Source organism: Pseudomonas sp. 273 (assembly GCF_029201425.1).
In the GTDB taxonomy this organism is placed as follows: domain Bacteria; phylum Pseudomonadota; class Gammaproteobacteria; order Pseudomonadales; family Pseudomonadaceae; genus Pseudomonas; species Pseudomonas delhiensis.
Genome location: NZ_CP116775.1, coordinates 3,884,266 through 3,941,936 on the forward strand (window position 1 = coordinate 3,884,266; position 57,671 = coordinate 3,941,936).

39 protein-coding genes and 6 pseudogenes (2 of these 45 only partly in view) are annotated in these 57,671 nt (G+C 70.2%); 29 read left to right on the forward strand and 16 right to left on the reverse strand.

All coding sequences use genetic code 11. The features are described from left to right. The 9 genes and pseudogenes from PKO50_RS17740 to PKO50_RS17780 all read left to right on the forward strand — a co-directional run. Nucleotides 1-449, forward strand: the final stretch of a protein-coding gene (locus PKO50_RS17740; RefSeq protein ID WP_275626775.1) for an NADP(H)-dependent aldo-keto reductase. 610 nt of this gene lie to the left of the window's left edge; only the last 449 of its 1,059 coding nucleotides appear in the window; its start codon lies beyond the left edge, outside the window; the stop codon is at nt 447-449. 13 nt (nt 450-462) lie between these two features. After that, on the forward strand, nt 463-1,350 hold the full coding sequence (locus PKO50_RS17745; RefSeq protein ID WP_089392412.1) for an ABC transporter permease: 888 nt from the start codon (nt 463-465) through the stop codon (nt 1,348-1,350). Then, a complete protein-coding gene (locus tag PKO50_RS17750) occupies nt 1,347-3,008 on the forward strand; it encodes an ABC transporter ATP-binding protein (protein WP_275626776.1) in 1,662 nt (553 codons plus the stop codon). The genes PKO50_RS17745 and PKO50_RS17750 overlap by 4 nt, the downstream gene beginning before the upstream one ends. Continuing rightward, nucleotides 2,986-4,389 carry an LLM class flavin-dependent oxidoreductase gene (locus PKO50_RS17755; RefSeq protein WP_275626777.1) on the forward strand — a complete coding sequence of 468 codons (1,404 nt, stop codon included), beginning with the start codon at nt 2,986-2,988 and terminating at the stop codon, nt 4,387-4,389. The genes PKO50_RS17750 and PKO50_RS17755 overlap by 23 nt, the downstream gene beginning before the upstream one ends. A 25-nt stretch (nt 4,390-4,414) precedes the next feature. After that, a complete protein-coding gene (locus tag PKO50_RS17760) occupies nt 4,415-5,632 on the forward strand; it encodes an acyl-CoA dehydrogenase family protein (protein WP_275626778.1) in 1,218 nt (405 codons plus the stop codon). An 11-nt stretch (nt 5,633-5,643) separates the two neighbouring features. Beyond that, nucleotides 5,644-7,107, forward strand: a complete 1,464-nt coding sequence (locus PKO50_RS17765) for an MFS transporter (protein WP_275626779.1) — start codon at nt 5,644-5,646, stop codon at nt 7,105-7,107. Continuing rightward, entirely contained in the window at nt 7,100-7,639 is a 540-nt protein-coding gene (locus tag PKO50_RS17770; RefSeq protein WP_275626780.1) for a GNAT family N-acetyltransferase, read from the forward strand. Before PKO50_RS17765 ends, PKO50_RS17770 begins: the two co-directional genes overlap by 8 nt. 290 nt (nt 7,640-7,929) lie before the next feature. Then, a pseudogene (locus PKO50_RS17775) lies at nt 7,930-9,470 on the forward strand (ABC transporter ATP-binding protein). A gap of 21 nt (nt 9,471-9,491) precedes the next feature. After that, nucleotides 9,492-10,504: pseudogene (locus tag PKO50_RS17780) on the forward strand (aldo/keto reductase). A 346-nt stretch (nt 10,505-10,850) separates the two neighbouring features. Here PKO50_RS17780 and PKO50_RS17785 read toward each other — a convergent pair. Both PKO50_RS17785 and PKO50_RS17790 read right to left on the reverse strand, forming a co-directional pair. Continuing rightward, nucleotides 10,851-11,948, reverse strand: coding sequence for a sigma-54 dependent transcriptional regulator (locus tag PKO50_RS17785; RefSeq protein WP_275626781.1), 1,098 nt, complete (start codon nt 11,946-11,948; stop codon nt 10,851-10,853). A gap of 8 nt (nt 11,949-11,956) precedes the next feature. Beyond that, the gene (locus tag PKO50_RS17790) at nt 11,957-13,144 is read right to left on the reverse strand and encodes an acyl-CoA dehydrogenase family protein (RefSeq protein ID WP_275626782.1); all 1,188 of its coding nucleotides are present in this window, start codon (nt 13,142-13,144) and stop codon (nt 11,957-11,959) included. 530 nt (nt 13,145-13,674) lie between these two features. Here PKO50_RS17790 and PKO50_RS17795 point away from each other — a divergent pair. The 5 genes from PKO50_RS17795 to PKO50_RS17815 all read left to right on the forward strand — a co-directional run bounded on the left by PKO50_RS17795 (nt 13,675) and on the right by PKO50_RS17815 (nt 19,291). Next, a complete protein-coding gene (locus PKO50_RS17795; RefSeq protein ID WP_275626783.1) occupies nt 13,675-14,157 on the forward strand; it encodes a formate dehydrogenase subunit gamma in 483 nt (160 codons plus the stop codon). Then, nucleotides 14,151-15,713 carry an NADH-quinone oxidoreductase subunit NuoF gene (locus tag PKO50_RS17800; protein WP_275626784.1) on the forward strand — a complete coding sequence of 521 codons (1,563 nt, stop codon included), beginning with the start codon at nt 14,151-14,153 and terminating at the stop codon, nt 15,711-15,713. Before PKO50_RS17795 ends, PKO50_RS17800 begins: the two co-directional genes overlap by 7 nt. Next, nucleotides 15,710-18,589, forward strand: a complete 2,880-nt coding sequence (gene fdhF / locus PKO50_RS17805; RefSeq protein ID WP_275626785.1) for a formate dehydrogenase subunit alpha — start codon at nt 15,710-15,712, stop codon at nt 18,587-18,589. The genes PKO50_RS17800 and fdhF overlap by 4 nt, the downstream gene beginning before the upstream one ends. Next, the gene (locus tag PKO50_RS17810) at nt 18,586-18,807 is read left to right on the forward strand and encodes a formate dehydrogenase subunit delta (RefSeq protein WP_275626786.1); all 222 of its coding nucleotides are present in this window, start codon (nt 18,586-18,588) and stop codon (nt 18,805-18,807) included. Before fdhF ends, PKO50_RS17810 begins: the two co-directional genes overlap by 4 nt. Nucleotides 18,808-18,892: 85 nt before the next feature. Beyond that, nucleotides 18,893-19,291 (forward strand): GFA family protein, encoded by a 399-nt coding sequence (locus PKO50_RS17815; RefSeq protein WP_275626787.1) that lies wholly within the window; start codon nt 18,893-18,895, stop codon nt 19,289-19,291. An 8-nt stretch (nt 19,292-19,299) separates the two neighbouring features. Here the strand turns inward: PKO50_RS17815 and PKO50_RS17820 are convergent, their stop codons facing one another. Together PKO50_RS17820 and PKO50_RS17825 are read right to left on the reverse strand one after the other, a co-directional pair. Further along, the gene (locus tag PKO50_RS17820) at nt 19,300-20,037 is read right to left on the reverse strand and encodes a class I SAM-dependent methyltransferase (RefSeq protein WP_275626788.1); all 738 of its coding nucleotides are present in this window, start codon (nt 20,035-20,037) and stop codon (nt 19,300-19,302) included. A gap of 116 nt (nt 20,038-20,153) precedes the next feature. Further along, the gene (locus PKO50_RS17825; protein WP_109936902.1) at nt 20,154-20,897 is read right to left on the reverse strand and encodes an SDR family oxidoreductase; all 744 of its coding nucleotides are present in this window, start codon (nt 20,895-20,897) and stop codon (nt 20,154-20,156) included. Between the two features lie 397 nt (nt 20,898-21,294). On the opposite strand from PKO50_RS17825, the gene PKO50_RS17830 reads away from it, so the two are divergent. The 7 genes from PKO50_RS17830 (at nt 21,295) to PKO50_RS17860 (ending at nt 32,006) form a co-directional block, all read left to right on the forward strand. Further along, nucleotides 21,295-22,080, forward strand: coding sequence for a transporter substrate-binding domain-containing protein (locus PKO50_RS17830; RefSeq protein WP_109936903.1), 786 nt, complete (start codon nt 21,295-21,297; stop codon nt 22,078-22,080). 108 nt (nt 22,081-22,188) lie between these two features. Continuing rightward, on the forward strand, nt 22,189-24,480 hold the full coding sequence (locus PKO50_RS17835) for an OsmC domain/YcaO domain-containing protein (protein ID WP_275626789.1): 2,292 nt from the start codon (nt 22,189-22,191) through the stop codon (nt 24,478-24,480). Between the two features lie 472 nt (nt 24,481-24,952). Beyond that, on the forward strand, nt 24,953-26,977 hold the full coding sequence (locus PKO50_RS17840; protein ID WP_275626790.1) for a ribonucleoside triphosphate reductase: 2,025 nt from the start codon (nt 24,953-24,955) through the stop codon (nt 26,975-26,977). Between the two features lie 46 nt (nt 26,978-27,023). Next, on the forward strand, nt 27,024-27,170 hold the full coding sequence (nrdD, locus tag PKO50_RS17845) for an anaerobic ribonucleoside-triphosphate reductase (RefSeq protein WP_058489224.1): 147 nt from the start codon (nt 27,024-27,026) through the stop codon (nt 27,168-27,170). Beyond that, nucleotides 27,167-27,865, forward strand: a complete 699-nt coding sequence (locus PKO50_RS17850; RefSeq protein ID WP_275626791.1) for an anaerobic ribonucleoside-triphosphate reductase activating protein — start codon at nt 27,167-27,169, stop codon at nt 27,863-27,865. The genes nrdD and PKO50_RS17850 overlap by 4 nt, the downstream gene beginning before the upstream one ends. Nucleotides 27,866-28,198: 333 nt before the next feature. Next, nucleotides 28,199-30,529: a 5-methyltetrahydropteroyltriglutamate--homocysteine S-methyltransferase gene (metE, locus tag PKO50_RS17855; RefSeq protein WP_275626792.1), complete on the forward strand. Its 2,331-nt coding sequence runs from the start codon at nt 28,199-28,201 to the stop codon at nt 30,527-30,529. A gap of 265 nt (nt 30,530-30,794) precedes the next feature. After that, on the forward strand, nt 30,795-32,006 hold the full coding sequence (locus tag PKO50_RS17860) for an MFS transporter (protein WP_089392433.1): 1,212 nt from the start codon (nt 30,795-30,797) through the stop codon (nt 32,004-32,006). 42 nt (nt 32,007-32,048) lie between these two features. Here the strand turns inward: PKO50_RS17860 and PKO50_RS17865 are convergent, their stop codons facing one another. The 3 genes from PKO50_RS17865 to PKO50_RS17875 form a co-directional block, all read right to left on the reverse strand. Continuing rightward, nucleotides 32,049-34,550 carry an excinuclease ABC subunit UvrA gene (locus tag PKO50_RS17865; protein WP_275626793.1) on the reverse strand — a complete coding sequence of 834 codons (2,502 nt, stop codon included), beginning with the start codon at nt 34,548-34,550 and terminating at the stop codon, nt 32,049-32,051. 151 nt (nt 34,551-34,701) lie between these two features. Further along, complete coding sequence (gene gfa, locus PKO50_RS17870) at nt 34,702-35,280, reverse strand: S-(hydroxymethyl)glutathione synthase (protein ID WP_109936911.1); 579 nt, start codon at nt 35,278-35,280, stop codon at nt 34,702-34,704. Nucleotides 35,281-35,794: 514 nt separating this feature from the next. Continuing rightward, entirely contained in the window at nt 35,795-36,949 is a 1,155-nt protein-coding gene (locus tag PKO50_RS17875; protein ID WP_275626794.1) for a GGDEF domain-containing protein, read from the reverse strand. Nucleotides 36,950-37,168: 219 nt separating this feature from the next. Here PKO50_RS17875 and PKO50_RS17880 point away from each other — a divergent pair, with 219 nt between their 5' ends. Continuing rightward, the gene (locus PKO50_RS17880; RefSeq protein ID WP_275626795.1) at nt 37,169-37,561 is read left to right on the forward strand and encodes a GFA family protein; all 393 of its coding nucleotides are present in this window, start codon (nt 37,169-37,171) and stop codon (nt 37,559-37,561) included. A 128-nt stretch (nt 37,562-37,689) separates the two neighbouring features. Further along, a complete protein-coding gene (locus PKO50_RS17885; protein WP_074986491.1) occupies nt 37,690-38,031 on the forward strand; it encodes a carboxymuconolactone decarboxylase family protein in 342 nt (113 codons plus the stop codon). A 366-nt stretch (nt 38,032-38,397) separates the two neighbouring features. Here the strand turns inward: PKO50_RS17885 and PKO50_RS17890 are convergent, their stop codons facing one another. Then, entirely contained in the window at nt 38,398-39,414 is a 1,017-nt protein-coding gene (locus PKO50_RS17890; protein WP_176450329.1) for an AraC family transcriptional regulator, read from the reverse strand. Between the two features lie 24 nt (nt 39,415-39,438). Between PKO50_RS17890 and PKO50_RS17895 the strand changes: the two genes are divergently transcribed. Then, nucleotides 39,439-40,272: an oxidoreductase gene (locus tag PKO50_RS17895; RefSeq protein ID WP_275626796.1), complete on the forward strand. Its 834-nt coding sequence runs from the start codon at nt 39,439-39,441 to the stop codon at nt 40,270-40,272. A gap of 136 nt (nt 40,273-40,408) precedes the next feature. Here PKO50_RS17895 and PKO50_RS17900 read toward each other — a convergent pair whose 3' ends face one another. From PKO50_RS17900 to PKO50_RS17920, 5 genes and pseudogenes are all read right to left on the reverse strand, one after another. Then, nucleotides 40,409-41,335, reverse strand: coding sequence for an MBL fold metallo-hydrolase (locus PKO50_RS17900; protein WP_275626797.1), 927 nt, complete (start codon nt 41,333-41,335; stop codon nt 40,409-40,411). Between the two features lie 383 nt (nt 41,336-41,718). Beyond that, on the reverse strand, nt 41,719-42,084 hold the full coding sequence (locus tag PKO50_RS17905) for a DUF1801 domain-containing protein (protein ID WP_275630496.1): 366 nt from the start codon (nt 42,082-42,084) through the stop codon (nt 41,719-41,721). After that, nucleotides 42,070-42,498: pseudogene (locus PKO50_RS17910) on the reverse strand (GNAT family N-acetyltransferase); the annotation flags it as partial. The gene PKO50_RS17905 and the pseudogene PKO50_RS17910, both read right to left, overlap by 15 nt. 526 nt (nt 42,499-43,024) lie before the next feature. Beyond that, nucleotides 43,025-43,692, reverse strand: a pseudogene (locus PKO50_RS17915) (response regulator). After that, nucleotides 43,689-45,088 (reverse strand): annotated as a pseudogene (locus PKO50_RS17920) (ATP-binding protein). Before PKO50_RS17920 ends, PKO50_RS17915 begins: the two co-directional pseudogenes overlap by 4 nt. A gap of 153 nt (nt 45,089-45,241) precedes the next feature. Between PKO50_RS17920 and PKO50_RS17925 the strand changes: the two are divergent. The 3 genes and pseudogenes from PKO50_RS17925 (at nt 45,242) to PKO50_RS17935 (ending at nt 50,945) form a co-directional block, all read left to right on the forward strand. Next, nucleotides 45,242-46,416: pseudogene (locus PKO50_RS17925) on the forward strand (efflux RND transporter periplasmic adaptor subunit). A gap of 9 nt (nt 46,417-46,425) precedes the next feature. Further along, nucleotides 46,426-49,563 (forward strand): efflux RND transporter permease subunit, encoded by a 3,138-nt coding sequence (locus tag PKO50_RS17930; protein WP_275626798.1) that lies wholly within the window; start codon nt 46,426-46,428, stop codon nt 49,561-49,563. Next, entirely contained in the window at nt 49,563-50,945 is a 1,383-nt protein-coding gene (locus tag PKO50_RS17935) for an efflux transporter outer membrane subunit (protein WP_275626799.1), read from the forward strand. Before PKO50_RS17930 ends, PKO50_RS17935 begins: the two co-directional genes overlap by 1 nt. Nucleotides 50,946-51,063: 118 nt before the next feature. Here PKO50_RS17935 and PKO50_RS17940 read toward each other — a convergent pair whose 3' ends face one another. Both PKO50_RS17940 and PKO50_RS17945 read right to left on the reverse strand, forming a co-directional pair. Then, entirely contained in the window at nt 51,064-52,323 is a 1,260-nt protein-coding gene (locus PKO50_RS17940; RefSeq protein ID WP_275626800.1) for an ATP-binding protein, read from the reverse strand. Then, nucleotides 52,320-53,009: a response regulator transcription factor gene (locus PKO50_RS17945; protein ID WP_089392460.1), complete on the reverse strand. Its 690-nt coding sequence runs from the start codon at nt 53,007-53,009 to the stop codon at nt 52,320-52,322. The genes PKO50_RS17940 and PKO50_RS17945 overlap by 4 nt, the downstream gene beginning before the upstream one ends. A 225-nt stretch (nt 53,010-53,234) precedes the next feature. Here PKO50_RS17945 and bamA point away from each other — a divergent pair, with 225 nt between their 5' ends. Both bamA and PKO50_RS17955 read left to right on the forward strand, forming a co-directional pair. Beyond that, nucleotides 53,235-55,604 carry an outer membrane protein assembly factor BamA gene (gene bamA, locus PKO50_RS17950; RefSeq protein ID WP_275626801.1) on the forward strand — a complete coding sequence of 790 codons (2,370 nt, stop codon included), beginning with the start codon at nt 53,235-53,237 and terminating at the stop codon, nt 55,602-55,604. A gap of 123 nt (nt 55,605-55,727) precedes the next feature. Continuing rightward, the gene (locus tag PKO50_RS17955) at nt 55,728-56,126 is read left to right on the forward strand and encodes a hypothetical protein (RefSeq protein WP_275626802.1); all 399 of its coding nucleotides are present in this window, start codon (nt 55,728-55,730) and stop codon (nt 56,124-56,126) included. A gap of 885 nt (nt 56,127-57,011) precedes the next feature. Here PKO50_RS17955 and PKO50_RS17960 read toward each other — a convergent pair. Then, nucleotides 57,012-57,671: the final stretch of a sensor domain-containing diguanylate cyclase gene (locus PKO50_RS17960; RefSeq protein WP_275626803.1), read on the reverse strand. It continues 855 nt past the right edge of the window; only the last 660 of its 1,515 coding nucleotides appear in the window; its start codon lies off the right edge, out of view — the gene reads right to left on this strand; it ends in the stop codon at nt 57,012-57,014.

The following is a 57,671-nucleotide window of genomic DNA, read 5'->3' on the forward strand; positions in this document are numbered from 1 at the left end:
TCCTCAGCGTGCAGAACCCCTACAGCCTGCTCAACCGCCAGTACGAGACGGGCCTGGCGGAATTCAGCCACCGCGAGCGCATCGGCCTGCTGGCCTACTCGCCGCTGGCCTTCGGCGTGCTCACCGGCAAGTACCTGGACGGCGCCCAGCCGGCCGGCGCGCGCCTGAGCGCCGGTTCCGCCTACGGCCGCTTTGCCCGCTACGCCAGCGCCGAGGCGCAGCAGGCCACCCGCGCCTACGTGGAACTGGCCCGCGAGCTGGGCCTGGCGCCGGCGCAACTGGCCCTGGCCTTCGTCATCGGCAAGCCCTTCGTGGCCAGCGCGCTGAACGGCGCGACCAGCCTGGAGCAACTGGCGCAAAACCTCGACGCCGCCGAGCTGCAGCTGACGCCGGAGGCGCTCGCCGCCATCGACGCCATCCACGCGCGCCTGCCGAACCCGGCGCCCTGACAGGAGAACGCCCATGGCCAGTCCGTCGACCGCACTGCCCCGCCTGCTGCCCGCGACCTCGCGGCGCCGCCGGCTGCCCGCCTTCCTCGGCGCGGCCCTGGCCCGCCCGGGGCTGACGCTGGCCGGGGTGTTCCTGGTGCTGCTGGTGCTCGCCAGCCTGGTGCCGACCTGGCTGGTGGCCACCGACCCGCTGGCGGCCAGCGCCCGCCACGCCTTCCAGGCACCCGGCGCGGCGCACTGGCTGGGCACCGACGAGAACGGCCGCGACGTGCTCGCGCGGCTGGTCCACGGCGCCCGGCCGTCGCTGCTGATGGGCCTGGCGGCCACCGCCATCGGCCTGCTCGGCGGCATCGCCGTGGGCCTGCTGGCGGGCCTCGGGCCGCGCTGGCTGGACGCCGCCGCCATGCGCTGCATCGACGTGCTGCTGGCCTTCCCCGAGCTGCTGCTGGCCCTGGTGATCATCACCTTCTGGGGCCAGGGCCTGGTCAACGCCATGCTCGCCGTGGGCATCGCCGGCATCCCGCGCTACGCCCGCCTGGTGCGGGCCCAGGCGAAGGTGGTGCGCGGCGCTGCCTACGTCGAGGCGGCGGTCACCCTGGGCCTGTCGCGGCCGGCGGTGATCTGGCGCCACCTGCTGCCCAACGCCATCCGCCCGGTGCTGATCCTGGCCACCCTGGGCATAGGCGCGAACATCGCCGCCGGCGCCTCGCTGAGCTTCCTCGGCTTCGGTGCGCCGCCGCCGGCGCCCGAGTGGGGCGCGATGCTCTCGGTCGGCCGTAACTTCCTTTCCAACGCCTGGTGGCTGGTCGCGGCCCCGGGCACGGCGGTGACCCTCACCGTGGTCGCCGTCACCGTGCTCGGCCGCGCCCTGCTGCGCTACAGCGAGGGCAAACGCCCATGACCACCCTGATCAACCCGTTCCGCCCGCTGCTGGAAGTGGCCGGCCTGGACGTCGCCTTCGGCCGCGCCCAGCCGGTGCTGCAGCAGGTCTCCTTCAGCCTCTACCCCGGCGAATGCCTGGCCCTGGTCGGCGAGTCCGGCTCGGGCAAGAGCGTCACCTCGCGCACCCTGGCCGGGCTCACCGGCGCCGGCGCCCAGGTCCGCGCGCGGCGCCTGGCCTTCGACGGCCTCGACCTGCTGGGCCTGGGCACGCGCCAGTGGCGCGAGCTGCGCGGCTCGCGCATCGGCTTCGTGATGCAGGACGCCCTCGGCTCGCTCGACCCGCTGCGCCCGGTGGGCCGCGAGATCGACGAGCCGCTGCGCCTGCACACGGCCCTGGCGCGCGAGCAGCGCCAGCAGAAAGTCCTCGACCTGCTGCGCGCGGTGGGCGTGCCCGAGGCCGAGCTGCGCGCCCGCCAGTACCCGCACCAGCTCTCCGGCGGCCTGCGCCAGCGCGCGCTGATCGCCTCGGCCATCGCCTGCGACCCCGACCTGCTGATCGCCGACGAGCCCACCACGGCGCTGGACGCCACCGTCCAGGCGCAGGTGCTCGACCTGCTGCAGAGCCTGCGCCAGCGCGACCGCGCCATGCTGGTGGTGAGCCACGACCTGGCGGTGGTGGCGCGCCTGGCCCACCGCGTGGCGGTGATGCAGCACGGCGTGATAGTCGAGGAAGGCCCGGTCGACCAGGTGCTGGAAGACCCGCGCCACCCCTACACCCGCTCGCTGTTGCGCGCCGCCTCGGCGGTGCACATCAGCCATGCGCCGCAGCCCGCCGCCAGCGAGCCGCCGCCGGCCAGCCTCGGCGCCCGGCCGGTGGTGCTGGAGGCGCGCCAGCTGGCCAAGAGCTTCGCCGGCCCCGACGGCGCGCCGCGCCAGGCGGTGGCCGCGGCCTCCTTCACCCTGCGCGCCGGCGAGACCCTGGGCATCGTCGGCGAATCCGGCTCGGGCAAGACCACCCTCACGCGCATGGTGCTCGGCCTGGAGCGTCCCGACAGCGGCGAGGTATACCTGCGCGGCCAGGCCTGGAGCGCCCTCGACGCCCTCGCCCAACGCCGCGAACGGCGCCGCGTGCAGGTGGTGTTCCAGGACCCGCTGGCCTCCTTCGACCCGCGCTACACCGTGGCCCGCGTGCTCGACGAGGCCCTGGCCCAGGCCGGCGGCAGCCGCGCCGAGCGCCAGCAGCGGGCACGCGAACTGCTGGAACTGGTGCGCCTGCCGGCGGGCATGCTGGCGCGCCGGCCCATCGAGCTGTCCGGCGGCCAACGGCAACGCATCGCCATCGCCCGCGCCCTGGCGGCGCAGCCGGAAATCCTGGTGTGCGACGAGCCGGTATCGGCGCTGGACGTGTCGGTGCAGGCGCAAATCCTCGACCTGCTCGCCGACCTCAAGCAGCGCCTGGGCCTGGCCTGCCTGTTCATCTCCCACGACCTGGGCGTGGTGCGCCACGTCAGCGACCGCGTGCTGGTGATGAAGGACGGCGACATCGTCGAGACCGGCCCGGTGCGCGAGGTCTTCGCCCGCCCGCAGCACGCCTACACCCGCGCCCTGCTGGGCGCCATCCCCCACCTGCCGCAACCCCGGGAGCGCCGCATCCGTGTCGAAGCCATTGCACGTTAACCTGTTCGAGATGAACTGCGTCAGCCACATCGTCCACGGGCTCTGGGCGCACCCGGAAAACCAGCGCCACCGCTTCAACGACATCGACTACTGGACGGAACTGGCGCAACTGCTGGAGCACGGCACCTTCGACGGCGTCTTCCTGGCCGACGTGGTGGGCGTCTACGACCGCTTCCGCGGCGGCCCCGAGACGGCCCTGCGCGAGGCCGTGCAGGTGCCCAGCAACGACCCGCTGATGGTCATCCCGGCGATGGCCGCGGTGACCCGCAACCTCGGCTTCGGCGCCACCTTCTCCACCACCTACGAGCCGCCCTTCGCCTTCGCCCGGCGCATGAGCACCCTCGACCACCTGACCCGCGGCCGCGTCGGCTGGAACATCGTCACCTCCTACCTGCCCAACGCCGCGCGCAACTTCGGCCTGGACGACGAGGTGCCCCACGACCGCCGCTACGAGATCGCCGACGAGTACCTGGACGTGCTCTACAAGCTCTGGGAAGGCTCCTGGGACGACGACGCGGTGATCGCCGACCGACAGCTGCGCCTCTACACCGACCCGGCCAAGGTGCGCTACATCGACCACGTCGGCGAGCACTTCAAGGTCGCCGGGCCGCACCTCTGCCAGCCCTCGCGGCAGCGCACCCCGGTGCTGTTCCAGGCCACCGGCTCGCCGGCCGGCACCGAGTTCGCCGGGCGCCACGCCGAAGTGGTGTTCACCGGCGGCCCGACGCCGGCGGCGGTGCGCCGCAACATCGCCCACATGCGCGAACGCGCCCGCGCCCACGGCCGCGCCCCGGCGGGCATCAAGTTCATCGTCCAGGCGGCGGTGATCGTCGGCCGCAACGACCTGGAAGTGCAGGCCAAGCTTGAGGACTACCGGCGCCTGCAGAGCCTCGACGGTGCCCTGGCGCACATGCAGTCGGGCCTGGACCTGGCCGCCTACCCGGCGCACACCCCGCTGACCGAGCTGCCCAGCGGCGGGCCCTGGGCGGCGCTGCTGGCCAGCGACCCGCAGGCCACCGTCGGCCAGCTGGTGAAGCGCCTGGGCGGCTTCGACGAGGGCCGCTTCTTCGTCGCCGGCACGCCGAAGGTGGTGGCCGACGAGATCGAGAAGTGGCTGGACGAGGACGGCATCGACGGCATCAACCTGCGCCAGTTCCTCACCCCGCATACCGCCCGCGACTTCATCGAACTGGTGGTGCCCGAACTGCGCCGCCGCGGCCGCTTCCGCGAGGCCTACGACGACGGAGAGACGCTGCGCGAGCGCCTGTTCGGCGCCGGCCACGCGCGCCTGCCCGCCGACCACCACGGCGCGCGCTACCGCGACCCGGCGGCCCTGCACCAGGCCGCCCAGCCACTGCGTTTCGCCCAGGCGCCGGCCTGACCCCCTTCAGCTGATGGACCCGAAGATGTCGACTACCGCTGCAACCGCCCTGCCCCCTGCCAGCCCCGAACCGACCAGCCTCGACCTGGCCGAACTGCGCCGCCGCGCCGTGCCGCGCCTGGCCGCCATCGCCGAGGGCGCCGCCGAACGCGAGCGCCTGCGCCAGCTGCCCCACGAACAGGTACGTGCCCTGGCCGCCGACCGCCTGCTGTGCTTCCGCATTCCCGTCGAGCACGGCGGCGCCGGCGCCAGCGTGCGCGACACCGTGCAGTTCGTCATCGACCTGGCGGCGGTGGATTCCAACGTCGCCCAGTCGCTGCGCCCCAGCTTCGCCTTCATCGAGGGCCTGCTCGCCCGCGGCGACGAGGCCGAGCAGCGGCGCTGGTTCCCGCGCTTCCTCGCCGGCGAAGTGTTCGGCAACGCCGGCTGGGAGGTCGGCGGCGCCAACGGCGCGGTGAGCGCGCGCCTGCGCCGCGACGGCGAAGCCTTCCGCGCCAGCGGCAGCAAGTACTACAGCACCGGCTCGCTATATGCGGACTGGGTCAGCGCGGTGGCCCTGGACGAGGACGACAGGCCGGTGTCCTTCGTGGTCCCGCGCGACCGCGAGGGCCTGGAACTGCTGGACGACTTCGACGCCATGGGCCAGCGCCTCACCGCCAGCGGCACCACGCGGCTCAACGACCTGCTGGTGCAACCGGGGGAGATCCGCCCGCGGGTGGTGGAGGAAGGCCAGCGCTCCATCGTCACGCCCTTCCTGCAGCTGTTCCTCGGCGCGGTGGAGGCCGGCATCGCCCACAACGCGCTGACCGACGCCGTGGCCTTCGCCCGCGACCACGCCCGGCCGATCAAGCACAGCAGCGCGCAGCGCTCGGTGGACGACCCCTACGTGGAATTCGCCGTGGGCGAGATTTCCGCCCGCGCCCTGGCCGCCGAGGCGGTGATCCTGCGCGCCGCCGAACGCATCGACCAGGCCTGGTCGGCGGGCCTGGCCCACGACGCGGTCAACCCGGCCGCCGTGGAAGTGGCCCAGGCCCAGTACATCGCCGTGGAATCGGCGCTCAAGGCCGCCGAGCTGCTGTTCGACGTCGGCGGCGCCTCCACCACCGGCCGCCAGCACAACCTCGACCGCCACTGGCGCAACGCCCGCACCCTGGCCAACCACAACCCGCGCCACTGGAAGGCCGCGGTGGTCGGCGCCTGGCACCTGAAGGGCAGCGAGCCGCCGACCTCGGGGCTGTTCTGATGGGCGCAGCCATGCGCCCCCTGCCCTGCGTTACCGATGCCCCGGCGCGCGGCGGCCGCCTGGTGCCGATGATCACCGGCGCCGCGCTGTTCATGGAGCTGCTGGACAGCACCGCGGTGCTCACCGCGCTGCCGCAGATGGCCGCCGACTTCGGCGAGGCCGCGGTGCGCATGAACCTGGTGGTGTCGCTGTACCTGCTGGCGGTGGCGCTGTTCGTGCCGGTCAGCGGCTGGGTGGCCGACCGCTTCGGCCCGCGCCGGGTGCTGCTGGCGGCCATCGGCCTGTTCATGCTCGCCTCGCTGGCCTGCGCGGCCTCCACCTCGCTGCTGCAGCTGTCCCTGGCGCGCCTGTTCCAGGGCGCCGCCGGGGCGCTGATGGCGCCGGTGGGCCAGGTGCTGCTGTTGCGCTGGTCGACGCCGGACACCCTGCTGCGCAACATGGCCGCGCTGGCCATCCCGGCGCTGGTCGGGCCGCTGCTCGGCCCGCCCGTGGGCGGGCTGCTGGTGGACCTGCTGTCGTGGCACTGGATCTTCCTGGTCAACCTGCCCATAGGCGCGCTGGGCATCGCCCTGATCCTGCGCTTCGTCCCGGACTTCCCGGGCGATGGGCAAAGGCGCCTGGACCGCCGCGGCTTCCTGCTCAGCGGCTGCGCCCTGGCGGCGCTGGTGTTCGGCTTCGAGGCCCTGGGCCACCGCCTGCTGCCGTTGCCGCTGGTGGCCGCCCTGCTGGCCGGCGGCGCCCTGGCGGCCCTGGCCTACCTGCGCCATGCCCGGCGCCACGCGGCGCCGCTGATCGACCTCGGCCTGCTGCGCATCCCCACCTTCGCCACGGCCATCTGGGGCGGCAACCTGTTCCGCCTGGGCAGCGCCGCACAGCCGTTCCTGATGGTGCTGATGCTGCAACTGGGCTTCGGCCACGGGGCGCTGGACGCCGGCCTGCTGACCCTGGCCGGCGGCGCCGGCGCGCTGAGCGTGAAGTTCCTCTCGGTGCGCATCGTCCAGCGCCTGGGCTTCCGCCGCACCCTGGTCGGCAACGCCCTGCTCTGCGCGCTGTCCATCGTCGGCTGCGCCCTGCTGCGCGCCGACACGCCCTGGTGGCTGCTGGTGGCGCTGCTGTACGTCAGCGGCCTGCTGCGCTCGCTGCAGTTCAGCACCCTGGGCGCGCTGACCTTCTGCGAGGTGCCGCGCGAGCTGGCCAGCCGCGCCAGCAGCCTGTCGGCGATGTCCATGCAGTTGGCCATGAGCCTGGCGGTGGGCCTGGCCGCCAGCCTGCTGGGGCTGGTCATGCACGCCCAGGGGCACGCCCGGCCGCAGGTCGGGGACCTGTCCCTGGCGATGCTCGCCGGGGCGCTGCTGTGCGCCGCCTCGGCGCTGCCGTTCCGTCGCCTGGGCGAGGCCGCCGGCGCCTCGGTCAGCGGCCGCGCCAGCCCCTCGATCAGCGACGCCGCATGCCCCGAGGAGGCCGCCCATGGCTGAGCCCATTCCCGCGCTGATCCGCCACGCCCGCGAAGGCGATGCCCGGCCCATCGCCGAAGCCCACGTGCAGAGCTGGCAGGCGACCTACCGCGGGCTGCTGCCGGACAGCTACCTGCAGGGCCTGGCCGACAAACTGCAGCGCCGCGTCGACTTCCTCGACAACGCCATCCGCAATGGCGGCCGCGACATCCGCGTGGCCGAGCGCGGCGGCGCGGTGGTCGGCTGGAGCTCCTTCGGCGCCAGCCGCGACCCCGACGTCGAGCCCGGCACCGGCGAGCTCTATTCCATCTACCTGGTGCCGTCGGCCTGGTCCGCCGGCATCGGCCGCGCGCTCTGGCTGGCCTCGCGCCAGGCCCTGGAGGCCGCGGGCTTCGCCCGCGTCACCCTCTGGGCGCTGGACGGCAACGCCCGCGCCGAACGCTTCTACCGCGCCGCCGGCTTCACCCCGCAAGGCAACGCCTCGCGGGTCTTCGAGGAGGACGGTACGGCCTTCCCGGTGACCCGCTACCTGCTGCCCCTGACCCACGCCTGAAGGACCCGACCCACCATGAGCCATACCCCGGACGACACCGCCGGCGAACGCCAGGCCCCCGCCTGGAACATCCGCTACCTGCCGGAGGCGCCGGTACCTTTCGTCATCCACTTCGTCAGCCAGTACCGCTGGGCCTACCTGGCGATCCTGCTGCTGCAGATCACCGCGGTGGTCTGCACCGTGCTGATCCCCTGGAGCCTGGGCCAGGTCACCCGCCTGGTGAACGCCGGCTCCGCCCCCACGCGCTGCTCTGGCCGGTGGCCGGCTTCGCCGTGCTGGTGGCCCTGGAGGTGGTCTTCAGCCGCAGCGCCAACACCATCAACATCCGCGTGCTGCCGCGCCAGCGGGCGCGCGTCACCTACACCGTCTACGCCTACCTGCAGCAGCACTCGCACCGCTTCGTCAGCAACGAGTTCGCCGGCGCCCTGGCGCACAAGGTCTCGGAAGTCGCCATGGGGGTGAACCAGACCATGAACATCCTGCTCTTCGACCTGATCCCGCTGCTGGTCACCCTGAGCCTGGCGAGCCTGGTGCTGGCCAGCGCCTCGGGCCTGCTGGCGGTGTTCATGCTGGCCTGGTCGGTGCTGTTCATCGGCATCTCCTTCCTGCTCGCCCGGCGCAGCCACCCGCTGGCGCAGAAGTACTCCGCGGCGCGCAGCATCAGCACCGGCAAGGTGGTGGACGCGGTGACCAACCTGAGCAACGTGCGCCTGTTCGCCCGGCATTCCCACGAGCTGGAGTACCTGTCCGGCTACCTGGACGGCGAGCTGGCGGCGGCCCGCCGCTCGCTCGGCTACATGGAGAAGATCCGCTGGTTCCAGAACAGCTGCGGCATGGCCCTGAAGATCGGCATGCTGCTGCTCACCCTGTGGCTGTGGCGCAGCGGCGCCATCAGCATCGCCGCCTTCGTCATGGCCACCAGCATGGCGCTGCTGATCATCAACGACGTGGCCAGCCTGTCGCGGCGCTTCCTCGAGCTGTTCGAGGCCACCGGCAACATCGCCAACGGCGTGCGCACCCTGATCCGCCCCCACGAGGTGGTGGACAGCCCCGACGCCCGCCGCCTGGAGGTGCGCCAGGGCAACGTCGAGTTCCGCGGCGTGCGCTTCGGCTACCACCCCGGCCAGCCGATCTTCGAGCAGCTCGACCTGCGCATCCCGGCCGGCCAGCGCGTCGGCCTGGTGGGCTTCTCCGGCTCCGGCAAGTCCACCCTGCTCAACCTGCTGTTGCGCCTGTACGACGTCGACGGCGGCCAGGTGCTGATCGACGGCCAGGACATCCGCGAGGTGACGCAGCACTCGCTGCACCGGCAGATCGGCCTGATCCCCAGGAGCCGGGGCTGTTCCACCGCAGCATCCGCGAGAACATCCACTACGGGCGCCTGGAGGCCAGCGCCGAGGAACTGGCCGCGGCCATCCACGGCGCCGGCGCCAGCGCCTTCATCGAGCGCATGGAGCACGGCTACGATTCCCTGGTGGGCGAGCGCGGCGTCAAGCTCTCCGGCGGCCAGCGGCAGCGCATCGCCATCGCCCGGGTGCTGCTGAAGAACGCGCCCATCCTGGTGATGGACGAGGCCACCTCGAGCCTGGACTCCATCACCGAGCGCTTCATCCAGGATCAGCTGGACAGCATCATGCAGGGCAAGACCGTGATCGTGGTGGCCCACCGCCTGTCGACGGTGGCGCACCTTGACCGCATCATCGTCTTCGACAAGGGCCGCGTGGTCGAGGACGGCAGCCACCAGGAGCTGCTGAAGAAACGCGGCCAGTACTACCGCCTGTGGAGCCGGCAGTCCGACGGGCTGTTCCAGGAAGAGGCCGAGGCGGTCTGAATTCCCCAACCGGAGAGCGACATGAACTACCGAACCCTGGGCCGCTCCGGCCTGCAGGTCTCCCCCTGGCGCTGGGCAGCATGATGTTCGGCGGCCAGACCGACGCCGCCACCTCGCGGCGCATCGTCGACCAGGCGCTGGAGCGCGGGATCAACTTCATCGACACCGCCGACGTGTACAACGACGGGCGCTCGGAACAGATCGTCGGCCAGGCCATCGCCGCGCGCCGCGACGACTGGGTGCTGGCCTCCAAGGTCGGCATGGGCCCGGCGGACGCCTGGCCGAACCGCCGCGGCCTGGGCCGCAAGCACATCGCCGCGGCCCTGGATGCCAGCCTGAAACGCCTGGGCACCGACTACCTGGACCTGTACTACCTGCACCGCGAGGACCAGCAGACGCCCCTGGAGGAAAGCATCGCGGCCATCGGCGACGCCATCGGCCAGGGCAAGGTGCGCCACTGGGGGCTGTCCAACTACCGCGGCTGGCGCATCGCCGAGGTGGTCCATGTGGCCGAGCGCCTGGGCGTGCCCCGGCCCATCGCCAGCCAGCCGCTGTACAACCTGGTCAACCGCCAGGCCGAGACCGAGCAGTTCACCGCCGCCGCGTACCACGGCCTGGGCGTGGTGCCCTACAGCCCGCTGGCGCGCGGCGTGCTCAGCGGCAAGTACCTGCCGGGGGTGGAACCGGCCGCCGACAGCCGTGCCGGGCGCCAGGACAAGCGCATCCTGGAGACCGAATGGCGCGCCGAATCCCTGGAGATCGCGCAGAAGGTGAAGGCCCACGCCCAGGCGCGCGGCATCGGCGTGGTGCAGTTCGCCATCGCCTGGGTGCTGAACAACGCCCTGGTCAGCGCGGCCATCGTCGGCCCGCGCACCGAGGAGCAGTGGCAGGACTACCTGAAGGCGCTGGACGTGCGCCTGGACGCCGAGGACGAGGCCTTCGTCGACGCCCTGGTCACCCCCGGCCACGCCTCCACGCCGGGCTACAACGACCCGACGCACTTCGTCCCCGGGCGCCGCCCGCGCGGTGCATGACGGGAGCGACTATCCCGCCAGCCGCGCCGAAATGCTCTTCGTAGGAGCGAGCTTGCTCGCGAATGGGGCTCGGTGCCAGGACCAAGAGCACCCTCTCCCCAGCCCTCTCCCTGAAGGGAGAGGGGGCCAGTCCGTGCCGAGAAAGGATTTGGTGTCAGCCGGCTACTCGGTGCAAGCCGGCTAACGCTGAAATATCAGCGTACTCCGAACGGTCCCCTCTCCCTTCAGGGAGAGGGTTAGGGAGAGGGGCGGAGTCAGCCCGATGCACCGGCACAACCGGGAAGCCCCATTCGCGAGCAAGATCGCTCCTACGAAAAGCCGTGCTCGCCCGTCCGCCCCGCCCGGTTCAGATCGACAGCCGCACGATCCGGCTGGCCAACGGCGCTGGCGTGCGGCGCTTGTTCACCACCAGTTCGCCGGCGGCAATCAGCCGTGCCCTGACGATGTTGCGGCTGAGCCCCAGCAGGTCGGAGGTGTGCACCTGGTTGGCATGGCAGAACTGGTAGGCCTCGCGCACCAGCAGGCTTTCCACCTGCTCGTGGACGTGACTGCGACGTTCGCTGAACAGGCGCAGGAAGGCGCGCTCCAGTTGCGCCTCCAGCGGCTCGTCGGCGGCGGCTCCGCCGTCCAGGCGCTCCGGGCGCAGCCCCGGCAGGCGCAGGTCGGCGGCCTCGATGCGTTCGTCCTGGCACACCAGCAGGGTGTGGTGGATGACGTTCTCCAGCTCGCGGATGTTGCCCGGCCAGTCGTATTCCGCCAGCTTTCGCGCCGCCGCGTCGGAGAGGCCCACCGTCTCGAAGCCGAGCCTGCGGCCGTAGGTGCCGATGAAGTGCCGCACCAGCGGCAGGATGTCGCCGCGCCGGTCGCGCAGCGCGGGCAGTTGCAGGGTGACGACGTTCAGGCGGTAGTACAGGTCCTCGCGGAAGTGCCCGGCGTTGATCGCCTTCTCCAGCTGCACGTTGGTGGCCGCCAGCACCCGCACGTCGATGGGGATGCCCTTGCGCGAGCCCAGGCGCACTACTTCGCGCTCCTGCAGCACGCGCAGCAGCTTGACCTGGATGGCCATGGGCAGGTCGCCGATCTCGTCGAGGAACAGGGTGCCGCCGTCGGCCGCCTCGAACCAGCCGGCCTTGGCGCCCAGGGCGCCGGTGAAGGCGCCCTTCTCGTGGCCGAACAGCTCGGCCTCCACCAGGGATTCGGAGAAGGCGCCGCAGTTCACCGCGACGAAGGGCCGGTCGCGCCGGCCGCTGAGGTTGTGGATGTGGCGTGCGACCAGCTCCTTCCCCGTGCCGGTCTCACCGATGATCAGGACGCTGGCCTCGCTGGGGGCGACCTGTTGCAGATGGGTGAGAAGCGCCTGCGATTTCGGGTCTTCGAAGACCTGTGCGGTTGCCCGGATCGAGGTGGCCAGTGTCGGGTTGGGTGGGAGGGTCAGCAGTTGCATGGGCTTCCTTACGAGTAGAACGTGGGCGAAGGTCGCTGCCGGTTGAGCGCCCAGGCGCCGAGCTCCTGGACACGGTAGTCGAGGGGGTCGTGCAGGCTCTGGGTGCGCAGGTTGCGCCAGTGCCGGTCGAGCCGCAGCGCGGCGTGGGTGGCGCGAGCGCCGGTGACTTCGAAGAGGCGGCTACAGAGCTCCAGGCCGACGCGGGTGGCAGCCACCTTGGCGGTGCCGATGGCGATGGCCAGCTCGGCGCGCTCCTCGGCGCCCAGGCGCTGCTCCTTGCGCCAGGCCGCGTCGAACTGCGCGGCGGCGCGCTCCACCAGCAGGCGCACGCCTTCCAGGCCGACCCAGAAGTCGCCGTAATGGCGCAGCACGTACGGGTCCTCGGTGATGCTTTCGGCGCTGGAACGGAACCAGGGCCGCGCTTCCTTGAGGGTGTAGCCGCGGAACTCCTCGAAGGCGCCCTCGGCGATGCCGAGGAACACGTGGGCGAAGATCAGCTGCGCCAGCAGCGGGCGCAGGCAGGCGAAGGGCGTGCTCAGCGGGCCCGGGTCCAGCAGCAGCTCGGACTGCTCCACCCGCACCCGCTCGAAGGTCACGCTGCCACTGTCGGTCTGGCGCTGGCCCATGTTGTCCCAGTCGTCGTGCACGCCGATGCCGCTGCGCCCGCTGGGCAGCGCGGCGATCAGCAGCTTGCCGCCGGCGCCCTCGTCCACCGCCGAGGCGATCAGCATCTCCGAGTCGCTGGCGCCGGAACAGAAGCTCTTCTTGCCGGAGAACTCGCACCAGCCGTCGAACCACTTCACCTGGGTACGGGTGTCCAGCGGGTTCAGGGCATTGCCCCAGAACCAGTTCTTGCGTGCGGTCAACTCGAACCACGGCTGCCACTGCTCGGGGCGGGAGAACAGGCGCACGGTGGCCAGCATCAGGTGGTGGAAACCGAACACGTGGGCCACGGAACTGTCGGCCCGGGCGAACTCGCGGACCACCTCCAGGGTCAGCGACCAGTCCGCGCCATGGCCGCCGAAGGCGCCGGGAATGCTCAGGGCCAGCAGGCCGCTGCGGCGGATGGCGTCGCGCTCGGCCTTGGGCGTGCCGCCGCGCTCGTCGCGTTCGGCGGCGTTCTCGGCGAAGCCGGCGGCCAGCTGGCGGGCGATCTGCAGAGGATTGAGAATGCGGCTGGGCTGGTTGACGCTCACACGGTATCCCTCGTCGGTCGGGGCGGCCCTCACGCGGTCAGCGCCCCGGCAATGAACCTTCGGCCGCGGCCGCCATGGGCCCGACCGGCGAAATTGAACTGCGCGGTGGAGCCGAGCAATAACCATTCCAGCGTCCGCCGGGCGGTTTCCCCGGCCTGGCGCGGGCCGCTTGTTGTTATCTGAGCAACAACTGTTGATTCACTGTTGCGCTGGCCCCTCCGCCGATCGGCAACCCCTGGCGCAGCGCATCGCTACCGGCTACACCCGCTTATAGGGACGGCGCGCGACGCAGCCGCGCCGACGCGCGCAGGTCGGTTTCAGGATGCGCCGGGTCGCTTGGGTGCAAACCCCGGGCGACGGGGATGGCAAGCTTGCACGATGCCCCCGGACCGGTGCGTGAAGACGCCGGCCGGCGGCAGGGATGGCGACCGGATGGGCCACGCAGCCGTGACGTGGACGGTACGCCGCAGCCGAAGACACCGGACGGTCGCCGCCAGGGCGGGCCGGGCCGCGATGCCGAGGTACGCTGTATGCCTGATGAGACGCTTCACCTGCCGCTGATCCACGACGTGCTGGCGCGCGAGAAGGACGCCCCCGGCGCCCTGCTGCCGATCCTCCACGCCATCCAGGAAGGTTGCGGGTACGTCCCCGACCTCGCCGTCGCGGAAATCGCCCATGCCCTCAACCTCAGCCAGGCCGAGGTGCGCGGGGTGATCAGCTTCTACCACGACTTCCGCACCACGCCGCCGGCGCGCCATACCCTGCGCCTGTGCCGCGCCGAATCCTGCCAGAGCATGGGCGCCGAGCGCCTGGCCGCGCAGTTGCGCGAACAGCTGGCGCTGGACGACCACGGCACCAGCGCCGACGGGCGCATCAGCCTGCGGCCGGTGTACTGCCTGGGCGCCTGCGCCTGCTCGCCGGCCCTGGAGCTGGACGGCCGGCTGCACGCCCGGCTCACCGCCGAGTGCCTGCGCGAGCTGGTGAGCGGCTGCCTGGAGGACGACCCATGCTGAGGCTCTGCGTCCCCCGCGACTCCGTGGCCCGCGCCGTGGGCGCGGAACAGGTGGCCGCCGCGCTGGCCCGCGAGGCCGAACGCCGGCAACTGCCGCTGGAGCTGCACCGCACCAGCTCCCGAGGCCTGTACTGGCTGGAACCGCTGGTCGAGCTGGAAGACGCCGACGGCCGCCGCCTGGGCTTCGGCCCGCTCGCCGAGCAGGACGTGCCCGGCCTGCTCGACGCCCTGGCCGCCGGCCCCGCCGGCCACCCGCTGGCCCTGGGGCCGGTGGAGGACATCCCCTACCTGAAGAGCCAGCAGCGCCTGCTGTTCGCCCGCGCCGGCATCACCCGGCCGCTGTCCCTGGAGGACTACCGCGCCCAGGGCGGCTTCGCCGGCCTGGAACGGGCCATGGCGATGGACACCGCGGACGTGGTCGCCGCCGTGCTCGACTCCGGCCTGCGCGGCCGCGGCGGCGCGGCCTTCCCCGCCGGCATCAAGTGGCGCACCGTGCGCGAGGCGCCGGCCACGCCGAAATACGTGGTGTGCAACGCCGACGAGGGCGACTCCGGCACCTTCGCCGACCGCATGCTGATGGAGGGCGACCCCTTCCTGCTGGTCGAGGGCATGGCCATCGCCGGCCTCGCCGTGGGCGCCAGCCTGGGCTACATCTACGTGCGCTCGGAATACCCGGACGCCATCGCCACCCTCGACCAGGCCCTGGCCATCGCCCGCGCGGCCGGCTACCTGGGCGCCGACGTGCTCGGCAGCGGCCGCGCCTTCGACCTGCAGGTGCGGGTGGGCGCCGGCGCCTACATCTGCGGCGAGGAAACCGCCCTGCTCGACTCCCTGGAAGGCAAGCGCGGCGTGGTCCGCGCCAAGCCGCCGCTGCCGGCCCTGCAGGGCCTGTTCGGCCAGCCGACGCTGGTGCACAACGTGCTCACCCTGGCCTCGGTGCCGGTGATCCTGGCCCGCGGCGCGCAGTTCTACCGCGACTTCGGCATGGGCCGTTCGCTGGGCACCATGCCCTTCCAGCTGGCCGGCAACGTGCGCCACGGCGGCCTGGTGGAACGCGCCTTCGGCCTGACCCTGCGCGAGCTGGTGGAAGGCTACGGCGGCGGCACCGCCAGCGGCCGGCCGCTGAAGGCGGCGCAGGTGGGCGGCCCGCTGGGCGCCTGGGTGCCGCCGGCGCAGTTCGACACGCCGCTGGACTACGAGGCCTTCGCCGCCATGGGCGCCATGCTCGGCCACGGCGGCGTGGTGGTGGCCGACGACAGCCTGGACATGGCGCGCATGGCCCGCTTCGCCCTGCAGTTCTGCGCCGAGGAATCCTGCGGCAAGTGCACGCCCTGCCGGCTCGGCTCCACCCGCGGCGTGGAGGTGGTGGACCGGCTGATCGCCGCCACCGACGTCACCGCCCGCGAGGAACAGGCGCGGCTGCTGACCGACCTCTGCGACACCATGCAATACGGCTCGCTCTGCGCCCTGGGCGGAATGACTTCCTACCCGGTGACCAGCGCCCTCAAGCACTTCCCCGCCGACTTCGGTCTGGCGACCACGGAGGCCGACCAGTGATCAACCTCTTCGACCCCTCCAGCGACATCGTCGACCTCGGCACCCCGCCCCGCGACAGCGAGGTGCAGGTCAGCCTGAGCATCGACGGCCGCGAGATCAGCGTGCCCGCCGGCACCTCGGTGATGCGCGCCGCGGCGCTGCTGGGCACCAGCATTCCCAAGCTCTGCGCCACCGACAGCCTGGAAGCCTTCGGCTCCTGCCGCATGTGCCTGGTGGAAATCGACGGCATGCGCGGCTACCCCGCCTCCTGCACCACGCCGGTGGCCGAGGGCATGGTGGTGCGCACGCAGACGCCGAAGCTGGCGACGCTGCGGCGCAACGTCATGGAGCTGTACATCTCCGACCACCCGCTGGACTGCCTGACCTGCCCGGCCAACGGCAACTGCGAGCTGCAGACGGTGGCCGGCCAGGTAGGCCTGCGCGAGGTGCGCTACGGCTACGCCGGGGCCAACCACCTGGACGAGGCCAAGGACGTCTCCAACCCCTACTTCGACTACGACCCGAGCAAGTGCATCGTCTGCAACCGCTGCGTGCGCGCCTGCGAGGAAATCCAGGGCACCTTCGCCCTGACCATCGCCGGCCGCGGCTTCGACTCGCGGGTAGCGGCGGCCGGCGGCGACGACTTCCTCGACTCCGAGTGCGTGTCCTGCGGCGCCTGCGTGCAGGCCTGCCCCACCGCCACGCTGATGGAGAAGAGCGTGGTGCAGCTGGGCCAGCCGGAGCGCAGCGTCGTCACCACCTGCGCCTACTGCGGCGTGGGCTGCTCCTTCCGCGCCGAACTCAAGGGCGAGCAACTGGTGCGCATGGTCCCGGACAGGAACGGCCAGGCCAACCACGGCCACGCCTGCGTCAAGGGCCGCTTCGCCTGGGGCTACGCCACCCACCCCGAGCGCATCACCAAGCCGATGATCCGCCAGCGCATCAGCGACCCCTGGCAGGAAGTCAGCTGGGAAGAAGCGCTCGCCTACGCCGCCGGCGAATTCCGCCGCATCCAGCTCAAGTACGGGCGCGACTCCATCGGCGGCATCACCTCCAGCCGCTGCACCAACGAAGAGACCTACCTGGTGCAGAAGCTGGTGCGCGCCGCCTTCGGCAACAACAACGTCGACACCTGCGCGCGCGTCTGCCACTCGCCCACCGGCTACGGCCTGAAGCAGACCCTGGGCGAGTCCGCCGGCACCCAGAGCTTCGACTCGGTGATGCAGGCCGACGTCATCCTGGTGATGGGCGCCAACCCCACCGACGCCCACCCGGTGTTCGGCTCCCAGCTCAAGCGCCGCCTGCGCCAGGGCGCGCGGCTGATCGTCATCGACCCGCGGCGCATCGACCTGGTGGACTCGCCCCACGCCCGCGCCGAGCTGCACCTGCAGCTGCGCCCGGGCACCAACGTGGCCATGCTCAACGCCCTGGCCCACGTCATCGTCACCGAGGGCCTGGTCGACCAGGCCTTCGTCGAGGCGCGCTGCGAAGCGGCGGACTTCGCCCACTGGCGCGACTTCGTCAGCCAGCCGCAGAACGCCCCCGAGGTGCTCGGCCCGGTGTGCGGCGTGCCCGCCGGGCAGATCCGCGCCGCCGCCCGGCTCTACGCCACCGGCGGCAACGCGGCCATCTACTACGGCCTGGGCGTCACCGAGCACAGCCAGGGCAGCACCGCGGTGATGGGCATCGCCAACCTCGCCATGGCCACCGGCAACATCGGCCGCGAGGGCGTGGGGGTGAACCCGCTGCGCGGCCAGAACAACGTCCAGGGCTCCTGCGACATGGGCTCCTTCCCCCACGAGCTGCCCGGCTACCGGCACATCTCCAACGCCCAGGTGCGCAGCCAGTTCGAGCAGGCCTGGAACGTGCCCCTGCAGCCCGAGCCGGGCCTGCGCATCCCCAACATGTTCGAGGCGGCCCTGGACGGCAGCTTCAAGGCGCTGTACTGCCAGGGCGAGGACATCGCCCAGAGCGACCCCAACACCCAGCACGTCACCGCCGCCCTGTCGGCCATGGAATGCGTGGTGGTGCAGGACATCTTCCTCAACGAGACGGCCAAGTTCGCCCACGTGTTCCTGCCGGGCAGCTCCTTCCTCGAGAAGGACGGCACCTTCACCAACGCCGAGCGGCGCATCTCGCGGGTGCGCAAGGTGATGGAGCCGCTGGGCGGCAAGGCCGACTGGGAAGCCACCATGGCGCTGTCCAACGCCCTGGGCTACCCGATGCACTACAGGCACCCGTCCGAGATCATGGACGAGATCGCCCGCCTGACGCCCACCTTCGCCCGCGTCAGCTACGCCGAGCTGGATCGCCACGGCAGCCTGCAGTGGCCGTGCAACGACGCCGCGCCCGACGGCACCCCGACCATGCACATCGAGCAGTTCGTGCGCGGCAAGGGGCGCTTCATGCTCACCGGCTACGTGCCCACCGACGAGAAGGTCAACAGCCGCTACCCGCTGCTGCTGACCACCGGGCGCATCCTCAGCCAGTACAACGTCGGCGCCCAGACGCGGCGTACCGGCAACGTCGCCTGGCACCCCGAGGACCGCCTGGAGATCCACCCCAGCGACGCCGAGGCCCGCGGCATCGCCGACGGCGACTGGGTCGGGGTGGGCAGCCGCTCCGGGCAGACGGTGCTGCACGCCAAGGTCAGCGAGCGGGTGGCGCCGGGGGTGGTGTACACCACCTTCCACTTCCCGGAATCCGGCGCCAACGTGATCACCACCGACAACTCCGACTGGGCCACCAACTGCCCGGAATACAAGGTCACCGCGGTGGAAGTGGTGCACGTCTACCAGCCCTCCGAATGGCAGAAGCGCTACCAGGCCTTCAGCGACGAACAACGCCGCCTGCTGCGCGAACGCCGCCACGCCGAGAAAGCCGAGGTGCGCCGATGAGCATCGACAACCTGGTCAAGATGGCCAACCAGATCGGCCAGTACTTCGCCAGCGAGCCGGACCGCGAATTGGCCGTGAGCGGCGTGCGCCAGCACCTGCGCAGCTTCTGGACGCCAGCCATGCGCCGCGAGCTGGCGGCCTGGCTGGCGCAGCACCCGGAGGCCAACCTGCACCCGCTGGTGCAGGAAGCGCTGAAGGAACCGGCGGAAAGCGCCTAGCGGGCACACCGGGGACGGCCGGGCTATGATGCCGTCCCCGACCGCTGGCGCGCCGGGTCTTCTTCCAACCCCGGGACGCATGAACATGAACGAAACCCTCCACGGCAGCTGCCTCTGCGGCCACATCCGCTACCAGCTGGCGACGCCGCCCAAGGCGGTCTCGCACTGCCACTGCAGCCAGTGCCGCAAGGGCCATGGCGCCGCCTTCGCCACCTACGGCAGCGTGCCGCGCAGCGCCCTGAGCCTGCAGGGCGCCGAGCAGCTGAAGACCTTCCATTCCTCGCCCACGGTCAGCCGCCAGTTCTGCGGCCAGTGCGGCGCCACGCTGTTCTGGTCGGACAGCCAGGGCGACTACCCGGACTGGATCGCGGTGGCCCTGGGCACCCTGGACAGCGACTTCCGGCCGTCCAGCCAGAAGCACATCTACACCGCCTCCAAGGCGCCCTGGTACGACATCGACGACCGCTGGCCGCAGGAGCCCTGAGCGACGCGTTAATCACCCAGGCGCCGGGCGCCCACCAGCAGCAGCATCGGCCGCTCCAGCTCCTCGGCCAGCGCAGGCTGTGCCGCCAGCTGCTCCGCGCTGGGCGCGAACTCGTGCACCTCGCCAATGGCGAAGCCGTTGCCGATCAGCGTGTTGAGGGTGGTGGCCAGGGTGCGGTGGTACTTCAGCACGCCCTTGGCGAACCAGTCGGTGCGGCGCTCGCCCTCCAGCGCGTACTGGTTCACCGGCCAGGTCTTGCGGCCGCCCTGGTCCGCCAGCCAGCCGGGGTGCGCGGTGGCCATGTAGATCGGGTGCTCGATGCTGAACACCAGCCCGCCGCCCGGCACCAGGGCCCGCTGGAGCATGCGCACCAGGCGCGGGAAGTCGCGCAGGTAGTGGAAGGTCAGCGAGCTGTAGGCCAGCTCGAAGGCGGCCGCCGGCAGCTCCAGGGTCTCAAGGTCGGCCCGGTGGTACTCGATGGCCGCGTCCGGCGTGTCGGCGCGGGCACGCTCGATCATCCTCGCCGACAGGTCGATGCCCAGCACCGAGGCCGCGCCCTGCTCGCGCATCCAGCGCGCGGCCCAGCCGAAGCCGCAGCCCAGGTCCAGCACCCGCGCCCCGGCCAGCGCCGGCAGCATGGCGCGCAGTTGCGGCCACTCCGGCGCGCCGTCCAGGCCATGCACCTGGCGCGGCAGCTGGGTGTAGCCGGCGAAGAAATCGGGGTTGTCGTAGATGTTCTGCGCCATTGCGGGCTCCTGGGTGTACGTCGACCGGGCCATGCAGCCCTGGGCGGACATGCAAGCAGAGCGGCGGGCGCGGCACAAGCCCGCGGCCTGCGCCGCGAAGGCGGCGCAGGCAGGCTTCAGCGCAGGGTGTAGCCGTTGTCGACGACCAGGTCCTGGCCGTGGATGCCGCGGGCCCGCTCCGAGAGCATGAAGAGGACCGCATCGGCGACCGCCTCCGCTTCCAGGAAACGGCCATCCAGCAGGCGCCCGTTGACGGTGGCGGCGACCTTGCCCAGGGCCTCGTCGTCCAGCCCCAGGGTGCCCCAGATCGGTGTCGCCGTGGGCCCGGGGGACACGATGTTGACACGGATGCCCTCGGCCGCCAGCTCCACCGCCAGGGTGCGGGCCCGGGCCTTGAGCGCGGACTTCGAGGCGATGTAGGCCGCCAGCCCCGGGAAGGTGACCTGGGACAGGAAGGTGCCGATGAACACCACCGAAGATGGCCGCGCCATCTGCCCGCGCAGGGCGGCCAGGGTGTTCAGCGCGCCGGCGCCGTTCACCGCCCACTGCCGCTGGAACGCCGCCTCGTCCAGGCCGTCGGCCAGTTGCGCGATGCCGGCGTTGGGCAGCAGGTAGTCCACCGGCCCCAGTTCCCGGGCCAGGTCCGCCAGGCATTGGAGATCATCGGCGCGGGTGACGTCGCCGCTCAGCCAGCACAGATGGCCGCCGGCCTCGTCGAGTTCGGCCGGTGGCACCTCGCGCCGGGCCATGGCCACTACCCTGGTGCCTTCGCGCAACAGCCGCCGGGCCACGGCCAGGCCGATGCCCGAACCGGCACCGGTGATCACCGCCAGGGGGGACCTGGAATCATTGCTTGGCATGTACATGCTCCTGATGGTCTTCAGTGGGATGCGCCTGGCGCGTGGCGTTCCACACACCGGCGCCAGGAGCCGTCAACAACTTCCATGCCATGAATAAATCGTTTTATTATCAATACCTTGAAATAAACAGGAGTCATCATGACTCGCCGCAAAGCGAGTGCTTTCGACTGCACACGAGGTACTTCGGACTGCGTGCCGGCCCGGGCGCCCAAACCTTTTCGCCCCATCCCATCGGCATTCCGCAAGATGGCGGCAGAAAGCTATCCTTCAGATAATTCGTAAGGATTCTGCGACGTCTCCACCCCATGGAACGTCCGCCGACCGAATGCTCCGGGGCCTGCAGCGCCCCTCGGCAAGGGAGCCGCCGATCTCACCCCTTTCATCACCGGGAGCCGGTATGCCTTGCCAGCCCTTCACCAGGTTCGTCGCGTCCGCTCGCCGCTGGCTGGGCATCGGCCTGCTCGCGCTGGCAACCGCCGCCGGTGCTGACGAACACGCGCCGCTGCGGGTGATGACCGACTACTGGCCGCCCTTCCGCATCGAGGGCGCCGACGGCCGCATCAGCGGCCTGGACATGGACCTGCTGGCCGAGCTGGAAAGGCGCACCGGCCTGCGCTTCGAGGTGCACCGCGCGCCCTGGGCCCGCGGCCTGGCCGCCCTGCAGAGCGGCGCGGCGGACCTGATGACCGGCCTTGCGCGCACCCCGGAGCGCGAGCACTACATCGACTACCTGCCCCTGCCCTACTACTCCTGCGCGCCGCGCCTGTATGCCTCGCCACAGCTGGCGCCGGCCATCGCCCGCTACGACGACCTGCTCGGCCCCACCATCGGCTACGTGCTGGAATCCGCCTACTTCGAACCCTTCGACTCCGACAAGCGCCTGAAGAAGTTCGGCGTGAACAACGAGACGCAGCTGCTGCAGATGCTCGCCCTCGGTCGCCTGCAACTGGTGATAGGCACCGACTGCCAGGTGGACTACGAACTGCGCGACCCGCAGCTGGCCCGGCAGATCGTGCGCACCCGCTTCCAGCCGGACAGCCGCACCGACCTCTACCTCGGCTTCTCCCACCAGCGCCCGCTGACGGCCGAGCGCCAGCTGATCGAAGGCGCCCTGCGGCAGCTGCTCGACGAAGGCTGGGTGCAGCGGGCGGCCGGGCGCTACCAGGCGGCGAGCGGGAACTAGCGTTCCGGCCGAAGCCCTGGCGCGCCGGGCGGTTAAATGGGCGGATAGATTTGCGGAATGCTTATAATGGCGGGTTATTCATTTTATTTTTTGCCGTGGTAAACCCGCATGGAAATCAAGGTCAATTTTCTCGATAACCTTCGGCTCGAAGCCAGGTTCGACGACTTCACGGTGATAGCCGACCAGCCGATCCGCTACAAGGGCGACGGCTCCGCACCGGGTCCGTTCGACTACTTCCTGGCTTCGTCGGCGCTGTGCGCGGCTTACTTCGTGAAACTCTACTGCCAGACGCGCAACATCCCCACCGACAACATCCGCCTGTCGCAGAACAACATCGTCGACCCGGAGAACCGCTACAAGCAGATCTTCAAGATCCAGGTGGAGCTGCCGGCGGACATCTCGGAAAAGGACCGCCAGGGCATCCTGCGCTCCATCGACCGCTGCACGGTGAAGAAGGTGGTGCAGACCGGGCCCGAGTTCGTCATCGAGGAAGTGGAGAACCTCGACGCCGATGCCCAGGCGCTGCTGATGCCCAGTGCCGACGCGGGCGCGCGCACCTGCATCCCGGGCAAGGACCTGCCGCTGGAGCAGACCATCGCCAACATGTCAGGCATCCTCGCCGGCCTGGGCATGAAGATCGAGATCGCCTCCTGGCGCAACATCGTGCCCAACGTCTGGTCGCTGCACATCCGCGATGCGCAGTCGCCGATGTGCTTCACCAACGGCAAGGGCGCGACCAAGGAAAGCGCGCTGGCCTCGGCCCTGGGCGAGTTCATCGAACGCCTGAACTGCAACTTCTTCTACAACGACCAGTTCTGGGGCGAGGAGATCGCCAACGCGCCCTTCGTGCACTACCCCGACGAGCGCTGGTTCAAGCCCGGCCACAAGGACGCGCTGCCGGCGGAAATCCTCGATGCGCACTGCCTGGCCATCTACGACCCCGAGGGCGAGCTGCGCGGCTCGCACCTGTACGACACCAACTCCGGCAACGTGCGGCGCGGCATCTGCTCACTGCCGTTCGTGCGCCAGTCCGACGGCAAGGTGGTGTACTTCCCGTCCAACCTGATCGAGAACCTCTACCTCAGCAACGGCATGAGCGCCGGCAACACCCTGGCCGAAGCGCAGGTGCAGTGCCTGTCGGAAATCTTCGAGCGCGCGGTGAAGCGCGAAATCCTCGAGAACGAACTGGCGCTGCCGGACGTGCCGCAGGAGGTGCTGGCGAAGTACCCGGGCATCCTGGCCGGCATCCGCGGCCTGGAGGAACAGGGCTTCCCGGTGCTGGTCAAGGATGCGTCCCTGGGCGGCCGGTTCCCGGTGATGTGCGTGACCTTGATGAACCCGCGCACCGGCGGCGTGTTCGCCTCGTTCGGCGCCCACCCCAGCCTGGAGGTGGCGCTGGAGCGCAGCCTGACCGAGCTGCTCCAGGGCCGCAGCTTCGAAGGCCTGAACGACCTGCCGCAGCCCACCTTCGAAAGCCAGGCGCTGACCGAGCCGAACAACTTCGTCGAGCACTTCATCGACTCCAGCGGCGTGGTGTCGTGGCGCTTCTTCAGCGCCCGGGCCGACTTCGCGTTCGTCGAATGGGACTTCTCCGGCCAGGGCAAGGAGTCCAACGCCGAGGAAGCCGCCACCCTGTTCGGCATCCTCGAAGACCTGGGCAAGGAAGTGTACATGGCAGTGTACGAGCACCTGGGGGCGACGGCCTGCCGCATCCTGGTGCCGGGCTACTCGGAGATCTACCCGGTGGAGGACCTGGTCTGGGACAACACCAACAAGGCGCTGGCCTTCCGCGAGGACATCCTCGACCTGCACCGCCTGGACGACGCCCGCCTCGAGGCGCTGCTCGACCGCCTGGAAGACTGCGAGGTGGACGACTACACCGACATCACCACCCTGATCGGCATCGAGTTCGACGACAACACGGTCTGGGGCCAGTTGACCCTCCTCGAGCTGAAGCTGCTGATCCACCTCGCCCTGCAGCGCTTCGAAGACGCCAAGGAGCTGGTGGAGGCCTTCCTCCAGTACAACGACAACACGGTCGAGCGCGGGCTGTTCTACCAGGCCCTGAACGTGGTGCTGGAGGTGGTGCTGGACGACGAACTGGAAATCGCCGACTACGAGGCCAACTTCCGCCGCATGTTCGGCGACGAGCGGATGGACGCGGCGCTGGGCTCGGTGGACGGCAGCGTGCGCTTCCACGGCCTGACGCCGACCAGCATGAAGCTGGAGGGCCTCGACAGGCACCTGCGGCTGATCGACAGCTACCGGAAGCTTCATGCGGCGCGGGCCAGGCTGCAGCCCGTGGCGGATGCTGGCGCGAACGGCCCCGGCAGCGGCCTCAAGCCGCGGCGCCTGGCGATCCGCAAGCCAAATGCGGCGCGGGGCCGGCCGGCGGGTTGATTCGGCCGGGCGTGGGTTGGCCCGCGGGTTCAATCGCGGACGGAATCCTACGGGGGATATGCCATGACTACCGACAACCTGTAGGAGCGGGCCCTGCCCGCGATTCGCGCGCAGGGCGCGCTCCTACATGGGCACGGTGTGGTGGGGCAGCGTAGGAGCGGATCTCATCCGCGAATCGCGCCGGGCCCTCCGGTTATCGCGGACAAGGTCCGCTCCTACAGTTCCAGGAAGCACCGTCGTAGGAGCGGACTCCGTCCGCGATGATCCGTCGCCGGAAACGGCGGATGGATTTCCCCGCCGAAGCCGCCCTACGTAGGGCGCAGGGCCGGGTCGGTCAATACCTCCGATGGCCGGAATCGCCTGGCACCGAACATTGACCGAGGTCAATCCCTCCTCGGCCGACGCCGTTAGATTCCACAACATATTGTTGTCTTGAAAATTCAAAACACATCATGTTGTGGAATCCAGCCAAATGACCCAGCCACGGAATGCCCCGCTTCCCGGCCGCCTGCGCAAGCGCAACGGCGCCGCCGTCCCCTTCGACCCGAGCAAGATCGAACGCGCCATCGCCGCCGCCGGCGAGGCCAGCGGCGAGTTCGCCGCGCCCCATGCGCAGGAACTGACGCGCCGCGTGCTGGCGCGCCTGCCGATGCAGGGCGACCTGGACGTGGAGCAGGTGCAGGACCTGGTCGAGCGCAGCCTGATGGAGGCCGGCCACTACCCCACCGCGCGGGCCTACATCGTCTACCGCGAACGCCACGGCCGCCTGCGCCGCGAGCGCAAGACGCTGGTGGACGTCGCCGCCTCGATGAACGAATACCTCTCGCGGGAAGACTGGCGGGTGCGCGCCAACGCCAACCAGGGCTACTCCCTGGGCGGGCTGATCCTCAACGTCTCCGGCAAGGTCACCGCCAACTACTGGCTGGACGAGGTGTACGACGAAGCCATCGCCGCCGCCCACCGCGAGGCCGACCTGCACATCCACGACCTCGACATGCTGGCCGGCTACTGCGCCGGCTGGTCGCTGCGCACCCTGCTCAACGAGGGCCTCAACGGCGTGCCGGGGCGGGTCGAGGCCGGGCCGCCGAAGCACCTGTCCAGCGCCCTCGGGCAGATGGTGAATTTCCTCGGCACCCTGCAGAACGAGTGGGCCGGCGCCCAGGCGTTCAGCTCCTTCGACACCTACCTCGCCCCCTACGTGCGCAAGGACCGGCTGGGCTACGACGCGGTGCGCCAGGCCATCCAGGAGTTCATCTACAACCTCAACGTGCCGTCGCGCTGGGGCACCCAGACGCCCTTCACCAACCTGACCTTCGACTGGGTCTGCCCGGAAGACCTGCGCGAGCAGGTCCCCTACGTCGGCGGCGAGGAAATGCCCTTCGCCTATGGCGAGCTGCAGGCGGAGATGGACCTGATCAACCGCGCCTACATCGAGGTGATGCAGGCCGGCGACGCCCATGGCCGGGTGTTCACCTTCCCCATCCCCACCTACAACATCACCCACGACTTCCCCTGGGACAGCGCCAACGCCACGCGCCTGTTCGAGATGACCGCGCGCTACGGCCTGCCGTACTTCCAGAACTTCCTCAACTCGGACATGCAGCCCAACCAGGTGCGCTCCATGTGCTGCCGCCTGCAGCTGGACGTGCGCGAGCTGCTCAAGCGCGGCAACGGCCTGTTCGGCTCGGCGGAACAGACTGGCTCGCTGGGCGTGGTGACGCTCAACTGCGCGCGCCTGGGCCATCGTCACCGCGGCGACCTGGCAGGGCTCTACCGCCAGCTGGACTACCTGCTGGCCCTGGCCTTCGACAGCCTGGAGGTGAAGCGCAAGGTCATCCAGCAGCACATGGACGCCGGCCTCTACCCCTACACCAAGCGCTACCTGGGCACCCTGCGCAACCACTTCTCCACCATCGGCGTGAACGGCCTGCACGAGATGGTGCGCAACTTCACCGACGACCGCGAGGGCCTGCACACCGAGGCCGGCCGGCAGATGGCGCTGGCGCTGCTGGACCACGTGCGGGCGCGGCTGGTGGGCTTCCAGGAAGACAGCGGCCACCTCTACAACCTGGAGGCGACGCCCGCCGAGGGCACCACCTACCGCTTCGCCCGCGAGGACCGCAAGCGCCACCCGGACATCCTCCAGGCCGGCACGCCGGAAGCGCCCTACTACACCAACTCCTCGCAGCTGCCGGTGGGCCTCACCGACGACCCCTTCGAGGCGCTGGAACTGCAGGACGCCCTGCAATGCAAATACACCGGCGGCACCGTGCTGCACCTGTACATGGCCGAGCGCATCTCCAGCGCCGAGGCCTGCAAGACCCTGGTGCGCAGCGCCCTCGGGCGCTTCCGCCTGCCCTACCTCACCGTCACGCCGACCTTCTCCATCTGCCCGGTGCACGGCTACCTCGCCGGCGAACACGAGTTCTGCCCCAGGTGCGACGACGCCCTGCTGCAACAACGCGCCGCCAGTTGCTGCGGCAGCTGCGGCGGCTGAGCCGACGGCACCCCGCTTCACCAACCGCAAGAAAGGAGCTCTACCGATGAAAGCGAACCAACTGCCCGAAAACCAGCGCCAGCGCTGTGAAGTCTGGACCCGCGTGATGGGCTACCACCGCCCGGTGTCGGCGTTCAACGCCGGCAAGCAGTCCGAGCACCGCGAGCGCTGCCACTTCCGCGAGACGCGATGAGCGCTACGCTCAGGGTCGGGGGCCTGGTGCCCCTGACCACCCTCGACTACCCCGGCCTGCTGGCCTGCGTGCTGTTCTGCCAGGGCTGCGCCTGGCGTTGCCGCTACTGCCACAACCCGCAGCTGATCCCGGCTCGCGGCGAGGCGCGGCTCCCCTGGGAAGACATCCTCGCCTTCCTCCGCCGGCGCCAGGGCCTGCTGCAGGCCGCGGTGTTCAGCGGCGGCGAAGCGACGCTGCAGGCCGCGCTGCCCGGGGCCATGGCCGCCGTCCGCGAACTGGGCTTTCGCGTTGGCCTGCACAGCGCCGGCATCCAGCCGCGCGCCTTCGCCCGGGCGCTGCCGCACACGGACTGGGTGGGGTTCGACGTGAAGGCGCTGGCCGAGGACATGGACGCCATCACCGGCGTGCCCCGCAGCGGCCGCGCCAACTGGCGCAGCCTGGAACTGCTGCTGGAAAGCGGCGTGGACCACGAATGCCGGACCACGGTGCACTGGCAACTGTTCGACCTGGCGCGCCTCCGTCGCCTGGCCACGCGCCTGCGCGGGATGGGCGTGGAAAGCTTCGTGGTGCAACTGGCCCGCAGCGGGCGCCAGCTCGATCCGCGACTCATCGCAACGCCTGCCCCTCAGGGCGCAGCGGCATTGTGGGGCGAGCTGGAAGCGCTGTTCCCGAGATTCGAATTGCGGGATGCCTAGCGAGTTCCTGCTCGCTAAGGGTGTTCGCCGGTTACCGAAAATCGCGGACGGAGTCCGCTCCTACGGCTATCCCCATCCACGCCATTCCCCTGTAGGAGCGCGCCCTGCGCGCGAATCGCGGGCAGGGCCCGCTCCTACAGGGAGACTCGGCGCAAGAGGCCAAACTGTAGGAGCGGACTCATCCGCGATCCGGGGGAAAGCCCGAGCGCCGAGGTAGATGACGAAGTTCAATCATGAGTAAAACTTGATTTCATCGCAAATAAATTGAGTTTGTCTCATGAACCACCAATCCCGAAAATCCCTCCACTGGTTTTTCAATGGAGAGATTTACCCATGGCATTGGCCCACAACCTCGGCTTCCCGCGTATCGGCCGGGACCGCGAACTGAAGAAAGCCCTGGAAGCCTTCTGGAAGGGTGAACTGGACGAGGCCGGCCTGCGCGCCGTCGGCAGGCAGTTGCGTGCCGCCCACTGGCAGGTACAGAAGGACGCCGGCATCGAGCTGCTACCGGTGGGCGACTTCGCCTGGTACGACCAGGTGCTGACCCACTCGCTGACCTTCGGCGTCATCCCCGAGCGCTTCCGTGGCCATGGCGATGCCAAGCCGACCCTGCAGACGCTCTTCGGCATGGCCCGTGGCGCCGTTGGAACGAAGAGCAGCGACAGCTGCTGCGGCGGTGCCCATGCCCAGCCCCTTCTCGCACAAGAGCTGACCAAGTGGTTCGACACCAACTACCACTACCTGGTCCCCGAATTCACTGCCGACCAGCAGTTCGAGCTGAGCTGGGAACAGCTGTTCGAAGAGGTCGATGAGGCCAAGGCCCTGGGCCACAATGTGAAGCCCGTGCTGATCGGCCCGCTGACCTACCTCTGGCTGGGCAAGGCCAAAGGCTCCGATTTCGACAAGCTCGACCTGCTGGAGCGCCTGCTGCCGCTCTACGGCCAGATCTTCCGCCGCCTGGCCGCCCAGGGCGTGGAATGGGTGCAGATCGACGAGCCGATCCTGGTGCTCGACCTGCCGCAGGACTGGAAGAACGCCTTCGAGCGCGCCTACAACCTGCTGCAGAGCGAGCCGCTGAAGAAACTGGTCGCCACCTACTTCGGCGGCCTGGAAGACAACCTCGGCCTGGCCGCCGGCCTGCCGGTGGACGGCCTGCACATCGACCTGGTGCGCGCCCCGGAACAGTACCCGAGCATCCTCGACCGCCTGCCGGCCTACAAGGTCGTGTCCCTGGGCCTGGTCAACGGCCGCAACGTCTGGCGCTGCGACCTGGAGAAGGCCCTGGACATCGTGCGCCACGCCCAGGAACGCCTCGGCGAGCGCCTGTGGCTCGCGCCGTCCTGCTCGCTGCTGCACAGCCCGGTCGACCTGGAACGCGAAGACCAGCTCGACGCCGAGCTGAAGAGCTGGCTGGCCTTCGCCGTGCAGAAGTGCGCCGAAGTGGCCGTGCTGGCCCGCGCCGCCACCGAGCCGCAGGCCGCCGACGTCGTTGCCGCCCTGGAACAAAGCCGCGCCGTGCAGGCCAGCCGCGCCGCCTCGCCGCGCATCCACAAGCCGGCCGTGCAGGCCCGCCTGGCCGCCATCGAGCCGAGCGATGCCCAGCGCCACTCCCCGTTCGCCGAGCGCATCGCCAAGCAGCGCGCCGGCCTCGACCTGCCGGCATTTCCCACCACCACCATCGGTTCCTTCCCGCAGACCTCGGCCATCCGCCTGGCGCGCCAGTCGTTCCGGCAGGGCAAGCTGAGCCAGGCCGAGTACACCGAGGCCATGCACAGCGAGATCCGCCATGCCGTGCAGATCCAGGAGAACCTGGGCCTGGACGTGCTGGTGCACGGCGAGGCCGAGCGCAACGACATGGTCGAGTACTTCGCCGAGCAGCTCGACGGCTACGTCTTCACCCGCTTCGGCTGGGTGCAGAGCTACGGTTCGCGCTGCGTGAAGCCGGCGGTGATCTATGGCGACCTGAGCCGCCCGAAGGCCATGACCGTGGAGTGGATCACCTATGCCCAGAGCCTCACCGGCAAGGTGATGAAGGGCATGCTGACCGGCCCGGTGACCATGCTGATGTGGTCCTTCCCGCGCGAGGACGTGCCCCGCGAGGTGCAGGCGCGCCAGCTGGCGCTGGCCATCCGCGACGAAGTGGTCGACCTGGAAGCGGCCGGCATCAGGATCGTGCAGATCGACGAAGCGGCCTTCCGCGAAGGCCTGCCGCTGCGCAGGAGCGCCTGGGCGCCCTACCTGGAGTGGGCCACCGAGGCCTTCCGCCTGTGCGCCTCGGGCGTGCGCGACGAAACCCAGATCCACACCCACATGTGCTACAGCGAGTTCAACGACGTGATCGAATCCATCGCCGCCATGGACGCCGACGTCATCACCATCGAGACCTCGCGTTCGGACATGGAGCTGCTGGAGGCCTTCGAGAAGTTCGACTACCCGAACGAGATCGGCCCTGGCGTCTACGACATCCACTCGCCGCGGGTGCCGAGCCGGGAAGAGATGGTCAAGCTGCTGCGCAAGGCGGCCCAGCGCATTCCCGCCGAGCGCCTGTGGGTGAACCCGGACTGCGGCCTGAAGACCCGCGCCTGGCCGGAGACCGAGGCCGCGCTGGTGAACATGGTGGCGGCGGCCCGCGAGCTGCGCAACGACCTCGCCGCCCTGGCCTGAGCGGCCGGCGATGATGGAACGGGACGCCTGGCGTCCCGTTTCGCCTTGTGGCCCGCGCAAGGCGGGCCTCGATGCCCGGTGCGGGGGCCTGGCCACGGCCAAGCGCTCCCGCCCAGGGCCTTCCCGGTGCGAATTGCCCGTTTCTCGATACCCGACGTCCGAAACTCGCAAGACGGGCGGCCCGGCACTGCCTAGGATAGGACTCCGCCAATCAATAACGATGGCCGCGCCCGCGCGCCGGCCGCACCTTGCTGCCCGGAGTACCATGTCCACTATCGCCGCCCCCACGGCTGCCGCTTCCGTCGCCAGCCAAGCAAGCCCCCTGGTCATGCGCGTGATCGGCGCCTGCGCCCTGGCCCACCTGATCAACGACCTGATCCAGGCCGTTCTGCCGTCGATCTACCCGGTGCTCAAGGCCAACTACGGGCTGAGCTTCACCCAGGTCGGCCTGATCACCCTGACCTTCCAGCTGACCGCCTCGCTGCTGCAGCCCTGGGTGGGCTACCACACCGACCGCCATCCCAAGCCCTGGCTGGCGCCGGCGGGCAGCGTCTGCACCCTGGTCGGCATCCTCCTGCTGGCCTTCGTCGGCAGCTTCCCGGCGATTCTCCTGGCCTCGGCGCTGGTGGGCATAGGCTCCTCGACCTTCCACCCGGAAACCTCGCGCATCGCGCGCCTGGCCTCGGGCGGGCGCTACGGCCTGGCACAGTCCAGCTTCCAGGTCGGCGGCAACGCCGGCAGTGCCTTCGGCCCGCTGCTGGCCGCGGCCATCATCGTGCCCTACGGCCAGGGCAACGTGGCCTGGTTCGGCCTGTTCGCGGTCTTCGCCATCGGCGTGCTCTACGGCCTCAGCCGCTGGTACCGCAACCACCTGAACCTGTTCAGGCTCAAGCAGGGCAGCAAGGCCACCCACGGCCTGTCCAGGGGCCGGGTGAACGCCGCGCTGGTGGTGCTGGCGCTGCTGGTGTTCTCCAAGTACTTCTACATGGCCAGCTTCACCAGCTACTTCACCTTCTACCTGATCGAGAAGTTCCACCTCTCGGTGGCCAGCTCGCAGCTGTACCTGTTCCTGTTCCTCGGCGCCGTGGCCGCCGGCACCTTCTTCGGCGGCCCGGTGGGCGACAGGATCGGGCGCAAGGCGGTGATCTGGTTCTCCATCCTCGGCGTGGCCCCCTTCACCCTGGCCCTGCCCTACGTCGACCTGTTCTGGACCGGCGTGCTGAGCATGGTCATCGGCTTCGTCCTCGCCTCGGCGTTCTCCGCCATCGTGGTCTTCGCCCAGGAACTGGTGCCCGGCAACGTCGGCATGATCGCCGGGGTGTTCTTCGGCCTGATGTTCGGCTTCGGCGGCATCGGCGCCGCCCTGCTCGGGCACCTGGCCGACATCCACGGCATCGAGTACGTGTACAAGCTGTGCTCCTACCTGCCGCTGCTGGGCTGCCTGACCATCCTGCTGCCGTCTACCAAGCGGGCCTGACCGGCCCCGGGCGCTCGCACGAGCGCCTGTCGCCATCCGCCCTCAGCGCTTGCCGCGGCGCGGGCGGGCCAGTTCCGCGGCGAGGTAGGGCGCGGTCCGGCTGCCCTTCACCTTCGCCAGTTGCCGCGGGGTGCCGCAGGCCACCAGGCGGCCGCCGGCCTGGCCGGCGCCCGGGCCCACGTCCATCACCCAGTCGGCCTGGGCCACCACGCGCATGTCGTGCTCGATCATCACCACGCTGTTGCCGGCGTCGGCCAGCCGCTGCAGCTGCACCATCAGGCGGTCGGCATCCGCCACGTGCAGGCCGGTGGTGGGCTCGTCCAGCACGTACAGGGTGCGGCCGCGCTGGCTGCGCTGCAGCTCGGTGGCCAGCTTGATGCGCTGCGCCTCGCCGCCGGACAGCTCGGTGGCCGGCTGGCCCAGGCGCAGGTAGCCCAGGCCGATCTCGCGCAGCAGGCGCAGCGGGCGTGCCACCGCCTCTTCGGCGGCGAAGAAGTCGCAGGCCTCTTCCACCGTCATGCGCAGCACCTCGGCGATGTTGCACCCGTTCCAGCGCACCTGCAGCGTGGCCTCGTTGTAGCGGGCGCCGTGGCAGGTGGGGCATGGCGCGTAGACGCTGGGCATGAACAACAGCTCCACGCTGACGAAGCCCTCGCCCTCGCAGGTGTCGCAGCGTCCCTTGGCCACGTTGAACGAGAAGCGCCCGGCGTCGTAGCGGCGGCGGCGCGCGTCGGGGGTGGCGGCGAACAGCTTGCGCACGTGGTCGAACAGGCCGGTGTAGGTGGCCAGGTTGGAGCGCGGCGTGCGGCCGATGGGCTTCTGGTCCACCTGCACCACGCGCTGCACGGCGTCGACATCGCCGGCCAGGTGGCCGCCGGTGCTTTCGAGGATCGCCGGGCCCTCGTCGCCGCCCTGGGCGGCATCGTCCTCGGGCTCGTGCCCCAGGTGCGCCAGCATCAGCTCGGGCAGCGCCTGGGCGATGAGGCTGGACTTGCCCGAACCGGAGATGCCGGTGACCGCGGTGAGCACGCCCAGCGGGATGCGCGCGTCCACCCCACGCAGGTTGTGCCGGTGGATGCCGTGCAGCTCCAGCCAGCCGGCGGCCTCGCGCCCGCGGCTGGGCGGCGCGGACAGCTCGTCGAACAGGTAGCGGGCGGTGTGCGACTGCGCCACCTCGCGCAGGCCGGCCGGCGCGCCGCTGTAGAGCACCCGGCCGCCGCGCTCCCCGGCGTCGGGCCCGACGTCCACCAGCCATTGCGCGCGGCGCATCAGCTCCAGGTCGTGCTCCACCACGAACACCGAGTTGCCCGCGTCGCGCAGCTTGTCCAGGGCGTCGTACAGGGCCTGGCTGTCGGAGGGGTGCAACCCGGCCGAGGGCTCGTCGAGCACGTAGACCACGCCGAACAGCATGGAGCTCAGCTGCGTGGCCAGGCGCAGGCGCTGCAGTTCCCCGGTGGACAGCGTCGGCGTGGCACGGTCCAGGGTCAGGTAGCCCAGGCCCAGCTGCTGCAGGGTGCGCAGCCGCGCCACCACGCCCTCGGCCAGGCGCCGCGCCGCCAGTTGCTTCTCCTCCGAGAGCGCGCCACCGGGCCGGGCACGGAAATCGCCCCGGGCGATGGGCTCCAGCAGCGCCGCCACCTGGTCCAGCGGCATCTGCGCCAGCGCGCCTATGTCCACCCCGCCGAAGGTCACCGCCAGCGCCTCGGCCTTGAGCCGCTTGCCGCCGCAGGCCGGGCACGGCCGGCCCTCCATGAAGCGCGATACGCGCCTTCTCATCAGGGCGCTCTGGGTGCTGGCGAAGGTGTGCAGCACGTAGCGCCGCGCACCGGTGAAGGTGCCCATGTAGCTGGGCTCCAGCTTGCGCTTGAGCGCCGCGCGGGTCTCGGCGGGGGTGAAGCCGGCGTACACCGGCACCGTCGGCGTTTCCTCGGTGAACAGGATCCAGTCGCGGTCCTTGCGCGGCAGGTCGCGCCAGGGGCGGTCGACGTCGTAGCCCAGGGTGACCAGGATGTCGCGCAGGTTCTGCCCGTGCCAGGCCGGCGGCCAGGCGGCGATGGCCCGGTCGCGGATGCTCAGCGACGGGTCCGGCACCATCAGCGCCTCGGTCACCTCGTACACGTGGCCCAGGCCATGGCAGGCCGGGCAGGCGCCCTGCGGCGTGTTCGGCGAGAAGTCCTCGGCGTACAGCAGCGGCTGGCCCGCCGGGTAGGTGCCGACGCGCGAGTACATCATCCGCACCAGGCTGGACAGGGTGGTCACGCTGCCCACCGAGGAGCGCGCGTTGCTGGCGCCGCGCTGCTGCTGCAGCGCCACCGCCGGTGGCAGGCCGTCGATGGCGTCGACGTCCGGCACGCCCACCTGGTCGATCAGCCGCCGGGCATAGGGCGCCACCGACTCGAAGTAGCGCCGCTGCGCCTCGGCATAGAGGGTGCCGAACGCCAGCGAGGACTTGCCGGAACCCGATACGCCGGAGAACACCACCAGCGCATCGCGCGGGATGGCGACATCCACGTCCTTGAGGTTGTGCTCGCGCGCGCCGCGCACTTCGACGAAACCGCTGGCGCCGGGGGCGCAAGCGGGGGCTTGCTGTGGGGCATGGGGACGGACTCGGTGCTCTGTTGCCCGGCAGTATGCCTGACGAGGCCCGCGCTATCCGAGAGCCTCGATCGGGTGGGTGGGCTCCGCCCCGCCGCCGTCAAGCCTCGCGGTAGGTACCCTTCTGCTTGGCGGCGTGGGTGGCCAGCGCGTCCATCAGCGGCGGCGACAGGCAGTCATAGGGCTCCAGGTTCAGTTCGCGCAGGCGCTGGCGGATCGCCGCCATCTGCGCCGGCGGGGTGCCGCTCTCGATCACCGAGGAGACGAAGGCGGCGAAGCCCGGCGCCGACCAGCCCTCTTGCGGGGAAAGCTCGGTGTGCACGAAGTCCAGGCCGTAGAAGGCATGCCCCTGGTTCTCGATGCGGCCGAACAGGTGCGCGCCGCACTCGCGGCAGGCATGGCGCTGGATGACCGCGCTCTCGTCGACGATGTGCAGCTTCTCGGGGTGGGCGCGCACGCTGACCTTGTCCCGCGGCACCACCGCGACCACCGAGAAGGTCGCCCCCGCGGGCTTCCAGCACTTGGTGCAGCCGCAGGCGTGGTTGTGCAGCGTCTGGGCGCCGACCGCGACTTCCACCTTGTCGGTCGCGCACAGGCATTGCAGGGTGCCGCCGGCGAAACCGGGCTGTTCCGGGCGGATGCCGTTGTCCAGCGAGGGGTGAATGTGAATCGCGCTCATGGGGTTGACCTCCTGGCGTTCGCGCCGGCGGGCCGGCACCGCGACATGCCGTGCCGCGAAGCCCTGCCGGTCGAGATGGGTGGCTCATGGCCCGGACGGGCCATCGGTGGATTGTCCCGCCAAACGCACGGCTCCGGTGGCGGGCCGGACATCCGGTAGGGGCATCTCCAATCGCGGACAGAGTCCTTACGACCGTGCCCGACCGTAGGGCGAATAACCGTTCGCGGTTATCCGCCGTTGGCCGTGCTACCGGGGCGTTCGGCGTGGCCGGTGAATCCAATCGCGGACGGAGTCCGCTCCTACGACGGTGCTTCCTGGAGCTGTAGGAGCGGGCCCTGCCCGCGATTCGCGCGCAGGGCGCGCTCCTACAGGGGAATGGCATGGCTCGGCCCGCGTAGGAGCGGACTCTGTCCGCGATTTGGCGGATAACGCCGTAGGCGTTATGCGCCCTACGAACTATCGCGAACGCGGAAACCCAGGGTTCGCGAGCAAGAGCTAGGCGCCCCCCTCGCTCCTACGAAAAGCTGCGGTCCACCAGGCGGATGCTGTCGCGCCCGCCGCGCTTGGACTCATAGAGCGCGGCGTCGCCCTGCTCGATCAGCGCCGCCAGGCTCGCCGGCGGCTGGTCGAACAGGCTGGCGCCGATGCTCAGGGTCACCGCCGCGGGGGTGGCGAAGGCCTGCGTGGCGGCCTTGTGGAACTGCTCGCGCAGCGCGCCGCCCAGCGCCACGACCCGCTCGGGGGTCACGTCGCTCAGCAGGATGACGAACTCGTCGCCGCCCAGCCGGGCCGCGAGCGCGCCCTCGGGTAGCAGCGAGCGGATCATCTCGCTCAGCGTCACCAGCAGCCGGTCGCCGGCGATGTGGCCGTGCAGGTCGTTGACCAGCTTGAAGTTGTCGATGTCGATCAGCAGCAGGGCGCCCGGCCGCACGCTGGAGACTTCCTCCAGCAGCCGCGGGGCGCGCACTTCCAGGGCGCGGCGGTTGTACAGGGCGGTCAGCGGGTCGCGGGCGGCCAGCCGGGCCATGCGCTTCTCGCGGCGGTAGCGCTCGGTGCCGGTCATCGACAGCGCGATCAGCATGATCGCCATCGCCCCCTCCACCAGCGAGACCTGGATGATCTCGCCGCGCAAGGCCGTGAGGTCGATCAGCGTGCCCGGCAGCACCGCCGTCAGCGCCTTGGCCAGGTAGAACAGCCCGTGCAGCAGCAGCACGTAGCGCAGCTGCACCGCGCCCACGCTCAACGACTTGCCGTGGGGCCGCAGCAGCGCGCTGGCGCGCAGCGTCGGCAACGCCACCAGCAGCGAGTTGGCCAGCAGCATCACCTTCGACCAGGCCTGCCCATCCGGCAGCAGCAACATGCCCGCCCAGGCGACGAAGATCAGGTACCAGGCGCGGGACAGGCGCGCCTCGGTGAAGCGCGCGACGCCCAGCAGGAACAGCCAGTGGGCGGTGACCAGCAGGCCGTTGGCGAACCAGATGCCGATGAGCGGGAAGCCGCGCATGCGCAGCAGGGCGAGGGTCGAGCCGACGGTGATGGTGGCGAAGCCCGCGCTCCAGAACAGCAGCGAGGGTTCGCGTACGTTGCGCCACTCGATCGCCAGGTACAGGGCGGCGGCCGCTGCCAGGGCGATCGAGAGGGTCAACATCGTGGGAGGATCGAGCGCCATACGTCTGAACGGGACTGTCTGTACGGTGGAGGGTGGCGGATTCTAAGCGTTCGCGGCGCTTTTTCGCAGGGCCCTCCCCGCCCTGCCGACGGGAAGCGCCCGGATGTCCGCGCCGGGCCGGAAGATGCTCCCACGAGCATAGCCCCTTCCTGTATTTTCACAGCAACCGCCAAGGCCGGCGGGAGACATCCCAAGGGTCGATTCCAGAGGAGATGCAGCATGGACCAGTTCACCGGCGGTTGCCTGTGCGGCAACGTCCGTCTCGTGGCATCGGGGCGCCCCTACCGGGTCGGCCTCTGCCACTGCCTAGACTGCCGCAAGCACCATGGCGCCCTGTTCCACGCCTCGGCGATATTCCCCGAGGCCGCGGTGGCCATCGAAGGCGAGACCCACGACTACGCGGGGCGCCATTTCTGCCCCCGCTGCGGCTCGTCGGTGTTCCTGCGCAGCGCGGACGAGGTGGAAGTGAACCTGGGCGCCCTGGATGCCCCGGACCAGTTCGTGCCGACCTACGAACTCTGGACCCTTCGCCGCGAATCCTGGCTGCCGGCCTTCCCCCTGGCCAGGCACTACCTGCGCGACCGCGAGGGCACGGGCCGCCACGAGGAATAGGCGGCCGCGCCCTCCTCCCAAAGTCCCGCCCATCCGCCGCCAAAGGCGTAGTGCCCCGCGCCGCGCCAGTGGGTAGCGTCATCGGCACCTGTCGGCTGCCGAGGCAGCATCACCCGGAGGATGGACACATGATGGACTGGAACGCACACCGCAATCAGCTGATGGCCGGCGTGGGCGAGCTCGGGAAGCTCTCCCCGGGCACCGTCGACGGCTACCTCACCGCCAGCGGCGCCGGCCAGGAAACCGGCCACCTGGACGCCAAGACGCGCCAGCTGATCTCCCTGGCCGTGGCGGTGACCACCCGCTGCGACGGCTGCATCTCGGTACACGCCGCCGAAGCGGTGAAGGAAGGCGCCAGCAAGGCGGAAATCGCCGAGGCCCTGGGCGTGGCGGTGGCGATGAACACCGGCGCCGCCCTGGTGTACTCCACGCGGGTGCTGGCCGCGGTGGACCAGGCGGGCGGTGCCTGAAAGGAAAATCGCGGACGGAGTCCGCTCCTACAGGTTGACGCCGAACCTCCCACTCACACCGGACAGCCCCCTCTCCTTCAGGGAGAGGGAACGGCGTAAACCTGTAGGAGCGGGCCCTGCCCGCGATTCGCGCGCAGGGCGCGCTCCTACAAGGGAATGGCGTGGGCCGGGCTACGTAGGAGCAACTGTCTTGCAGGCTGCGCCGCCTCTTTCCAACCCGTAGGGCGCATAACGCCTACGGCGTTATCCGCCGCGGCCGTCGGGCACCGGCGTTCCGGCCAACGGCGGATAACCGCGAACGGTTATTCGCCCTACGGTCGAGCACGGACGTAGGAGCGGACTCCGTCCGCGATTGCCCCGAACGGCCTAATGGGAAGACACATACACCGCCTCCCCATGCACCGGCGGAATCGCAAAACTCTCGCGCATCCGCCTGGCCTCCGCCTGGGGCGAACGGCCGAACAGCCGCTTGAACTCCCGGTTGAACTGCGAGGCGCTGGCGTAGCCGACGGCATGGCTGGCGGCCTGCGCCGTCATGCCCTGGCGCACGATCAGCAGCCGGGCCTGGTGCAGGCGCGTGCACTTCACGTACTGCATGGGCGAGGTCTGGGTGATCGCCTTGAAATGGCTGTGGAACGACGGAACGCTCATGCCGGCTTCGTCGGCAAGCTGCGGCAGATCGAGCGGCTGCGCGTAATCGGCGTGGATGCGCCGCAGCGCCCTGGCGATCCTGCCGAAGCGCCCCTGCATGGCCAGCGCCGCGCGCATGGCATTGCCCTGGGCGCCGGTCAGCACGCGGAAATACAGCTCGCGCAGCAGGGCGGGGCCGAGAACCCTCGCCTCCAGGGGGTCGTTCAGCGCCGCCAGAAAGCGCAGGACGGAAGCGGCCAGCGCCTCGTCCATGGGGCTGGACATCATGCTCCGCGGCGCATCCTCCGGCGCGGGCGCCCGCTGCTGGTCGATCTGGATCATCAGCTCGGCGGCGAGCTGGAAATCCAGGTGCATGTAGAGGGCCAGCAGCGGGCGTTCGGCCGTCGCGTCCGTTTCCATGGTGAAGGGCACGGGCACCGCGACGGCCAGGTAATGCTGCTCGTCGTACACATAGACCTGGTCGCCGAAGTACCCGCGCTTGCAGCCCTGGCAGACGATCACGATACCGGGGTCGTAGAGCACCGGCGTCCGGGCCAGCGGGCGATCCGACCTGAGGATGCGCACGCTGGCCAGGGACGTGAGGTTGTATCCCTCGTTGGGGGCCAGCGCCTCCAGCAGGGCGACCATGCGTGCCCGGTTGCGGTCGGATGCAATGCTGCTCATAGAATCAGGCAATGAAGTCAGAAGATGAGGTCTCTCAAGCGGGCCGAATGGTGAGTATTGTGCGCTCATTCCCCCTGCAATGGAGCCATCGCCATGTCATCTTCCAAAACCTTGCTGATCACCGGCGCCAGCAGCGGCTTCGGGCTCGCCCTCGTCCAGGAGGCATTGGCCGACGGGCACCGCGTGGTGGGCACGGTGCGCAGCGCGCAGGCAAAGGCCGCGCTCGAAGCGCTGGCCCCCGGCCGGGCAACGGGCCGCCTGCTGGACGTGACCGACTTCGCGGCCATCGAGCCGATGGTCGCCGAGGTCGAGAGCACCCTCGGCCCGCTGGACGTCCTGGTGAACAGCGCCGGGTACGGCCACGAAGGCATCCTCGAAGAGTCTCCGCTGTCGGAGATGCGCCGGCAGTTCGAGGTGAACGTGTTCGGCGCCGTGGCGATGATGAAGGCCGTGCTGCCCTACATGCGCCAGCGCCGCCGCGGCCACATCCTGAACATCACCTCCATGGGCGGCTTCATCACCATGCCCGGCATCGCCTACTACTGCGGCAGCAAGTTCGCGCTGGAGGGCATATCAGAAGTGGTGGGCAAGGAAGTCGAAGGCTTCGGCATCGCCGTGACCTCCGTCGCGCCCGGCTCCTTCCGCACCGACTGGGCCGGCCGCTCCATGGTGCGAAGCCCCCGCAGCATCGCCGACTACGATGCCCTCTTCGACCCCGTCCGCCAGGCGCGACAGGAAAAAAGCGGCAAGCAGCTCGGCGACCCGAAGAAGGCGGCGCGCGCCATGCTGGAAGCGATCGGCTCGGCGAATCCTCCGGCCCATCTGCTGCTGGGCAGCGACGCCCTCGGCCTGGTGCGCCAGAAACTGGGGGCGCTGGAAGAGGAAATAGCGGCCTGGGAAGCCACCACCCGTTCCACGGATGGTTGAACCGGCCCTAGCGGATCTCACGATACCTCCGGCTATCGCGGACAAGGTCCGCTCCTACGGGGGAATGCCATGCTTCACGGCGACCTGTAGGAGCGGACTCCGTCCGCGATTGGACTCACCGGCAGCATTGAGGCCCTCAATAATCCCAGAAGGCCGCCACCCAGCGGAAAGCCTCCCCATCCACCGCCACCCGCCCAACGGAGGGAAACGGCAGGTGGGTAGCCACCAGCAATTCCCCGCTCGCCGCCGCCTCGCGCAACAGGCGCACCCGCACCCGCACCGACTCCTCGGGGTCATGCTCGAAACCGTTGTGCCAGTCGGGGTGGTCGAAGGCAACCGGGAATAGCGCGTCGCCCGCGAAGGTCAGCCGTTCGCCGGCGGACGTCACCTGCACCACGCTGTGCCCCGGCGTGTGGCCGCCGGTGAGCCTGGCGACCACGCCCGGCGCCACTTCATGTTCATTCTCGAAGGTGTGCAGCTTGTCGCGGTATGCCTCCATGAACTGCCCGGCGGTCGAGCGCAGGACGTCCGGCACCGGCGACGGCATGGCGGTAAGGGAGAAATCCGGCGCCGCCCAGAACTCGACCTCGGCGGCCGCGACGTGGATCCGCACATCCGGGCGCAACCGGTTCTTCACCGCGTCGACGAGCAGCCCGCCGATATGGTCCATGTGCATGTGGGTGATCACCACGTCGGTCACCGTCCCCAGGTCGATACCCGCGGCGGCCAGCCGCCCGGGGAACTGCCCGGCCCGCGGAAAGCCGGGGAACTGCCCGCCCAGGCCGGCGTCGACGAGTATGGTCTGCTCGCCGCTGCGCACCACCAGCACGTTCAGCGCCCAGTCGAAGGCCTCCGGCCCCAGGAACATGTCCTTGAACCAGGCCGCGCGGGCGGCCGGGTCGGCATTGGTGGACATGGTCGCGGTCGGCAGCGGCAACACCCCGTCGCTGACCACCAGCACGTCGATCTCGCCGACGCGCAACGCATAGCGCGAAGGCACCAGTTCCTCCCTTGGCGGGTGGGCTCCATCCTGTTGCTCGGGATAGCTCGGATGCATGTTCATGACTGTTCCTCGGAAGAAGTGGCCAATGACCTGGAAGTCGTTCCTTCGCGCCCGGCGGGGCAATGGGCGAGCGCCGAACCGCAGGACCCTTGCAGCGAATCGTCGCTGTGAATCCATGCTATTGGCGGGTACTTCCTGGCGCACTTCTACATCGGGACGGTAGCGCTATACGTCAGGGGCGGGGGTATATACGAAGGTATCTGTCGCCACTCGCTTTCACGGGTATATAGGCACGTGACTGTAGTCATTCTCCTACAGGCACTTCAGAGCTGCCCTATCGTGCTTTCGACTCCGTCAAATCCAGGCTGGGGTCGTTCTCTTGCGTAATCGGTCATTCTGGCCATCTGCAAACAGGGCCGTGTTGCCGGAAGACGGCCGGCGGGTTACCCGGCCAGTGCTGCGGCGCTGCGCAGGTAGTAGGCCACCTGACGCGCCTCGACGTCGTCGGGCGTGCGCAGCTTGATGTGCCGCCGCTGCTTGCCGCTCCCCTCCAGTACCTCGTGGGGGTCGTCCAGGCTGGCACCCTGGCTGAGCTCCAGCGAGACGTGACCCGCATAGGCGAAGACGCCGCCGAAGGGCCGCGCCCGGGAGAACAGTACGCCGCCGTACTTCACTTCGTCATGGACATCGGGGGCCACCGCCAATGCCAGTTCACGTACCCGGCAGAGCAGCCGGAAGTTCGTCTCGCTGACCAGGCGCACGTCCTGCAGCAGCCTGTCGACGGCACCAGCCTGCTTCTCATAGCGCACGTCACGGGCATCGAGGCTGGCCACCTTTCGCCAGCCCTGGCGCTGGTAGAAGGCGTTGGCGCGGATGCCGTCCGAGCCGTCGGTGACCAGCCAGATGCGCGCATGCTCGCGGAACAGGCTCGTCTCGGCCGTCGCCAGCAGCAGGCGCCCTACCCCGCGGCCTTCGTATTCCGGGCGAACGAACAGGGCGAAGACTTCCCCTGCCGTCCCATCCACCATGGCGAAGCCCGCGGCCACCCCATCCGCCTCGGCCAGCCAGCAGCATGGGCCGAGGCGGATGGCCTCGGCCACGCTGGCCGGGGTGATGCCCAGTTCGGCCAACTGCCCGTGGGACAGGTGGTTCTGGCGCACGCTGGTGCGGATGGCGAACAGGGTCGCCACGTCCGCCTCGGTGGCGGGGCGAATATGGATCATCTTCGAGGCTCCGGCCTTTGCATGGGTTGTCGAGCATAGGCCTCCCGCCCTGGGCCTTGAGGAGGAAGGTGTATCGGGAAGTTAGCCGACATTCCGGGAATGGGAGCAATCCGCCTCATCCGCGATAAGGCCTGGCACCGGCCTGGCGGCCGGATCGCGACGTTTCAGGCGAGCACGGCTTTTCGTAGGAGCGAGCTTGCTCGCGAATGAACCCCGCAGCGGAGTCTGTTCGCGAGCAAGCTCGCTCCTACAATTCACCCACCTCCGAGCCCACCTGTAGGAGCGGACCTTGTCCGCGATCGCGGATAGAGTCCGCTCCTACGGGGGCGTCCCGGCATCTTGCGTGATCGGGGCCTCGAACAGGCGCTTCGTGGCCGAATCTGCGGCGCGCCGGGGATCAAGGTCAAACGGCGGATAACCGCGAACGGTTATTCGCCCTACGGTTGAGTTCGACCGTAGGAGCGGGCCCTGCCCGCGATTCGCGCGCAGGGCGCGCTCCTACAGGGGGATGGTTGCGTACGCCGCCCTACCCCACCTCCAGGCTATAACCCACCCCGTAGACCGAGCGGATCGGGTCGTGCCCCGGCGCCACCGCCGCCAGCTTGCGCCGCAGGTTTTTCACGTGGCTGTCGACGGTGCGGTCGGCGACCACGCGGTGGTCCTGGTAGATGTGGTTCATCAGCTGGTCGCGGGACAGCACCTGGCCGGGGCGTGCGGCCAGGGCGGCGAGCATGCGGAACTCCACCGGGGTGAGGTCCAGCGCCACGCCCAGGTAGCGCGCCTGGAAGGCCCGCGGGTCCAGTTCCAGGCCCGGGTTCGGCGCCTGGGCGCCGCTGCGCCGCAGCACGGCCTTGACCCGCGCCACCAGCTCGCGGGGGAGAAGGGTTTGCAGATGTAGTCGTCGGCGCCCAGTTCCAGGCCCAGCAGGCGGTCGATCTCCTCGACCCGCGCGGTCATCATGATCAGCGGCATGCGGCTGAAGCCGCGCAGTTCGCGACAGATGTCCAGGCCGTCGCGGCCGGGCAGCATCAGGTCGAGCAGCAGCAGGTCGTAGGCCTTGCCGCGCAGCGCCGGGATCACCGCGTTGCCGTCGGCCAGGTGCGCCACGTCGTAGCCGGCGGCGCGCAGGTAGTCGCCCACCAGCGCGGCCAGCTTGGGCTCGTCTTCCACCAGCAGGATCTCGCCCTGGCTCATTGCGCGTCTCCCGCCAGCGGCAGTTCCAGTGTCATCAGCAGCCCTCCCAGGCTGGAAGCCCGGGCGCTCAGGCGCCCGCCGTGCACCTCGGCGATGCCGCGGCAGATCGCCAGGCCCAGGCCGGTGCCGCCGCTGGCGCGGTTGCGCGAGCGCTCGGCGCGGTAGAAGCGCTCGAACAGGCGCTCCAGCGAGGCCGCGTCGACGCCCGGCGCGGAGTCCTCGCACTGCACCAGCACGCGCTCGCCGTCGCGCAGCGCGCGCAGCACCGTGCGGCCGCCGGGGTCGGTATAGCGCCGGCTGTTCTCCAGCAGGTTGTGCAGCAGCTGGCCCAGGCGCGACTCGTCGCCCAGCACCCACAGCGGTTCGTCCGGCAGTTCCAGGTCCAGGCCCAGGCCCAGGCCGCGCTCGGCGAAGCTGGCGCGGAAGGCGTCGGCCACCACCGGCAGCAGCACCCGCAGGTCGATGCGCTCGCGGCGGTAGGTGGGCCCGCCGACCTCGGCCAGGGACAGGTCGAAGAGGTCCTCCACCAGCTTGGTCAGCGCCCCCACCTCGGCCTGCAGCGAGCGCACGGCGGTGCCGTCCAGGGGCGGATGCCGTCCTCCATGGCTTCCAGCTCGGCGCGCATCACCGCCAGCGGGGTGCGCAGCTCGTGGGAGATGTCGGCCATGAAGTCGCGGCGCAGGCGTTCGTTGCTGGCCAGGGTGGCGGCCATGCGGTTGAAGTCGGCGGCCAGCTGGCCGGCCTCGTCGGCCGAGCGCACCGGCAGCTGGATGGCGTAGTCGCCGGCGGCCAGGCGGTGGGTGGCGCCGGCCACCTGGCGAATGGGCCGCAGCAGGCTGCGGGTCAGCCACCAGGCGATCACCGCGGTGGCCAGCAGGCAGGCCAGGCCGATGAGCAGGCTGGAGCGCAGCTGGTTGAGCTGGAAGCGCCGGTCGCCGACGCTGGTCACCGACTGCAGCGGCGCCAGGGCCATCCAGCCGACCACCCGGCCCTGGTGGCGGATCGGCCGCAGGACCATCTCCGCCGGCGGCGCGTTGTAGCCGATGATCAGGCGCTGCGCCTCGTCCAGCAGGGCGAAGCGGACGAAGGCGCCGGTGAGGTCGGAGACGGTCAGGTGGCTGGGATCGAAGTCGCGGTCCTGCTCCACCTTCTCGGGGCGCAGCATGTCGAACCACTGGTCGCGGTCGCTGCGGATGAAATCCCAGCTGCCGTGGGTGGCGAAGGCCCGCTCGGCGCGCGGGACGATGAGCTCCATGCGCTCCTCGGCCTGCTGGTTGAGGTAGCCGAGGAAGCCGTACCTCAGGCTCAGGTAGGCGGCGAAGACCATGCCCAGCACGGCGAAGGCGCAGACCGCCAGCATGGCCAGGAAGAACTTGCTGGAAAGGCTGATTTTCATGGCACCGCCGCGCCGCTGTCGGGATGCCGCCATTGAAGCGCGGCCCCCGCGGTCGTTCAAGGCGCGGCGGGCAATCTCCCAGATTTCTGCACATTGCCTGCACATTCGCCGAGCACCCTGGACACTGAATCCAACCCAGGATCGGAGTCCCGGATGCCCTCGCTCGTACCCCCGCTTTCCACCCTGGCCCGCGCCCTGCTGCTGGGCGCCGGCCTGCTCGCCCTGGGCGGCTGCCTCGACGACCGGGCGGCCCCGCCGCAGCCCGACCTGCAGGAGGTCGGCGTCTACCGGGTGCGCAGCGCGCCCCAGGCGCTCAGCCTCACCCTGCCCGGCCGCGCCAGCGCGCACCTGGTGGCGGAGATCCGCCCGCAGGTCGGCGGCATCATCCAGAAACGGCTGTTCGAGGAAGGCCGGACGGTGAAGGCCGGCCAGGCGCTGTACCAGATCGACCCGCAGCCCTACGAGGCCGCCCTGGCCCAGGCCGAGGCCAGCGTCACCTCGGCCCGCGCCACGCTGAAGGCGGCCGAGCTCAAGGCCCGGCGCGACGCCCGGCTGGTGAAGATCGACGCCATCAGCGCGGAAGACAACGAAAGTGCCCAGGCCGCCCTGCTGGAGGCCCGCGCCAGCCTGCAGTCGGCCCAGGCGTCGCTGAAGACGGCGCGCATCAACCTGGGCTATACGCGGATAGACGCGCCCATCTCCGGGCGCACCGCCACCTCCTCGGTCACCCCCGGCGCGCTGGTCACCGCCGAGCAGACCAGCGCCCTGACCACCGTGCAGCAACTGGACCCGATCTACGTCGACTTCACCCAGCCCAGCGCCACCCTGCTGCGCCTCAAACGCGAGCTGGCCGAGGGCAAGCTCGCCCCCGCCGACGAGAAGGACGCCACGCGCATCAGCCTGGAGCTGGAGGACGGCAGCCGCTACGCCCACGAAGGCACCCTGACCTTCAACGGCGTGAGCGTCGACGAGGGCACCGGCAGCGTGACCCTGCGCGCCCTGGTGCCCAACCCGAGGGCCTGTTGCTGCCGGGCATGTACCTGAAGGCGACGCTGCAGGAAGGCGTGCAGCAGGACGCCATCCTGGTGCCGCAGCAGGGCGTGGCCCGCGACGAGCGCGGCGAGGCCACCGCCCTGGTGGTGGTCGACGGCAAGGTGGAGCAGCGCCAGCTGAGCCTGGCCCGCGCGGTGGGCAACCGCTGGTGGGTCGGCCAGGGCCTGGAGGACGGCGACCAGCTCATCGTCCAGGGCACGCAGAAGGTCCGCGTCGGCCAGCAGGTGAAGGTGCTGGACGCGCAGCTCAGCGCGCAGAACGACGCACGCGACTGAGGGCACGCCATGGCACGTTTCTTCATCGACCGCCCCATCTTCGCCTGGGTCATCGCCATCCTGGTGATGCTCGGTGGCGCCATGGCCATCGTCCAGCTGCCGCTGGCGCAGTACCCCGACATCGCGCCGCCGCAGATCACCCTCAACGCCACCTACACCGGCGCCTCGGCCAAGACCATGGAGGACTCGGTGACCCAGGTCATCGAGCAGCAGATGACCGGCCTGGACGGCCTCACCTACATGTCCTCCAGCAGCAGCTCGGCGGGCAGCGCCAGCATCACCCTGACCTTCGAGGCCGGCACCGACGTCAACACCGCGCAGATGCTGGTGCAGACCAAGCTGGAGCAGGCCAAGGCGCGGCTGCCCGACGCGGTGCAGCAGCAGGGCATCGAGATCCGCAACTCCTCCAGCGACTTCCTGATCATCCTCTCGCTGGTCTCCGACAACCCCGAGGTCAGCGCCACCGACATCAGCGACTTCATTTCCAGCACGCTGTACGACCAGATCAGCCGGGTCGACGGCGTCGGCCAGGTGACCACCCTGGGCTCCAGCTACGCCATGCGCATCTGGCTCGACCCGGACAGGCTCAAGCAGTACGCGCTGATGCCCTCGGACATCAGCAGCGCCCTGCAGGCGCAGAACGTCGACACCTCCGCCGGCCAGCTCGGCGCCCTCCCCGCGCGGCCCGGCCAGCAGCTCAACGCCACCATCAGCGCGCGCAGCAAGCTGCAGACCGCCGCGCAGTTCCGCGACCTGGTGCTCAAGCACGCCAGCAACGGCGCCGTGGTGACACTGGCCGACGTGGCCCGGGTGGAGCTGGGCAGCGAAAGCTATGACGTGGTGGCCGAGCACAACGGCCGGCAGTCCGGCGGCATGGCGGTGAGCCTGGCCAGCGGCGCCAATGCGCTGGACGTCTCCGAAGCGGTGCAGGCGAAGATGGCCGAGCTGGAGAAGTTCTTCCCCAGCAGGCTGCAGCTGCACTCCGAGGTGGCGTACAACACCGCGCCCTTCGTGAAGATATCGATCGAGGAAGTGGTCATGACGCTATTCGAGGCCATCGCCCTCGTCGTGCTGATCATGTACCTGTTCCTGCAGAACTGGCGCGCCACCCTGATCCCGGCCGTCGCCGTGCCGGTGGTGCTGCTGGGCACCTTCGGCGTGCTCTCGCTGATGGGCTACTCGATCAATACCCTGACGATGTTCGGCATGGTCCTGGCCATCGGCCTGCTGGTGGACGACGCCATCGTGGTGGTGGAGAACGTCGAGCGGATCATCGCCGAGAAGGGCCTGTCGCCCCGCGAGGCCACGCGCGAATCCATGGGCGAGATCAGCGGCGCGCTGATCGGCATCGCCGTGGTGCTCTCGGCGGTGTTCGTGCCCATGGCCTTCTTCGGCGGCTCCACCGGCGTCATCTACCGGCAGTTCTCGGTGACCATGGTCGCCGCCATGGCGCTCTCGGTGCTGGTGGCCATGACGCTCACCCCGGCGCTGTGCGCCACCGTGCTCAAGCCGGGCAAGGCGCATGGAGGGGAACGCCGTGGCTTCTTCGGCGGGTTCAACCGCACCTTCGAGCGCGGCTCGCAGAGCTACCGGCGCGGCGTCAGGGCGGTGCTGGCGCGCCCGCTGCGCGCCCTGCTGGTGTATGCGCTGGTGCTGGGCGGCGTGGCGCTGCTGTTCCACAAGCTGCCCACCGCGTTCCTCCCCGACGAGGACCAGGGCATGCTGATGATGCAGATGACCCTGCCGGTGGGGGGCACCGACGAACGCCTGCAGGCGGTGACCCGGCAGGTGCGGGAATACATGCTCGCGCAGCCGGAGGTCGCCTCGATCCTCACCGTGCGCGGCCTGGGCAACGGCGGCAACGCGCAGAACTCCGGGCGCGCCTTCGTCAAGCTCAAGGACTGGTCCGAGCGCCGCGGCGAGGAGCACGGCGCCGCGGCGGTGGCGCGCCGGGCCAACCTGGCGCTGATGAAGATCCTCGACGCCAACGTCTTCGTCATGTCCCCGCCGGCCATCATGGGCCTGGGCGAAAGCTCCGGCTTCGACGTGCAGCTGCAGGACCTGGGCGGCCTCGGCCACGCCGAGCTGCTCAAGGCCCGCGACAGGTTCCTCGAACTGGCGGGCAAGGACCCGCGCCTGGCCAACGTGCGCGCCCAGGGCCTGGAGGACACCCCGCAACTCGACATCGCCATCGACGACCGCAAGGCCGGCGCCATGGGCGTGTCCTCCAGCGACATCAACGACACCCTCAGCGCGGCCCTGGGCGGCAGCTACGTGAACGACTTCCTCGACGCCGGCCGGGTGAAGAAGGTCTACCTGCAGGGCGACGTCGACAAGCGCATGCAGGCCGAGGACATCGGCGACTGGTACGTGCGCAACAGCGACGACGCCATGGTGCCGATGTCGTCGTTCATCAGCACCCGCTGGAGCACCGCCTCGCCGCTGCTGGAGCGCTACAACGGCTTCGGCGCCTACGAGCTGGTGGGCGAGCCGGCGGCCGGGGTCAGCTCCGGCGTGGCCATGGCCGCGGTGGAAGAGATCATGGCGCAGTTGCCGGAAGGCATCGGCTACGCCTGGACCGGGCAGTCCTACCAGGAACGCCTGGCCGGCAACCAGGCGCCGCTGCTCTATGCCATCTCCATCCTGTTCGTGTTCCTGTGCCTGGCGGCGCTGTACGAAAGCTGGTCGGTGCCCTTCGCGGTGATGCTGGTGGTGCCGCTGGGCATCCTCGGCGCGCTGCTGCTGACCGGCGTGCGCGGGCTGTCCAACGACGTCTACTTCCAGGTCGGCCTGCTGACCACCGTGGGCCTGGCGGCGAAGAACGCCATCCTCATCGTCGAGTTCGCCAAGGAGAACCTCGAACGCGGCCAGGACCTGCTCGCGGCGACCCTCGAAGCCGTGCGCGTGCGCCTGCGCCCGGTGCTGATGACCTCGCTGGCGTTCATCCTCGGCGTGCTGCCGCTGGCCCTGAGCAGCGGCGCCGGCGCCGGCGGGCGCCAGGCCATCGGCACCGGCGTGCTCGGCGGCATGCTCGCCGCCACGCTGCTGGGCCTGTTCTTCATCCCCCTGTTCTACGTGCTGGTGCAACGCCTGGCCGGGCGCCTGGCCGCCGCCAACCATGCCGCCAGCGCGCAAGGAGAAGCCTGATGCGCCTTACGCCTCTACCCCTGGTTCTCGCGCTGGCCCTGGGCGGCTGCGTGAACCTCGCCCCGGACTACCAGCGCCCCGAGGCGCCGGTGGCCGCCCAGTGGCCCGGCGCCACCGCGGCCGGCCAGGCCAGCGCCGACATCGCCTGGCGCGAGCTGTTCGTCGACACCCGCCTGCGCGACACCGTGGCCCGCGCCCTGGCCAACAACCGCGACCTGCGGGTCGCCGCGTTGAACGTCAAGTACCAGCAGGCGCAGTACCGCATCCAGCGCGCCGAGCTGTTCCCGACGCTTTCCGCCACCGCCGACGGCACCCGCCAGCGCGGCGTGGCCGAAGGCAGCGGCAATACGGTCAGCAGCCAGTACAGCGTCGGCCTGGGGGTGAGCAGCTACGAGCTGGACCTGTTCGGCCGCCTGGGCAACCTCAGGGACGCCGCCCTGGAGGACTACCTGTCCCTGGAGCAGACCCGCCGCAGCACCCAGATCAGCCTGGTGGCGGAAGTCGCCAGCGCCTGGATGACCCTGGCCGCCGACCAGCAACTGCTCGAACTGGCCCGCGACACCTACGCCAGCCAGCAGAAGACCTACGCGCTGGTGCAACAGGCCCACGGCCTGGGCGGCGAGTCCGGGCTGAGCCTGGCCCAGGCGCGCAGCACGGTGGAGTCGGCCCGCGCCGACGTGGCCAACTACGCCAGCCAGGTGGAACAGGACCGCAACGCCCTGGAACTGCTGGTGGGCGAGCGCCTGGACGATAGCCTGCTGCCGGGCGACGCCAAACTGGACGTCGCCCTGCTGGTCGGCGTGCCGGCCGGCCTGCCCTCGACGCTGCTGCAGCGCCGCCCCGATGTGCTCGCCGCCGAGCACACGCTCAAGGCGGCCCACGCCGACATAGGCGCGGCGCGGGCGGCCTTCTTCCCCAGCGTGACGCTCACCGCCAGCGGCGGCAGCGCCAGCAGCGAGCTGTCCGGGCTGTTCAAGTCCGGCAGCCGCGCCTGGAGCTTCGCGCCCTCGATCAACCTGCCGATCTTCGACGCCGGCAGCAACCGCGCCAGCCTCGACGCCGCGAAGATCACCCGCGACATCGACGTGGCCAACTACGAGAAGACCCTGCAGACCGCCTTCAGCGAAGTGGCCGACGCCCTCTCCGTGCGCAGCCACATCAGCGAGCGGCTCGACGCCCAGCGCAGCCTGACCCAGGCCACCGACCGCAGCTACGCGCTGTCCCTGGCGCTGTACAAACAGGGTTCGCAGAGCTTCCTCGAAGTGCTCGACGCGCAACGCTCGCTGTACTCGGCGCAGCAGACGCTGATCAGCCTGGAGCTGTCCGAGCAGGTCAACCGCGTCACCCTGTACAAGGTGCTGGGCGGCGGCTGGCAGGGCTGACGATCAGCTGCGCGCCGGCATGACTGCGTTGGAAACAGGCGAGGAATGCTCATTCAGCGGCTTCCTCGCCGGTTTCTGCCTTGTTCTGCTCCAGCTCGCGAGATCGTGAATAGCGCTCTCAGAACAGCCGCGGCAGCTCGATGCGCACCAGCAGCCCGCCGCCCTCGGCGGGCTCGGCGGTGATCCGCCCGCGGTGCAGCTGCACCGCGCGGCTGGCGATGGCCAGGCCCAGGCCGAAGCCGTCCGGCCCGGCGTCGGGGCCGCGCTCGAAGGGCTCGAAGATGCTGCCCAGGCGGCTCCCGTCGACGCCCGGCCCATGGTCGCTGATGCACACCACCAGGCGTTCGCCCCCCTCCACCAGGCTCGCGCCGACGCGCACCTCGGTGCCCGCCGCGGTGTAGCGCACGGCATTACGGATGACGTTCTCGAAGGCCCGGTAGAGCAACTCCTCGTGGGCGCGGCCGAGGAACGGCTGGTCGGCCACCAGGCGCACCTGGCAGCCCTTGCCCGCCGCCTCGAAACGGGCGTCCTCGACGATCTGCGCCAGCAGCTCGACGACGTCCAGCAGGCGGCGCTCGCCGTTGTCCTGGCGCGACTGCGCCCGCGCCAGGGTGAGCAGTTGCTCGATCAGCTCGTCCATGCGCCGCGACTCGCGCTCGATGCGCTCCAGCATGCCGGGCTGCCCGGGCACCTGCCGCAGCAGGCCGATGGCGGCGTTCATCCGCGTCAACGGCGAGCGCAACTCGTGGGAGATGTCGTGCAGCAGGTGCTGCTGGGCCTCCACCAGGGCCTTGAGCTGGCCGGCCATGCGATCGCAGTCCTCGGCCAGGTCGACGATCTCGTCGCGGCGCCGGCCCAGGCGCGGCCTGACGCGCACCTCGAAGCGGCCCTGGGCGACCTCGCCCATGGCCTGGCGCAACCAGGCCAGCGGCCGGGCCAGGTAGTGGCTGAGCAGCAGGGCGAAGAGCGCGCTCATCAGGGTGCCGGTGAGCAGCGGGCCGAGGGAGCGCGGCGGCGGCGCCTGGTCCAGGGAGCTGGCGGCCGAGGCGCGCAGCACCAGGCGCTGGCCGTCCTGGCTGGTGACCGCCAGCTCGAAGCGCACCGGGGCCACCGCCCGCCCGGCGAGCAGCCCGCCCCGGGCATCGTAGAGGCCCACCTGGACGTCCGGCGGCTGCGGCGACACCTCCAGCAACTGGCGCCCCGCCGCCTCGCCGAAGCGCTGCAGCAGGCGCACCTCGGTGGCCAGCAGCGAGCGCAGCGCCGGGGTGTCGCCGCGCAGCTCGTCGAACATGAAGGCGCCGGCGCCCACCAGGAAGGTCAGGCCGTTGGCCAGCCAGAAGGCCAGGAACAGCTTCCAGAACAGGCGTCCGCGCTTCATTCGACGATCAGCAGGTAGCCCATGCCGCGCACGCTCTGGATCCAGCTGCTGCCGTCGGCGCGCGGGCCGAGCTTCTGGCGGATGCTGCTGATGTGCACGTCGATGCGCCGGTCGTAGCGGGTCAGCGGGCGACCCAGGGCATTCAGCGACAGGTCCTGCTTGCCGACCAACTGCCCGGCCTGGCGGGCCAGCACCTCCAGCAGGCTGAACTCGGTGCCGGTCAGCTCCAGCGGCTGGCCGCGCCACTGCGCCTGGCGCTTGCCGGGCCAGAGCAGCAGGGCGCCGCTGCCGACCGCCTCCGGGGCGCTCTCGGCCGGCGCCTGGGGCTGCACCCGGCGCAGGATGGCGCGCAGCCGGGCGACCAGCTCGCCGGGCGAACTGGGCTTGGGCACGTAGTCGTCGGCGCCCAGCTCCAGGCCGGCGATACGGTCGATGTTGTCGCCCCGGGCGGTGAGCAGCAGCACCGGCACCTGGCTGCGCGCGCGGATGCGCCGCAGCACCTCGATGCCGGAGATGCCCGGCAGCATCACGTCCAGCACCACCAGCGCGTAGGCGCCGCCGAGGGCCTCGGCCTCTCCCTCCTCGCCGGTGCCCACGGCGGTGGCGCGGAAGCCTTCGCGGGCCAGGTACTGGCCGAGCATTTCGGTGAGTTCGCGGTCGTCGTCGACCAGCAGTACGGGAATCATGGAGGGCACGCGGTTCAAGGCCTGGAAGCCGCAATGATCCCTTCCGCCAGGCCGCCGTGTCACCGCCGCACGGGCAAACTTTACACATCTTTACCCTGGGTTAACCGCGCCGAACACAGCCCGCTCTTATCCTCATCGGCCGCCAGCCCGGGCCGGGCGGCAGCGCCCGGACGATCGCCGTGCGAGCCGTCCGCGCCCCCTGCCACCGCCTGCCTGGAAGTCATGATGCGCCCTACCCGCCTGCTGTTCCCGATCCTGCTGTTCAACGCCACCCTGGCCCATGCCGCAGGCTTCAAGATCGCCGACATCCGCGTCAACGGCCTGCAGCGGGTCTCCGCCGGCAGCGTGTTCGCCGCGCTGCCGCTGAACGTGGGCGACCAGGCCGACGACCACGCCCTGGTGGAGGCCTCACGCTCGCTGTTCCGCACCGGTTTCTTCCAGGACATCCACCTCGGCCGCGACGGCGACGTGCTGGTGGTGGACGTGGTCGAGCGTCCGTCGATCTCCAGCATCGAGATCGAAGGCAACAAGGCCATCAGCACCGAAGACCTGATGAAGGGCCTCAAGCAGTCGGGCCTGGCCGAAGGCGAGATCTTCCAGCGCGCCACCCTCGAAGGCGTGCGCAACGAACTGCAGCGCCAGTACGTGGCCCAGGGCCGCTACTCGGCCAGCATCGAGACCCAGGTCACCCCGCAGCCGCGCAACCGCGTGGCGCTGAAGATCACCGTCAACGAAGGCACCGTCGCGGCCATCGCCCACGTCAACGTGGTCGGCAACACCGTGTTCTCCGACGAGGACCTGACCGACCTGTTCCAGCTGAAGGAGAGCAACTGGCTGTCCTTCTTCAAGAACGACGACAAGTACTCCCGCGAGAAGCTCTCCGGCGACCTGGAGCGCCTGCGCTCCTACTACCTGGACCGCGGCTACATCCACATGGACATCGCGTCCACCCAGGTTTCCATCACCCCGGACAAGAAACACGTCTACATCACCGTCAACATCAACGAGGGTGAGAAGTACAAGGTCCGCGAGGTGAAACTGACCGGCGACCTCAAGGTGCCGGAAGAAGAGATCAAGAAGCTGATGCTGGTCGAGCCGGGCCAGGTGTTCTCGCGCAAGGTGATGACCTCCACCTCCGACCTGATCACCCGCCGCCTGGGCAACGAGGGCTACACCTTCGCCAACGTCAACGGCGTGCCGGAAGCGCACGACGACGACAAGACCGTGTCAATCACCTACGTGGTCGACCCGGGCAAGCGCGCCTACGTCAACCGCATCAACTACCGCGGCAACACCAAGACCGAAGACCAGGTGCTGCGCCGCGAGATGCGCCAGATGGAAGGCGGCTGGGCCTCCACCTACCTGATCGACCAGTCCAAGCAGCGCCTGGAGCGCCTGGGCTACTTCAAGACGGTCAACGTCGAGACCCCGGCGGTGCCCGGCACCGACGACCAGGTGGACGTCAACTACAGCGTCGAGGAACAGGCCTCCGGCTCCATCAGCGCCAGCGTCGGCTTCTCCCAGAGTTCCGGGCTGATCCTCGGCGGCTCCATCAGCCAGAGCAACTTCCTCGGCACCGGCAACTACACCAGCATCGGCCTGACCCGCTCGGACTACCAGACCAAATACAACTTCGGCTTCACCAACCCCTACTTCACCAGCGACGGCGTCAGCCTGGGCTACAACCTGTTCTACCGCAGCACCGACTACAGCAAGTACTACGACGACGATGACGAAGTGTCGTACTACTCCATCGACAGCTTCGGCGCCGGCGTCAGCATCGGCTACCCGATCAGCGAGACCTCGCGCCTGACCTACGGCCTGACCCTGCAGCACGACGACATCACCCCGGGCACCTACAGCGCCGACGAGATCTACGACTTCATCTCCCGCGAGGGCAGCACCTTCAACAACCTCAAGGCCTCCATCGGCTGGTCCGAGTCCACCCTGAACAAGGGCGTGATGGCCACCCGCGGGCATTCCCAGAGCCTCACGCTGATGGCCACGGTGCCGGGCAGCGACCTGAGCTTCTACAAGGTCGACTACAGCGCCCAGGCCTTCCTGCCGGTGAGCGACCGCACCGCCATCCGCCTGCACACCCAGCTGGGCTACGGCAACGGCTACGGCTCCACCGACGGCCTGCCGTTCTACGAGAACTACACCGCCGGCGGCCTGAGCTCGGTGCGCGGCTTCAAGGACGGCACCCTGGGCCCGCGCAGCACCCCGGCCACCGGCGACTACGCCAGCGCAGGCCAGGCCTACTACTCCGACCGCGACGCGGAAGTGTTCGGCGGCAACATCCTCATCACCGGTGGCGTCGAGTACCTGTTCCCGCTGCCCTTCATCAAGGACCAGAGCCAGCTGCGCAGCACGCTGTTCTGGGACACCGGCAGCGTCTTCGCCGACAAGTGCTACCTGTCCACCACCCAGGGCTGCGGCAGCGTCAGCCTCGACCAGATGGCCATGTCCATGGGCGTCGGCCTGACCTGGCAGAGCCCGCTGGGCCCGCTGAGCTTCAGCCTGGCCACGCCGCTGAAGAAGCCCGACGGCGCCGAGACCGAGGTGTTCCAGTTCTCCCTCGGGCAGACCTTCTGAGCCCGGAATTACCCGCCTTTACCCTGGCTTAACCCAAGTTCACAGTCGCCCTCCCTATGCTGGCGGCACCTGTTCCGGCGGCCGCCACGGCCGCCGCCCTGCCACTCGACCCCGGGGACGACCATGGGCCAGACCGACCACGGCGCGCTGCGCGAGGAAGTACCGCTGCAACTGCTGCACGACGTGCAGCACCAGCTGCAACGCATCCTCGGCACGCACTTCACCGCCACCCTCGCCGCCGGCGGCGCCAGCCACTACCAGCTGTCCATCCGCCACCACCCCAGCGACCTGTCGCTGGAGCACCGCGGCAGCGTGGCGCCGCCCTTCATCGAAGAACTGTTCGCCCTGGCCTGGCGCATGAAGGCCATGCTCGAATCCGCCGAACTGCAATCCATGGACGAACCCGGCCCGGTGCGGCGCCTGGCCTGGATCAGCGAACTGACCTGCCCCGCCGAGCTGCAACGGGTGGCCGCCAGCCTCTACCCCGCGGCGCGGGTGTTGAGGTGTTCTTCCCAGGGGTAAACCGATGTACCGATGCCCAAGAACCGGGTACCAGCGGAGAGTCCGGTGCGGTCGATGGGCCAATCGCGGACGGAGTCCGCTCCTACGGCCGTGCCTCCCGGCGGCTGCTGTCCGGCGCGGGCGGGGAATCCGGCGTCAACCTGTAGGAGCGGGCCCTGCCCGCGATTCGCGCGCAGGGCGCGCTCCTACAGGGGGAATGGCGGGGGTGGGGCCGCGTAGGAGCGGATCTTATCCGCGAATCGCGCCGATGCCCCCAGCCATCGCGGACGGAGTCCGCTCCTACGGCCGTGCCTCCCAGCGGCTGCTGTCCGGCGCGGGCGGGCAATCCGGCGTCAACCTGTAGGAGCGGGCCCTGCCCGCGATTCGCGCGCAGGGCGCGCTCCTACAGGGGAATGGCGGGGGTGGGGCCGCGTAGGAGCGGATTTCATCCGCGATCCGCGCCGATACCCCCGGCCATCGCGGACGGAGTCCGCTCCTACGGCCGTGCCTCCCGACGGCTGCTGTCCGGCGCGGGCGGGGAATCCGGCGTCAACCTGTAGGAGCGGGCCCTGCCCGCGATTCGCGCGCAGGGCGCGCTCCTACAGGGAAATGGCGGGGGTGGGGCCACGTAGGAGCGGATTTCATCCGCGATCCGCGCCGATACCCCCGGCCATCGCGGACGGCGTCCGCTCCTACGGCCGTGCCTCCCGACGGCGGCTGTCCGGCGCGGGCGGGCAATCCGGTGTCGACCTGTAGGAGCGGGCCCTGCCCGCGATTCGCGCGCAGGGCGCGCTCCTACAGGGGAATGGCGGGGGTGGGCCGCGTAGGAGCGGATCTTATCCGCGAATCGCGCCGATACCCCCGGCCATCGCGGACGGAGTCCGCTCCTACGGCGCCTAACCGGCCTCAGCCCTCCAGGCGTTCCACTTCCAGGCGGTTGCGGCCGTCGGCCTTGGCGCGGTACAGGGCGCGGTCGGCGGCGTTCACCAGTTGCCATTCCTGGCCGCCGGCCGCCCTGGCCGGGGCGGTGGCCAGGCCGAGGCTGGCGGTGACCACGCCGAAGGGGCTTTCGCGGTGTTCCAGGCGCTCGGCCGCCAGGCGTTGCAGGAAGCCGCGGGCCACCGCTTCGGCGCCGGCGCCGTCGGTGCTGGGCAGGATCACCGCCAGTTCCTCGCCGCCGTAGCGCGCCACCAGGTCGCCCGGGCGGCGCACGCAGGCGCTGAGCAGCCCGGCCACCACCTTCAGGCAGTCGTCGCCGGCCTGGTGGCCGTAGCTGTCGTTGTAGCGCTTGAAGTGGTCGATATCGATCAGCAGCAGCGACAGCGGCGCGCCTTCGCGGGCGCAGCGGCGGGCCTCGGTGCCCAGGGTCTCGTCGAAGCAGCGGCGGTTGGCCAGGCCGGTCAGCGCGTCCTGGGTGGCCAGCACGCGCAGCTGGTCGTTGGCCTGCAGCAGTTCCTCGCGGGCGCTGGCGAGCTGGCGGCTGGTGCGGGTGCGCCGGCGGATGCCGATGAGCAGGCGCTGGCCGGTCAGGCCGAGCACCGCCAGCAGCGCCAGGGCGATGCCGGC

Coding starts and splice junctions, on each gene's coding strand:
- PKO50_RS17895 (WP_275626796.1), top strand. CDS start 39,439: ATGTCATCTTCCAAAACCTTGCTGATCACCGGCGCCAGCAGCGGCTTC.
- PKO50_RS17770 (WP_275626780.1), top strand. CDS start 7,100: ATGGCTGAGCCCATTCCCGCGCTGATCCGCCACGCCCGCGAAGGCGAT.
- PKO50_RS17835 (WP_275626789.1), top strand. CDS start 22,189: ATGGAAATCAAGGTCAATTTTCTCGATAACCTTCGGCTCGAAGCCAGG.
- PKO50_RS17955 (WP_275626802.1), top strand. CDS start 55,728: ATGGGCCAGACCGACCACGGCGCGCTGCGCGAGGAAGTACCGCTGCAA.
- gfa (WP_109936911.1), bottom strand. CDS start 35,280: ATGAGCGCGATTCACATTCACCCCTCGCTGGACAACGGCATCCGCCCG.
- PKO50_RS17850 (WP_275626791.1), top strand. CDS start 27,167: ATGAGCGCTACGCTCAGGGTCGGGGGCCTGGTGCCCCTGACCACCCTC.
- PKO50_RS17745 (WP_089392412.1), top strand. CDS start 463: ATGGCCAGTCCGTCGACCGCACTGCCCCGCCTGCTGCCCGCGACCTCG.
- PKO50_RS17830 (WP_109936903.1), top strand. CDS start 21,295: ATGCCTTGCCAGCCCTTCACCAGGTTCGTCGCGTCCGCTCGCCGCTGG.
- PKO50_RS17890 (WP_176450329.1), bottom strand. CDS start 39,414: ATGAGCGCACAATACTCACCATTCGGCCCGCTTGAGAGACCTCATCTT.
- PKO50_RS17860 (WP_089392433.1), top strand. CDS start 30,795: ATGTCCACTATCGCCGCCCCCACGGCTGCCGCTTCCGTCGCCAGCCAA.
- PKO50_RS17935 (WP_275626799.1), top strand. CDS start 49,563: ATGCGCCTTACGCCTCTACCCCTGGTTCTCGCGCTGGCCCTGGGCGGC.
- PKO50_RS17940 (WP_275626800.1), bottom strand. CDS start 52,323: ATGAAGCGCGGACGCCTGTTCTGGAAGCTGTTCCTGGCCTTCTGGCTG.
- PKO50_RS17930 (WP_275626798.1), top strand. CDS start 46,426: ATGGCACGTTTCTTCATCGACCGCCCCATCTTCGCCTGGGTCATCGCC.
- PKO50_RS17875 (WP_275626794.1), bottom strand. CDS start 36,949: ATGGCGCTCGATCCTCCCACGATGTTGACCCTCTCGATCGCCCTGGCA.
- PKO50_RS17885 (WP_074986491.1), top strand. CDS start 37,690: ATGATGGACTGGAACGCACACCGCAATCAGCTGATGGCCGGCGTGGGC.
- PKO50_RS17810 (WP_275626786.1), top strand. CDS start 18,586: ATGAGCATCGACAACCTGGTCAAGATGGCCAACCAGATCGGCCAGTAC.
- bamA (WP_275626801.1), top strand. CDS start 53,235: ATGCGCCCTACCCGCCTGCTGTTCCCGATCCTGCTGTTCAACGCCACC.
- PKO50_RS17750 (WP_275626776.1), top strand. CDS start 1,347: ATGACCACCCTGATCAACCCGTTCCGCCCGCTGCTGGAAGTGGCCGGC.
- PKO50_RS17825 (WP_109936902.1), bottom strand. CDS start 20,897: ATGCCAAGCAATGATTCCAGGTCCCCCCTGGCGGTGATCACCGGTGCC.
- PKO50_RS17840 (WP_275626790.1), top strand. CDS start 24,953: ATGACCCAGCCACGGAATGCCCCGCTTCCCGGCCGCCTGCGCAAGCGC.
- nrdD (WP_058489224.1), top strand. CDS start 27,024: ATGAAAGCGAACCAACTGCCCGAAAACCAGCGCCAGCGCTGTGAAGTC.
- PKO50_RS17795 (WP_275626783.1), top strand. CDS start 13,675: ATGCCTGATGAGACGCTTCACCTGCCGCTGATCCACGACGTGCTGGCG.
- metE (WP_275626792.1), top strand. CDS start 28,199: ATGGCATTGGCCCACAACCTCGGCTTCCCGCGTATCGGCCGGGACCGC.
- PKO50_RS17820 (WP_275626788.1), bottom strand. CDS start 20,037: ATGGCGCAGAACATCTACGACAACCCCGATTTCTTCGCCGGCTACACC.
- PKO50_RS17900 (WP_275626797.1), bottom strand. CDS start 41,335: ATGAACATGCATCCGAGCTATCCCGAGCAACAGGATGGAGCCCACCCG.
- PKO50_RS17880 (WP_275626795.1), top strand. CDS start 37,169: ATGGACCAGTTCACCGGCGGTTGCCTGTGCGGCAACGTCCGTCTCGTG.
- PKO50_RS17765 (WP_275626779.1), top strand. CDS start 5,644: ATGCGCCCCCTGCCCTGCGTTACCGATGCCCCGGCGCGCGGCGGCCGC.
- PKO50_RS17945 (WP_089392460.1), bottom strand. CDS start 53,009: ATGATTCCCGTACTGCTGGTCGACGACGACCGCGAACTCACCGAAATG.
- PKO50_RS17760 (WP_275626778.1), top strand. CDS start 4,415: ATGTCGACTACCGCTGCAACCGCCCTGCCCCCTGCCAGCCCCGAACCG.
- PKO50_RS17815 (WP_275626787.1), top strand. CDS start 18,893: ATGAACGAAACCCTCCACGGCAGCTGCCTCTGCGGCCACATCCGCTAC.
- PKO50_RS17785 (WP_275626781.1), bottom strand. CDS start 11,948: ATGCAACTGCTGACCCTCCCACCCAACCCGACACTGGCCACCTCGATC.
- PKO50_RS17800 (WP_275626784.1), top strand. CDS start 14,151: ATGCTGAGGCTCTGCGTCCCCCGCGACTCCGTGGCCCGCGCCGTGGGC.